The sequence below is a fragment of the Sunxiuqinia sp. genome (assembly GCF_055140945.1).
This window is the reverse complement of record NZ_JBSQYS010000003.1, coordinates 1-57,671: the sequence shown is the minus strand read 5'-3', so window position 1 is coordinate 57,671 and position 57,671 is coordinate 1. Positions and strand designations below refer to the sequence as shown.

Here is a 57,671-nt window from a genome sequence, read left to right as displayed (position 1 = left end):
CATATTATTCGCCCGTAGTCAGTATAAAAACAACTGACTGTGAGCTTTTTCAGAAATAACCCCTTTACAAAAATTTTGAGTTTTTGGATCGTTGGTTTGATGCTGGGCTTTTATGTTCCTCAAGCTAAGCTTTTACTATTGATCATCAGCATCATTTTAGCGGTACTCGTTTTGGCTAAGTTAAAAACCAAAACGTACCCGTTTGACAGCTACTTGTCAGCCTTTTATGCCAGCTGTTTCGCCTTGCTGGCCTTTCTATCAGCCCGTCGCCCTTCAATTCCCAACCGAAACGAAAAGCAGCATTTTATAGCTACGGTATTGGAATATCCAACCGAAAAGACCAACTCTTACCAAAGCGTAATTCAAATTAATCAGGCCGACTCATCGTATTACGAAAACCAAAAAATAATTGTCTATCTAAAAAAAGACACCTCTGTTCTTCAACTAAAGCCGGGCGACCAGTTGGTTGCTCAAGCCAGAATCCAGCGCATACAAAACTCAAACGACCTTTTTGCTTTCGACTATCAGGCATTTATGGCCAATCGAGAAGTTTATTACAGCGCCTATTTGCCAACGAAAGATTATCAACGAATAACCGAAAAAGCCTCCAGCATTCCATTTGCAGCTGAACAGTTTAGGTTTCGCTTAATCAATCAACTCAAAAAACACATTACGAATGATGAACAACGACAGGTCATTTCGGCATTAACACTGGGGTACCGAAAAGAGCTATCGCCCGAAACCCGCTCCTACTTTGCCTCAACCGGGGCCATGCATGTTTTGGCCGTCTCCGGCTTGCACGTGGGAATGATCTACTTGTTTCTCACTTATGCGATTGGTTTTCTCAAACGAACTCAGCTGGGACGAATGACCTTTGTAATTATCATCGCCCTACTCTTGTGGAGCTATGCACTAATTACAGGCTTTTCGCCATCGGTGCAACGAGCAACAGTTATGTTCTCGTTTATTCTTGTCGCCAACAGCCTTCGCCGACCGGCATCAATTTATAATTCAATCGCTGCTTCGGCATTCTTACTTTTACTAATCAACCCCAATTTAATTTTTGAGGTGGGCTTTCAACTTTCCTATGCGGCCGTTTCCAGTATCGTTTTCTTCTTCCCAAAAATAGAATCGTTGTGGTCGCCCCAAAACAAAGTGATCAATTGGTTTTGGCAACTTTTCTGTGTTTCGATGGCAGCACAAATTGGCACCTTCGCTTTAAGTGTTTACTATTTTCACCAGTTTCCTCTTTTCTTTTGGCTCAGTAATTTTATTGTGATACCCGCAGCGTACATTATCTTGGCCAGCACAGTCTTATTCTTCCTCGTTTCTCCGGCAAACTGGCTGGCAGCAGTCCTTGCAAAGGTGCTGTCATCAGTAACTTTTGTGACCCTATTTCTGCTCAGGGAAATTGATCAGATTCCAAATTCACTGATTGAAAACATTGGTATTTCAGTATTCCAATTAAGCGTTTTGCTGGCCTGTTTAATCGCAAGCATGTTTTTCATTAAACTAAAACGGAAAGAATTTCTGTTTGTGGCAGTATCCCTTTTCTTGTTCTTTCAAATCGCTGCCTTCCGCCAGAAAGTGGCGTTGTTTAATCAAACAAAATGCATCGTTTATGATTCGGCTCGCTACCTGCATTTAATTAATGGTCGCAAAAACTACCTGATTTATGCTGAAAATAAAGAGGAAGAATACCGATCGATTCCGCATGCTCTCCGGGAACTTCAATTGGATTCTCCAACTAGAATTCAACTCGATACCTGTCAGAATTTTTCGACTCCCGATTTGATCATTGACAAACGGACAGTTCTGTTTGTTAATCAAACCTTTCAATACAAAAAACGTAAGGTAAAGCGACAACAGACAGGTCTGAAGAATCCAGAAAAAGACGATCAACAGTCCCATTTTTCAGATCTGGCTTTTAAAACAACAATTGATTCGGCATTGGAGAAAGGTAAGATTTTAGATTTTAATAACTTATCAGTTCCCGAAACATTTATTGCTGACTTTTAACAATTTACGAATCTCAGTGCTTTTAAGTTATTGGTAACGCACACGAAAAACAGGCATAAATTCGTGGAAATTGTAGTTTTTATACTTTACTTTACCGGGCTGAATTCTGAAAAAGAGTGACAAAATATGAAGATTGTTATTGTAGGTGCCGGAGAAGTAGGAACTCACCTTGCCAAGATGCTTAGCAAGGAGAACCACGACATTGTATTAATGGATGAAGATGCTGATAAACTGCATCATATTTCCAGTCAAGTGGATCTGCTCACCCTAACAGGCTACGCTAATTCCTTTCGTGATTTGAAAGAAACAGGACTTTCGAAGGCGGACTTGTTTATTGCTGTAACTCCCTATGAAGAGCGCAATATTTTCGCCTGCGTACAGGCAAAAGACATGGGAGTTCAACGAACTGTTGCTCGTATTAATCAAGGTGAATACTTAACCGAAAAGTATAAGGAAAAACTCAAAAAGCTTGGAGTTGATGAGTTGATTTATCCGGAAAGTCTTGCTGCAAAAGAAATTGCGACATCTGTTAAACAAGTAGGAACTCGTCAGCTAATCGAATTCTCACAGGGGAAGTTGATCCTGATGGGGATCAAAATCCGGGAAAATGCACCAATTCTGCATAAATCGCTTGAGGAAATTTCATACATCAACTCTGATGTCCGTGCAGTAGCCATTAACCGCGATAGTGAAACCATTATTCCATACGGAAAAAATACGATTCACAATGGTGACATTGTTTTCTTTATAACCACCAGAGCAAATCAAAACCGTGTTTTCGAGCTCGCCGGGAAAGAAATTTTTCCGGTTCGAAATATCATGATACTTGGAGGTAGTAGAATTGCCCAAAAAACAGTAGAGCGTTTGGGCGACAGTTACAATATCAAGATTATAGAAAGCAACAAAGTCAGGAGCCAGAAAGTAGCCGACCGATTTGAAAATGTCCTGGTTATTCAAGGAGATGGACGAAACATGGATCTACTTAAGGAAGAACGAATTGACCGAATGGATGCCTTTATTGCGGTAACCGGAAACTCTGAAACCAATATTTTATCCTGCCATCTGGCAAAAACGCTCGGAATAAAAAGAACGGTAGCAGAAGTTGAAAACATTGATTTCATGGGAATTGCCGAGAGCATGGATATTGGTAGCATCATCAATAAAAAACTCATTGCGGCAAGCTATATTTACAAATATACATTGGGAGCTGAAGTGGCACAAGCCAAATGTTTGACGGCATCTGATGCTGAAGTTTTTGAATTTATCGCTAAAGAAGGATCTAAAATTACAGAGTTACCAATAAAAGATCTGGACTTCCCTGATGATGCGAAAATTGGAGGCTATGTTCGCGGATCAAAAGGTTTTGTTGCTAAAGGCGACACGCATATTCAGGAAAATGACAAAGTCGTCGTGTTTGCCCTGCCATCAGCAATAAAAAAGCTCGACAAATATTTCAAATAATGCTTTGCCCGTATGCTCAACGCTAAGATAGTTTTCAGAATACTAGGTTTTTTATTAGTTGTTGAAGGCGTTTCGATGCTCATAGCGATGAGCGTTTCTGCAATATATGGCGATGCAGGACTATTACCCTTACTTTATTCTTCATTGATCAGCATGGGAGTTGGTGCGCTGACTCTTTTAGCAACCAACGGAGCTGACAAGAAAATTGGGAAACACGAAGGCTTTATTATTGTCAGTCTTGTTTGGGTGATTTTTTCATTTTTTGGAAGCCTTCCGTATTTAATTAGTCATTCCATTCCTTCGTTGACCGATGCTTTTTTCGAAACCATGTCGGGCTTTACCACAACAGGTTCCTCTATTTTAAATGATATTGAATCACTCCCCAATGGTATTCTGTTTTGGCGAAGCATGACCCAATGGCTCGGAGGAATGGGAATCATTGTTCTGTCGTTAGCTATTCTGCCGGTGTTTGGAATTGGAGGAATGCAGCTGTTTGCCACCGAAGTTCCCGGCCTAACGCCTGACAAAATTAGTCCCCGAATCCAGCAAACAGCGAAAAGCCTGTGGATAATTTATCTCGGATTCACGGTGACCGAAACCATCTTACTTTGGATTGGAGGCATGACTTTGTTTGATGCCGTCAACCACTCATTTACCACCATTGCTACCGGAGGTTATTCCACCAAACAAGCCTCTGTTGCTTACTGGTCGTCACCGTTTATTCAGTATGTCATCACACTATTCATGTTCCTGGCCGGAATGAACTTTACGCTTTCTTACCTTGCTATTCATGGAAAGTTTGACAAAGTTTTCAAAAACGAAGAATTCAAATATTACCTGTTGTTTGTTGTTGGCTTTACAGCTATCATTTTCAGTGGTTTGCTTATTACAACTCAAATGGATTTTGAGCTGGCATTCCGGCACTCGCTGTTTCAGGTAGTTTCTATTATCACGACAACCGGATATGCCACAGCCGACTACCTTAGCTGGACACCCTTTTTGACAATCATCACTTTTTCACTTTTCTTTTTCGGAGGGAGTGCCGGATCAACTGGCGGAGGAATAAAAATTATGCGCGTGGTTTTGTTGATGAAAAACAGCTATTACGAACTTCGTCGACTTCTGCACCCGAATGCTGTTATTCCGGTGCGCTTCAACAAAAGAGCTGTTTCCGAACAAATCATCACCAACGTGCTTGCCTTTTTTATGATTTATTTCATCATCTTCTTTATCAGCACAATCCTGTTTACGACTATTGAACCTGATCTGGAATCAGCCATGGGAGCAGTTGCAACATCGCTCGGAAATATAGGACCGGGGCTCGGCAATGTTGGACCTGCTGAAAATTTCCATCATGTGCATCCGGCGGGGAAATGGTTTCTATCGTTTTTGATGTTGTTGGGACGCCTGGAGCTGTTTACAGTGCTTGTGCTTTTCTCTCCTGCATTCTGGAAAAAATAATAGAAATCGGCGGAGAAGGCTTAGCTGAAATGAGCTAACTATTCTTCAACAATTCCTTTACCCTGCCGAATAACTACAGGCATATCAGAAGTACAATCAATAACTGTTGACGGATTATTATCTCCATAACCACCGTCAATCACCAAGTCAGCAAATCCATCAAACTTTTCATGAATCAGCTCCGGATCAGTTGTGTATTCCAACACTTCATCCTCATCGTGAACTGAAGTTGAAAGGATCGGGTTGCCCAGTTGTCGGACAATTTCGAGAATAATATTGTTGTCGGGAACACGAATACCAACCGTTTTCTTTTTCCCTTTAAAGTACTTCGGAACATTTGAATTCGCTTCCAAAATAAAGGTAAAAGGCCCCGGCAAATTGCGTTTCAATAGCTTAAAAACCGAGTTGGAAATTGGTTTTGCATAGTCAGACAAGTGACTTAAATCACTGCAAATAAAAGACATATTTGACTTTTCGATCTTCACATTCTTGTACTGTGCAACTTTTTCAACCGCTTTCGCATTGGTTATGTCGCAACCCATTCCATAAACCGTATCGGTCGGATAAATAATGATCCCTCCGCCGCGGAGTACTTCCAACACTTTCTCAATTTCACGTTGGTTGGGATTTTCTTCGTACAGTTTTATTAGCATGACAATTTTTTGAATCAGTCAAAAGTAAAACAAAAATAGCAATGCAAACAATATTTTTACGAAATTCGCCGTGCTGTAAACCAACTATAAATACAAGATTGAAAAGCACTAAGGATAAAAACCTAGTGTATTTCAATCGGTTTCAATTATAAAAGAACTTAAAACTCAGAACTCGAAACTAGCACATGAAACGAATCATCCAACTCACTGACGACGGATCGCATACAATATATATTCCTGAAATGGATGAGCATTTTCATTCCGTACACGGAGCCATACAGGAAAGCATGCATGTATTTATTGAAAATGGGCTGAAGGCTTGCACTAAATCGCCTTTAAACCTATTAGAAATTGGCTTTGGCACCGGACTTAATGCCCTACTCAGCTTTCTCAACCGGGGCGAAAAAGTAATTAACTACTATTCGCTGGAAAAGTTTCCACTCCCCGAAGAGGAATACAGCCAACTAAACTATGCTGAAAATCATTCGCCTGATATCCAACAAATATTCCTTCAAATGCACCAGTGCGAATGGGAAAAGCCACATGGATTAGCGGAAAACTTCAGCCTGACAAAAATAAAAGGCGACTTAAAGACAATCGATTTTTCAAAGCTACCAACGTTCGACTTAGTTTACTTTGATGCCTTTGCTCCAAACAAGCAACCCGCCCTATGGACTGATGCCATTTTTGAAAAAATAAGTGCCCATTGTCGGGTCGGTGCAATATTCACAACTTACTGTGCCAAAGGAGATGTCAGACGTTCGCTCCAAAAACATGGCTTCGCAATGCAGCGACTGGCAGGGCCTCCGGGGAAGAAACATATCCTGTACGGAGAGAAAGGCGGTTGATCATCAGGGATATCGCAAAAAATCATTTATCTTCGTACCCTTTATAAAAAAACAGAATTTTATGTCAGAAAAGAAATTTAATGGAGAGTTGGAAGAATTTAGTTACGCATTGGGATTAAGTGTTTCCAGCAACCTCATTCAATCAGGAGTAAAAACAATTGATCCAAGCAACTTCATGCTGGCTCTCGAAGATATTTTCACAGGCAAAGAGCCTAAATTAACGCCCGAACAGGCAAACAAAATCTTGCAGGAGTTCATGGAAAAGCAGCAAGGTGGCCAGGGAAAAGAAAACCTTGAAGAGGGATTGAAATTTTTGGCTGAGAATCGCGAAAAAGAAGGTGTAATAGAAACAGCCAGCGGATTGCAGTACACTATACTTGAAGAAGGAGATGGCGAAAAACCAAGTCCTGCCGATCAGGTAAAGTGCCATTACCATGGTACGCTGATTGATGGATCTGTTTTCGACAGCTCCGTGCAACGCGGAGAACCTGCCACATTCCCTGTAAACGGTGTTATTCCGGGCTGGGTTGAAGCCCTTCAAATGATGACGACCGGATCAAAATGGCGTCTGTTTGTACCTTCTGATTTAGCTTATGGTGAGCGTGGAGCTGGTGGTGCTATTGGACCAAACTCAACACTTATTTTCGAAGTTGAATTACTGGAAATTGTCTAATTATTTCATATAAACATGCAATGAGCAAGAGCATAGATTTCACCTTATCAGCAACGATAAAAAAGCGAACTCCATCTTTTGCCATCGAAAAACAAACAATTTAAATCACATGAAATTTAAATCAATTCTTTTTGCATTAGCTGCTATTTTAGTATTGGCAGCTTGTCAACCACAGGGTTCTCGTAATGCAGACCTTGCAACCGCTGCCGATTCGGCTAGTTATGCCATTGGAGTATTAGTTGGTGATCAAAACAAGCAACAATTGGAATCCACAGGTTCCGATGATTTCAACACGGATATTTTAATCACCGCCTTTGAGCAACAATTAAAGGGTGAAGAAACTAAAATGACCATTGAAGATGCACGTACATTCATCCAGGCTTATTTCAAAAATTTGGCAGATGCTGAAGGTGAAGCAAACAAAGTAGCGGGCGAAGAGTTTCTTGCTACGAATAAAGAAAAAGAAGGCGTTCAGGTAACCGAAAGTGGTCTTCAGTACGAAGTGATCAAAGAAGGCGACGGACCGAAACCAACTGCCGATCAACAAGTAAAAGTTCATTACACCGGAACGTTACTGGACGGTACTGTGTTTGACAGTTCAGTAGAGCGCGGTGAGCCTGCAACCTTTGGAGTTAGTCAGGTAATTCCAGGATGGACGGAAGCTCTTCAATTAATGTCTGTTGGATCAAAATGGAAAATTTATATTCCAGGAGAAATAGCCTATGGCCCTCGTGGAGCCGGTGCTGATATTGGTCCAAACGAAACATTGATTTTCGAAGTGGAACTTTTAGAGATTGTTGAATAAACAATTCTTGAAAACTTTTTAGAAAACCCCTGAAAGAATCTTTTCAGGGGTCTTTTTTTATCTCTATTTTTGAAAATCGAAAAAAAATTGAAGTGATGAGTTTAGAAGTAAAAGGAAAAATAAACCAAATTTTGGATGTAAATTCCGGCGTAAGCAAAGCCGGGAAAGAATGGAAAAAACGGGAGTTTGTTATTGAAACCGATGATCAGTTTCCAAAGCAAGTGTGCTTTACCTTGTTTAATGATAAGATTTCGCTTCTCGAAGGACTGAATTCCGGCGAGGATGTAAACGTATCATTTTCGGTAGAATCGCGTGAATTTAATGGACGATGGTATCATAACATCAATGCATGGCGCATTGACCGGCTGACTCCGGGAGCTTCTCAAGATGTTCCGCCAGAATTTTCTCCCGATGATATTCCGCCGGAAGCAGGCGATAAAGATGATTTGCCATTTTAATAACTTGCTTGTTGTTAGTACAAGTATCGAATAACAATATTAGCTGACCGTCTCAAAATTTTCTTAAGACGGTCAGTTCTTTTATAGGCATTCAATAGAATTTGCTTACAATGCCCCTCGCAAGAATCGTCACATGCTTGTTTGATTTAACCGGGCAACACAACTTGTTTTTTTTCAGGCCCTTTCATTCACGAGCGTTGATACAACCAGGCTATCTCCTGTCCTACTTTTCAGTTAATTCAGCATGCCTAAAACAACTCGTCAGGTGGTCGTTAACCATTCCTGTTGCTTGCATGTGGGCATAAATTATAGTTGAACCAACAAATTTGAAACCACGCTTTTTCATGTCTTTGCTGATTTTATCGGAAAGAGCTGTTTTTGCAGGAACATCAGCAAGGGTTTCAAAATGATTAACAATGGGTTTGTGATCAACGAACGACCAGATGTAGTTGTCGAACGTTCCAAACTCCTTTTGAACCTCAAGAAATCGTTTGGCATTATTTACACTTGCGGCTACTTTCAATCGATTGCGGATAATCCCGGCGTTCTGTAGCAAATCTTGCATTTTAGCTTCATCGTAAGTTGCAATTTTAACCGGATCAAAATTGTCATAAGCCAAACGATAATTTTCGCGTTTACGTAATACGGTCAACCAACTTAAGCCAGCCTGAACACCTTCCAGCAGTAAAAACTCAAATAGCTTTTGGTCATCATGTAAAGGTACACCCCATTCTTTATCGTGGTAATCGATGTACAAATCATGACTCAAACACCAGTCGCATCTCTTTTCCATGGGTTCGGTTTTTGTTAAAAATTCAAAATTTAGCTAAAAATACGAAAAACAAGCCCATACGAGTTATATTATTATTTTTGCTCTTCGTAAATTGCGACACATGAAACGAGCACGCAAAAGTTTATACACACAGGAGCATCATTATGCGCAAGTTCCATCGAACGCCTTTGATAATTTAAAATGATAATGAAACAAGCGATTAGTAACCTTTTTATTTCTGAAAGAAATCATTCTGATGATGAATTCCTGATAAATAAAACCACTCAATTCGGAAAACCGGATAGGCTGCAAAAAAGCAAATCGGTTACTCGACTCATCTCACTTTTGTTTGTCTTGCTGTTTGTCTGCAACTTCTCATACGGCCAGCTGAATATCAACCATTATATTCGTGTAGGACAAACACGCATTCAGATTGGTAATTATGTTGGCGCTATCGAAAACTTCAATATCGTCATAAAATTCAAACCTCAATTACCGGAATCATACTACTATCGGGCGGTTGCCAAACATCAACTGGAAGATTTTCGTGGAGCCATTCGCGATTACGATAAAGCCATTGACATTAAACCTTATTATCCTGATGCCTTTATGCACCGGGGGCTGGCATATCTCGAACTGAAGGAATACGACAAGGCATTGGAAGATTACGACAAAGCACTGGAATTAGATCCAAACAACGAAGCCATTTATAACAACCGTGGAATTGCCAAGCTCTCGTTAAAAGATGTTGATGGTGCAATTGCAGATTATGACAAAGCACTGAAGATCAATCCAAATTTCATTAATGCATTTGTAAACCGAAGCAATGCGAATATTTTAAAAGGAGACATTCGCGAGGGTATCCGCGATTTAAACCGGGCAATCATTATCCGACCGCACTATGCCAATACCTACCTGCTTCGTGGCTTAGCACGGTTCGGGTTGGAAGATTATGCAGCGGCTTTGCGCGATTTTGATCAAACCATCAAGCTTGATCCACAAAATGCTTATGCCTACAACAACCGAGGAATTGTAAAGCAAAAGTTGGAGGATTATCAGGGAGCCATCATGGATTACGACTTGGCGCTGGAGATCAACCCGACTCTGCCTAATGCTTATTTCAACAGGGGAATTGCAAAAGAAATTTTAGGGATTGCCGGTTACGAACACGACTACGAAGTAGCGGCTAAATTAGATCCCAGTCTGAATATTCGCCAACGCATGATAGAAGAAGATGCGCTAGCTCAAAATCAACAACAGGCACAGCAACAGCAGCAAGGAACCCAAGCTGGACTGCAGCAACAAGCCGGATCGGTTCAGCAACAAAACAGCGGCGCCAACAAGCAGCAGGCACAAAACACACAGCAAAAAGCTCCGGCACAAACCCCCAATCGACCAAATACGCAACAAAAGCAAGAAGAGACCAAAGAGCAACGAGATCGTCGTCGTTTCCGGCTTTCGTTGGCCGACACCAGAAACCTACCAACCGACGAAGATGTGGAAGTAGAGGACGGACGTATTCAAAATCGGAATATTATTATTGAATTACAGAATCTATTTGTGATTTCTTCCTACAGTCAGCATTCGATCAATTATGAGCGTATGCAATATTACAACATGGCTTTGGAGGAATTAAATAACTTCAATAATTACACGCCCACTTTGACCATCACGAATATCGGAATGAACAAATTAGTTGATTATTTCAGAAATAATATCCTCTACTTCAACGAAAAAATTAAAATAAACGAAGCACCCGAAAACTACCTAAGCCGTGGTATCTTTAAATTCATGGTGAATGAGTATAACGAAGCCATGGAAGATTTCGACAAAGCTATTTCACTGGATAAAAAAAATACACTGGCTCACTTTAGCCGTGCAAACTGCCGGACAAAAATGGTTGAATTGCTGGAGTCACTTCCTGACTTTTCGGAGGATTTAACGGTTCCGGTTGGATCAAATGTCAATAGAGAGCAAGATAAAAGCCCTGAATTTGTTACCGAATACAAAAGCATTCTGGATGATTATCAGGTTTGTGTATTTTTGAGGCCGAATTTCCCATTTGCGTATTACAACAAAGCATACATTCTTTGTAAATTAGATCGGTACGAAGAAGCAATACGCAATTTGGACAAAGCGATTGAACTGCAACCGGATTTTGCAGAGGCCTATTACAACAGAGGCCTGACCAAAATATACCTGGATGATGTCGATGGTGGTGCAATGGATTTAAGTAAAGCCGGTGAGTTTGGCATTCAGGAAGCTTACAACGTAATAAAAAGATACTGTAACTGATATGAAGAAACTACAAGAGTTGAGCAACGAAGAATTGATGAAAAAGATGAAAAGCTACCGACCGATCATCATCGGCTTGGTCGTTACCATGTTTTTAACTTTAATTACTTTGATGGTATTAAGAATAAACCATTTGTTTACCCTTTTTATCCTGATCCCATTTGCACCGGTTTACATTCGGTTTAACAAACTATATAAAGAAAGTAGAAAAAGGAACCTGTAATGGCAAACTTAATTCCATTAGCAGAACGCCTTCGCCCGAAAACACTTGACGATTATATCGGACAGGAGCACCTGGTTGGGAAAGGTGCTGTTTTGCGAAAAATGATCGAATCGGGGAATATTTCATCCATCTTACTATGGGGTCCTCCCGGAGTAGGAAAAACAACGCTTGCCAAGATTATTGCCAACACACTGGACCGGCCTTTTTACACCCTGAGTGCCATCAATTCGGGCGTAAAAGATGTTCGCGAGGTCATTGAAAAAGCCCGAAAGTTGCAATTTTTCAACAACCCAAATCCTATTTTATTTATCGATGAAATTCATCGTTTTAGCAAGTCGCAGCAAGACTCACTACTGGGAGCTGTTGAGCAGGGAATTGTAACTTTAATTGGTGCAACTACTGAAAATCCTTCGTTCGAAGTGATCTCGCCTCTCCTATCGCGTTGTCAGGTTTATGTGCTCAAGCATTTGGAAAAAGACGGCCTGCTGAAAATTCTTGAGCTGGCCATGAAAAAAGACACCGACCTGAAGGAACAAGAAATCGTGATTGACGAATACGAGTCACTGCTTCGTTTTTCGGGTGGCGATGCCCGTAAATTGCTCAATATTCTTGAACTGGTTGTTTTAGCCGAAGAAGGGCCAGAAATTGTGATCACCAACGAAAAGGTTACCGAGCGCCTGCAAAGTAACCAAGCTACTTACGACAAAAATGGCGAAATGCATTACGATATCATTTCGGCATTTATTAAAAGTATCCGCGGAAGTGATCCGGATGCCGCCGTGTACTGGCTGGCACGGATGATTGAAGGAGGCGAAGATGTCAAGTTCATTGCCCGACGGTTACTTATTTTAGCTTCGGAAGATGTTGGACTTGCCAATCCGAATGCATTGTTATTGGCACAAAGTACTTTTGATGCTGCGCACCAAATTGGCTATCCCGAATCACGCATTATCCTGGCGGAATGCACTATTTACCTGGCGACTTCTCCAAAAAGCAATTCAGCCTACGACGCTATTAATACTGCCCAGGAGTTAGTAAAACGAACCGGAAATTTGCCTGTACCACTGCACATCCGGAATGCTCCCACCAAGTTGATGAAAGAGCTTGGCTATGGAAAAGATTACAAATACTCGCATGCTTACAAAGGCAACTTTGCAGAACAAGATTTCCTACCCGAAAAGATAAAAACCGAGCGATTGTACAAACCTCAAAACAACGCTACCGAATTAAAAATCATGGAACGGTTGAAAGCATGGTGGGGAAAACGGTTTGAGAAATAAAACAACGATAGAGCAGAACCAAACAAACACGTGGAAGTTAATCAACTAAAATTCGATAGACATCATTTCTTGAGTTCCAGGTAAATTCAGCATTGCTAATTTCAATTTCGTTAAAACGGGTAAACGAACAGCAGTCTACGCTCAATCTTTCCGCATCAACATACAAATCAAATATATTCTCTGACGAGATATTTACCCTGTAGCTAACGATTTCAGTTTGCCAGCCAATCGTATAGATCTCAATAATGTTGATGTTATTTTCTGAAACAAAATTGAATTCAACAGAACTATTTGATGAATCCAGTATTTCGATTTCATCCTTATTGAACGTTTCATTTGTAAATAAATTCACTCCGGTATATTTATCAACCAGCTCAAATCTAAAAGATTCCGGAGGAGTAAAGCACGCCCCACAATCTTTATACTTCGAGCAGCCCCCGAGTACGAAAATTACGCTAACAAATAACAGAATCAATACTTTTTTCATCGTTCGTTGTGTTATACTTTTTTAAAGGTTTCCATCTTACCCAAACATCTGAAGCACTATCCCATATCTTCGAGCCACAAGTTATCAAAACAAATTCTATTCATCCTATTAAAACCAGCGATTGTTCAATATTCGTTTCCAATCTAAATAAAAATGGCGCAAAAAAACATTTTCAATCCTAGCTTGTTTTTGGAATTGAAAGCAAATGAATAAAAAGTAATGAGTAAATCAGCTTGCAAGAAAAAAGATTTTAAAGAACCGGAAAACCCTAGCTATTATTGCAAAAAATGCGATGCTAAAGTCAATAAAGAAAAGCAAGTTTGCAAACCTAAAAAGTTAAAAAAATAACCTTTTATGAGAATTTGGTTGACGAGTGTCCTCGCTGTTGCTTTATTCCTTCTCCAAACGAATAAGTTATGGTCTCAAAATTCTACAAGCCCAAGTAGTGAGCTGGCTCTTCAGGACTCCGTTTTTGAAATTAGCGAAGTAACAGTTCATGCCTATCATTACGAACGTAAATTGATGGAGGTACCTGCCTCTATCTCCATCATTTCTGCAGATCAGCTAGAACAAAACACCTTCAAATCGATTGATGAGGTTTTAAACACGGTACCCGGAGTTTACATGCAACAAGCAACGCCAACCACGAACCGCTTAACAATTCGCGGAGTTGGCAGTCGCACTCCATACGCTTCCAATAAAATCAGGGCGTATTATGCCGGTATTCCACTAACAAATGGTGTTGGCGAAACTACTATCGAAGATTTGAATCAGTCCGTTTTATCGAAGGTGGAGATCATTAAAGGTCCGTCGTCAGGCTTTTATGGATCGGGACTTGGAGGGACATTACTCTTTGATGCCATTCATCCCGGCAAAAATCAATTGACAGTAAATTACGGATTAAGCTCGTACCAGACCCATCAAACAAACGCGAAGCTCAGTTTAAATGGAAAAAACAGTAGCAATCACCTGGCAATTGAAAGCTTGAGCTCGGCAGGATATCGTCGGAATAATGAGACTAACCGAATCAATCTTAATTACGTGGGGCAATTCATCGTGGGGCGACATGAGCTCAATATTATTATCAACCAGACCGATTTGAAAGGTTTTATCCCCAGCTCGTTGAATTTAGAAACTTTTCAGAAATCGCCCCAGCAAGCTGCAACCAGCTGGGCTTCGGTAAACGGATATGAAGAATATCAAAAAAGTCTGCTTGGAGCATCGGTGCTCTCGCGTTGGCAAAATAACTGGCAATCGACTGTTGTTCTATTCGGGCAAAATCGATCGTCAGATGAGCTCCGCCCATTCAATTTTTTACAAGAAGATAGTCGTTACTTTGGAAATCGAATCATACTTGAAAAGAAAATTACAACCACTTCAGGCATCTGGAAACTTTTGCTGGGCAACGAAAACTTCTTTGAAAACTACGATTGGACAACCTTTGAAAATGAAGATGATGGCACAACCGGCTCAATACTGTCAGACAATCATGAAAAACGAAATTACACCAATCTATTTGGACAAGTGGAATACAAAACATCCGAGAAGTGGCGTATTTCTCTGGGAGCAAACTTCAACCACACGCGTTACAACTATACAGATCGAATCCTGACCGATGGAGACCAGTCGGCCGAACACTCCTTTAAACCGGTTGTCTCTCCTCGCCTGGCCATCAATCACGCGCTCTCGACCAGAAATAACATCTACGCACAAATCAGCCATGGATTTTCGCCTCCCAGTCTGGAGGAAACATTGCTTCCTGAGGGTGGACGAAATACAGACATTCAACCGGAAACGGGCTGGAACTATGAAGTTGGTAGTCGTGGATACTTGTTTGATGGGTTGTACTACGACTTTTCAGTGTATTTTATGATGATGAAGAATTTATTGGTTGCCCGTCGTGTTGCCGAAGATGCCTACCTGGGAATTAATGCCGGAAAAACTGCGCATCCCGGACTGGAGTACTACCTGGAATACAAACTTCCTGGCTCAAATTTGAACTGGCAACATAAGTTCAATGTTAATGGCAGCTTTACGCCCTATTATTTTATTGATTTCGTAGATGGGCAACATGATTTTTCGGGGAATGAACTCACGGGAAGTCCCCGCCGTCAGAGTAATCTGGAATACCATATCAATTACAAGCGAAGATTAATATTTCGACTCCATTACCAAATGGTAGGTAAAATACCTTTGCGTGACAACAACTCTGTTTATTCGAATGAATATGGTCTGTTGAATTTGAATGTTTACTATTTAAAATCGTTTGGTAAGCTTCAATCCAAATTATTTGCAGGCGTTAACAATATCACCAATGAACATTACAGCTCCATGGTTTTGATCAATGCGAGTTCTTTTGGTGGAAATGCCCCACGCTACTACTATCCGGGCTCACCCATTAACTTTCGGATGGGTGTAGAGCTAGCTTACCAATTTTAAAATCTCAGATTCTAAATTTAAGGCTTAGGCCAAGTATATCTGATTCTTTCCAACGATCATCAGATTTTAACGATTGCCAAACGTAGTAAGCATCCAGTTTAAAGCTTTTGTTGTCTAACAAATGTAACCCTCCGTAAAATCGAACCAAATGAAGACCTTCCGAGTTAAGTTTCGTAAATAGTCCTTCACCAAGATAAGGATCCAACCATGAAGTCAGGGAGGGGAAATTAATGAATATGTTGTGATAATGTCTCAGGTAATTATCACCTTGACTAAACATTCGATATTCAAGTCGATTTGTACTACTTACGATGAGTTTTTTGAGATTGAATTTGAGCTTGGGTACTAACTGTGGCCGGTACTCCATGACATCAACCGAGGGCTTACGATTTTGTGCAGCACGGAAAGCCAGCCCTAAATTAAACCAATCAGTCAAATCCCGCGAGACAGCAAAATCCATATAAGTCATTTCCCGAAAATGATCATTCAACCGATAGTGGGTTTTAGTGTTTACAGCTAAATCATAAGAATCATTCAAACCCACCTGAAAACCGGTGGTATTCCATAAATAAAAGCTCCGTTCTACTTGCGAAAAGACATCTATATTACCTACGATCAGCAACAAAAAAACAAACACTATGGATAAAATATTTCTCATTCTCTGATCGCAAAGTTATTTTTTCAATTGTAATTCGAGCTACATTACAGCTCAATTAGTCGCTTTACGACCTCTAATTAATATCATATTCACATATAAACACGACCGCCATTCTATGCTATTGCTGTTTGACAAAACCCACTATAAACAGCTCATAATTAGAATCATTATAAATACGTCAATTTAGACTCTTTCTCTTTTCTCAAAAATAAAAATAGCTTATTTTTACAATATCAGGATACTGAAAACTATTTTATCACCCCAATACCACACACAACGGTTATGGATCAAGCGGAAAAAGAGTATTTTGAGAAGCTAAAAAATGAACTGTCAAAATCAAGCAATAAAAACGGACAGGATAACTTGCATTACCCATTGATGCCACTTCAATATAGCTATATCCACGATTTAAGAATCGGTCAATTAGTGAATGTTTGTGGAGTAAAAAACGTACTTGGATACGAAAACAAAAAATTTACGTTAGATCTGTATTACAAAAAGCTACATGAAATAGATCGTAAGCTGATCTTCGATTCCACAATGAAGAACCTAGACACCGCCAACTTATTTGATTTCAAGAATCCCTTTGAAACCCAGTTTGCAATCCTCTTTAGAATTAAGAATCTGAACAATGAGTATCGACACATTTTTCGATTAAGCACAATTCTTGAATACTCAACGAAAGTTGAAAGAACGTTTAGCATTTGTACTGATGTTACCGCAATGGGGCTAAGCTATCGCAAGAGTTCTCACTTTTCCTACGTGGGAGATCCCGTCAATGGTCACCCAATCTCAATAACTCATTTAAAGAAGCAAAGATGGAAAAACTTGTCAGAACGAGAATTTCAGGTTCTACAACTGATTGCAGACGGGAAGCTCACAAAAGAAATAGCCGACACTCTTCATATCAGCAAGTTCACCGTGAACAAACACCGGCAAAATATTATCCGTAAAAACTCGGGGAAAAGCATTCCTCAACTGCTCGCTGAAACCTTCAATGGAAGTTTATAAATAATCATCTACAATTTTTCAGAAGCAAATTCCAAAACCGCTCGGGTTCTTTCACAAAAGGAGCATGACCTCCCCAATCTAAAAAAAACAGTTTTACCAAAGGATTCGTTAGCTTTGCTTCTAAAAACTGATTGTATGAAGGGTTAAGATATGGGTCGTCGCTGGAAAACACCAAGTTTACCGGACTCTCCGCACCATTCAAAATTTCTACTTCGTTTCTGAATCCCTCCATGAAACTGGAATCGGACAACGCCATCCGAAATCCGGGATCAACCTTTTCAAACGTGCTCTCAAGTGTTTGTTTGTGGGCTGCCGACAAACTATTAATTATCATTTCTAATTCTGCTGCCGACCAATCAGGTTTAAACATTACCTTACCAATATCAGTAAAAGCTTCCAAGGTATCCGACAACCTAGCAAGTGGAGGAGATCCAACACAAGTTATCCCCGAAATGCTTTTCAATAAATGAAGAGCATTGAAAACGAGATGCCCACTAATGGAATGAGCGAGGATGTACTTCTCACCAGAGATCTGATTGATGTTTTCCGCCAGAATCTGGCTGAATGATCGGATACTATAATTAGAGGATCTTGGTGAGTCTCCATGCCCGGGCAAATCAAATAATACGATTTTATATTTATGAGTTATACTCTTTACTAAAGGAGCAAAAATATCTTTCCCAAGTGAGTTCCCATGAAGCAGAACCAATAGCTTATCCCCTCCCTCAAATGTCGTTCGAGCTAATTCCATTTTAATATTTTCTTAACTTAAAATACTGACTAGTAAGTATTGCAAAAATAGACAAAGACCTGTTTCTTTGATACTGTAGAAATATACTTCAGCAGGACTATTAAGATATTAATAACTTATATCAACGGATATGGGGGAATTATCAATGTAAATATCTTAAATAATTATCAATCTATAGTTCACAAAAGCATTAATCAAATTTCAACAAATTAGACCCCAAGTTTAATTCAAAAACCAGTATTATCATGAGAAAAATTCTACTTATTGCATTTACCGGATTATTAATTTCAAGTGTCCGGGGACAGACATTTAATCCTTTTGCCACTAAGTTCAAAGCCTATGTCATTAACGCACCAGAGGTCATCCTGACTGACGTAGATAAAATTGCCGTATTAAATTTTAGCAACCTGAGCAGCGAGTTTGCCAAAGAGTCGGGAGCTGATTTAGGAACAAAACTAGCCGACTACATGATGACCGACCTCTTCCGTGAGAGTAGCGGTGCTGATGATGTTTCGCGTGTATTTGTAAAAGGATTCCGGACTAACATTTTCCAATTAGTGGAGCGAAACAAGCTGAACCAGGTTATTGCAGAACAAGATCTTCAAAATAGCGACATAGTACGCGATGACCAGGCCGTGGCTATTGGACGTGTACTTGGCATTGATGCCATTATCACTGGAAGTATCTCTTATTCTTCAAACGACACTCACGAGAGATCAAGTCTTGTTTCGAACGAATACAAATCTAAAAGAACAGTTACTTGCGAAGCACGGATGAAAATTCTTTCTGTAGAATCAGGTGAAATACTTGGAACCATTAGTGAACAAGCGACGCGCGTTGACGAAGCCAAGACAAACAGCGCCTATCCAGTATACAGCAGTCTACAGTCTCCCACAGCTATTGCCGGCGATGCATGCAAAGACCTAGCCCGTGTACTGGTTAATTATTTCTGCCCCCATTTCGTTGAGGTTGAATACCAAATGGAGACGATTAAAGTAAAAGAATACCGCGACCGCGCCAAAGACGCCAATAACTACGTTGAGCGTGGTGAAATTACATCGGCTTATAAATTGTACAAAGCGATATACGATGAAGACAATTATAACCCAAAGGTTGCCTATAATCTTGGCGTGCTGTATGAAGTTGTCGGCGATTTCGAACATGCCTGCGAGTGCTTCAGTGTTGCTCATCAGCTAAATGACAAAAACGATGGTTACTACGAAGCGTATAAGCGAGCAGAAAGTGGAAGCCAACTCATGGAAGCTCTTGCTCATCTGGGCATTGTTATCGAACCATTTGAATACAAAGAAGGTGGCGAAACCACACTGGCAAAGAAACTCACAACCAAAGGATCGAGAAGCAAACGGGTGACTGCCTATGCTGAGCCAAATTCCAGTTCAACAGTAGTTGGACAAATTCCGGGAAGTACTTCCCTTACTGTTCTAAATCAGGTCGGGGAGTGGTATCAGGCTCAGTTGCTCGGTAACAAAACCGGATATTTTCATGAATCAGATATTCGGGTGGAATAGGTTAAATTGAAAAACGATTCCTTTTTTAAAATTAAAATCCTAAAAATTTATTTAGTTATGAAAAACATAATGAAGTTAGTGTTTTTATGCAGTGTCGTGCTTGTAGCCATAGTTAGCTGCCAAAAGGATAATGAGCCAAAAGTCACTTCAGAAAGTATGCTTATTGGGAACTGGAAAGCGACCTCTTCCTCAGCGCATTCATCCGATGGAGGGGGAGAATGGTCAACTTCATATGAAGGGCCGTTGGAAAATTATGTATATGAATTCAAAAGTGATGGTAGTTGCAAAGGAAATGTTGAAGTTATTGAAATAATACCAGTTGAAGGGAGTTGGGTTTTAAGCGACGGAAAATTGACAATTGAAGATAGGGAATTTGACATTGCCAAGTTAGATGCGACAAATTTAATACTTCATTTCAGATGGGAACCTGATGATACAACTTATTACGAGATAGCTTTTAAAAGAGTGAGAGATTAAATTAAAAATTTAATCTTAGTATATTCAGCTAACCTCTCTGATATAAAAACCCTATGTAGAGCATTGATTATGAAACAAATTTATTTCGCAGCGATACTGGTGCTATTGATTACATCGGTTGCAATTGGTCAGAATAAAAAATTACCCGATTTTAAGTTCCAAACAAAAACAAAGGTCGAAAAAGAGGGTAAAACTTTTGCAACACCTAAACTAAGAAAGGCAATTCCTCAATTAAAGTTTGAAAATAGCAAGCCGGGAGATCAGGAAGCCATTTTAAAATCGGCCTTAGATACCAAACAGCAACTCGACAGTATTATTTGGTTCAGTTGGGATACAGAAGCTGGGCAAGAATATGGTAGTGCCAAATATTTGATGGATTACAATAATAACGGGAAGCGAATATTACAAGCTAATTATAAATTGGACAAAACCAACGATACGTGGATATTTTATTCAAAATACGAATATCAATATAATAGTAGTGGTGAACTAAATCTTGAAAAGTTTTCAGAATTAAACGAGAGTACTGGCCAATGGGGAAATATCTGGAAACAGGAATACGGATATACCAACGAAAATTTAACTCTTCAAAGTCGTTTCAAATGGGATATAAATACAGATCAATGGGAGGGAGAATGGAAAATTGAACGTGTTTTTGATGATTTAGGAAATCAAACTACTCAGATCACATACAATTGGGATGTACATGCCAAAGATTGGATAGGTGATCGGAAAGAAGAATCTGCATATGATGATATGGGATTTCAAACCATACACGGTTATTATACCTGGAATAGCAGCTCTCAGATATGGATTGGGGACTGGAAACGGGAACATAAGTTTAATAGCGAAGGAGCCATGATTCTAGATATTGATTATGAGTGGAATACAAATACGAATCAATGGCATATTAAGGATAAATATGAATGGGACAACAGTGGAGCCATGATTTTGGAGATTAATTACGAGTGGTATGACAACCAGCTTTATGGGGATAGGCACGATGACTTCGAATATAACAGTAAAAATAATCTGATTCGGCTAAAACATTATGAGTGGGATGCAACCACTAATGATTGGTTACTTCGGTGGAAAGATGAATACGAATATAATGCCAATGATTTGCTGGAATCAAAGACTGATTACAGGCTGGATGATAATGAATGGAAAGGTATATGGCATTACGAATATGAATATGACGATAATTCAAATTTAACTCTTTTAAATACTTATTTTGGAGGTAATTATAAGTGGGAGCTTTCTACTAAAAAGGAATATGAGTATGAGTATGACAATAATGAAAACCTTTTAGTCGAGAGCTATTACTATCGGGATGTCGACGGCCAGATGCAGACATATGGATGGAAAAATGAGTACGAGTATAATAGTAAAGATAGTCTGGTCCTTGAAAGTTATTTTGATTGGGATGCAAAGACATATCAGTGGGTAGGTAGCAATAGAAGAGAATACGCTTATGATGACAAAGGTAACCGGACATTAATTGGTTATTACAATTGGAACATAAACACAAATCAGTGGGTAAAAGATGAAAAATATGAACTTGCTTTTGACGAAAACGGTAACCAAATACAATATGAGCATTATAATTGGGATGTAACTAATAACCGTTGGGTAGGAACCAATAAATACGATAATGCATTCGACAATAATGGCAACCGTACGCTATATAGTTCTTATAATTGGGATATCGTTAGTAATCAGTGGGCAGGTAAAAATAAATACTTATACGAATACAATGATTTGGGCAACCAGACACTTTATTATTCCTATAAGTGGTCGGATGAAAGCAATGACTGGTCTGATAATTTCTATATCAAAGGCATCTACCATTATTCAGAAAGAAAAATCACCAATATTGATGAAAAAGAATCCGAAACAATTAAAATCTATCCGAATCCAGTTTCTGACTATCTAAAATTTGATTTTCCGGATTCTTATTCGCAAGCTATTTTCAAACTCTTTGATCTACAAGGAAGGAAGGTAATAACAAGGAAAATCAGTAGTTCTAAAAAAGTCAGTCTTGAAAGTATAACTAACGGAATATATGTATATACTATTGATATAAATGGTCATAGTCAAAGTGGAAAATTGGTTAAAGAATAACTGAAAAAGATGAAAATATTTTTTTTATCTGGATAAAGATGAAGGACACCTGGTTACTCAATAAAATTTGGATATTTATACTAGTATCCCAGTTATTCAGGGAGTTCAGTTTTATGGAGACCAATATAATCATCTACAAGGAAACAAAGCTCCTTAATTCTCCAGCACCTTTGATTAACAGTTCAATACATCTTAAAAATTTTCAAGCTAGATAGAAATTTAATTCACAAAAGATAAGAGACCAGCAACGATAACAGAAACTGAAAATAATCTCCAAAATCATATCTATAAACAAAAAATTTAAATCCCCAACAATGAAAAAAACAATGAAAATTCTAGCAATGCTGACGTTCACTGTGTTTATGCTTGCAAGCTGTGCCAATCCGATTGAAAGCGATGCCAAGAAAGTTGCAGAGCTTCAATGCGAAGCGCAAGAATTAATGCAAAAAGTAATGGCTGGAGATGCTTCCCTTATGGAAGAAAGCAGCAAATTGGCGGAAAAAGCGGCTGAGCTTTCTCGAAAGATGGAAAAGAAATACGATTCGGCTTCGGATAGACAAAAATTTGCAGAAGCCTTGCTAAAGGAAATGGGCAACTGTGGAAACTAAGGAAAAAAGCTCGATTTTACGGTTATTTAGAAAAAAAGAAGCGAGGCTCTGTGAATCAACAGAGCCTCGCTTGTAAATAGAAAATTATAATAATTACGTCTTTTGTACTCTTATGGCAGCACGGTGTCTCCCATCAAGAACAGGTCAACTTCACGTGCAGCAGCACGTCCTTCGTTGATGGCCCAAACAACCAGCGATTGTCCGCGGCGTGAATCACCGGCAGCAAAAACTTTCTTGATGCTCGTAGCAAATTTGCCGTATTCAGCTTTATAGTTTGAACGGTAATCCCGCTCCATTTCAAGCTCTTCAGCGATTTTATCTTCAGGTCCCAGGAAACCCATAGCCAATAATACCAGATCAGCTTCCAGTCTACGTTCTGTTCCGGGAATTTCTTTTGGGTATCGCCCGCCTTCTTCGTTTACAGCCCACTCGATCTGCACCGTATGAATTGCGGTTAGTTTACCATTTTCACCTTCGAATTTTTTGGTCATCACCGAGTACTCACGAGGATCTTCTCCCTGCTTGTATATAGCTTCATGCTGGCCATAGTCAATCTTCAGCGAACCTGGCCATTCAGGCCAAGGGTTAGCATCTTTATTGCGCTCGCCCGGAGGTTTCGGCATAATCTCGAACTGCTTCACATTTTTGCATCCATGGCGCAAAGAGGTTGCCACACAGTCGGTTCCGGTATCACCACCTCCAATTACGATAACATTTTTACCTTCTGCCGAAATGTACTCTCCGTCCTCCAACTCTGAGTCAAGCAGACTCTTTGTGTTTTTTGACAAAAATTCCATCGCAAAATGAACACCATCCAATTTACGACCTTCCACCGGAAGATCTCTTGGCTTAGTAGCACCGCAAGCCAATACAACAGCATCAAAATCTTTCATCAGCTTTTTAGAGCTGACGTCTTTACCGATTTCAACATTCGTTTTAAAGATGATACCTTCCGCTGCAAGTACATCTACCCGACGTTGAACAACTTCTTTCTTGTCCAGTTTCATATTCGGAATACCATACATCAGCAAACCACCAATTCGATCGTCACGTTCAAATACAGTAACCGTGTGTCCTGCTCTATTCAACTGAGCCGCAGCAGCCAATCCGGCGGGGCCAGATCCAACAACTGCAACTTTTTTCCCAGTTCTTGTTTCAGGAGGTTCCGGAACGACCCAACCATTTTCAAAACCATTGTCGATAATGGTTCGTTCGTTGTCGTGGATCGTTACAGCGGGTTCATTAATTCCCAACACACATCCTGCTTCGCACGGCGCAGGACAAACTCGTCCTGTAAACTCGGGGAAGTTATTGGTATGGTGAAGTCGATCCAAAGCTTCTTTCCAACGACCTTTATAAATTAAGTCGTTCCACTCGGGTATCAGGTTATAAACCGGACACCCCGAAGCTCCGTTGTGCAACATTTCGCCACGATGGCAAAATGGTACACCGCAATCCATACAACGAGCTCCTTGTGTTTCGCAAGTATCTTTATCGCGAAGCACATAAACCTCATTCCAATCCTTTAAACGTTCGTCAATTGGTCGAGTTGGATTGGCAACTCTTCTATATTCTAAAAATCCTGTTAGCTTTCCCATGTTATCTCTTTATAATCATCATTACATGTCAGCAATATGCATATCAAATGCTGCATCAATTATATCAGATTCTTTTTCATACTTACCTAGGCTACGTGCTTTATCGATGTAGGTGAGCATCCGTTTGTAGTCAGTTGGAATAACCTTTACAAACTTCGAAACAGAATATTTCCAGTCGGAAAGAATAAATTCGGCAACAGAAGAACCTGTTTTCTGAAGATGCTTTTCGATCATCTCTTTCAGTTCTTGTTGCTCATTTTCATCTTCCACCCGATTAAGTTCAATCATTTCCATGTTACACAACTCAGGGAAAGTGCCCTCAGCATCTAATACATAAGCAATACCTCCTGACATACCTGCTCCGAAGTTCCGTCCTGTTTTTCCAAGAACAACAGTTTTACCTCCGGTCATGTATTCACATCCATGATCTCCAATTCCTTCAACTACAACTTCGGCTCCTGAGTTACGCACGCAGAAACGCTCTCCAGCAACTCCACGTATATAGGCTTTACCTCCGGTGGCTCCATAGAAACACACATTACCAACAATGATGTTTTGTTCAGGAATAAACTGTACCCCTTTTGCAGGATAGATAGTCAGATGACCACCGGAAAGTCCTTTCCCGAAATAGTCATTGGCATCACCTTCAACTTCTAATTCAATACCCTTACAAACAAAAGCACCGAATGACTGTCCGGCTGAACCGTTCATTTTGTAGTGAATTGTCCCATCTGGCAATCCTTCACCTTTATAAACTTTGGTTACTTCATGTGAAAGGACTGTTCCCACACTCCTATCGGTATTAATTACCGGGAACTCAGCTTTAACTTTTTTGCCATTTTTGATCGATTCCTGTGCTTTTTCGACAAATTGCCAATCAAGGATGTTATCCATCAAGTGATTTTGCTCTTTGCTGCAGAATAAACCTTGTTCTTCGCCAAAGGTCTCTTTATATAAAATCGGACTTAAATCTAATCCCTTATACTTCCAGTGATCAATATCATCTTTGAATTTCAGAACCTGAGACTGTCCAACCATTTCCTCAATTGAACGGAATCCAAGCTCAGCCATGATCTCACGAAGACCGTTAACCAAAAATTCGAAGAAATTAACCACATGATCCGGGTTTCCTGTGAATTTTTTACGCAAGGCTTCATTTTGCGTCGCCACTCCAACCGGACATGTGTTGCTATGACACTTACGCATCATGATACATCCTTCAACAACAAGTGCTGCAGTTGCAACCCCCCACTCTTCGGCGCCCAACAAAGTTGCTATAGCCAAGTCACGAGATGTTTTCATCTGTCCGTCTGACTGAACAACGATACGGTTACGTAAGCGGTTACGAACCAGCGTTTGGTGTGTTTCCGACAAACCAAGCTCCCACGGTAATCCGGCATGTTTAATAGAGCTTAATGGAGATGCGCCTGTACCTCCGTCATATCCAGAGATCAATACCGCATCGGCTTTTGCTTTACAAACTCCGGCAGCAACTGTTCCAACTCCTGTTTCTGAAACCAATTTTACGTTGACACGTGCATCTCGATTACTGTTTTTCAAGTCATAGATCAACTGTGCTAAATCTTCAATCGAGTAGATATCGTGATGTGGTGGAGGTGAAATTAATCCGACTCCAGGAGTCGAGTTTCTTACGCGTCCGATCCATCCATTTACTTTATGTCCCGGCAAATGACCACCTTCACCTGGCTTAGCTCCCTGAGCCATTTTAATCTGGATTTCTTTAGCCGTACTCAAGTAGTAGCTGTTCACTCCAAAACGACCTGATGCAACCTGCTTCGTAGCAGAACACATATCATCGCCGTTTGGCAGTTTCGTGTAACGAATTGGGTCTTCGCCACCCTCTCCTGAGTTCGACTTAGAACCGATTCGGTTCATGGCAATTGCCAGTGTTGTATGTGCTTCCCACGAAATAGAACCGAAAGACATTGCCCCGGTTGCAAAACGTTTCAGAATATTTTCAGCCGGTTCAACCTCATCAATCGAAATCGGTTCACGGTCACTGTTAAACTCCATCAACCCACGCAGGGTAAACGCAGCTTTTGTTTGGTCATCAACAAGCTGACAATATTTTTTATATTTCTCGAAGTCATTTTTACGAGTAGCCTCTTGCAACAGTTGAATTGCTTTTGGGCTCAACAAGTGACGCTCACCATCGACTCTCCAGTGGTACTCACCTCCGGGCTCCAGAACTTTCGCTCCTCCCTCACGGGTAGGGAACCCTTTTCGGTGACGCATCATAGCTTCCTTAGCGATGTCATCCAAGCTCAAGCCTTGAATACGGCTAACGGTACCTGTGAAATACTTATCGACCACTTCGGAATTGATACCCAAAATTTCAAAAATCTGAGCACCCTGGTACGATGCCAATGTTGAAATTCCCATTTTTGAGAAAATTTTCAACAAGCCACCACCAATTGCTTTTACATAGTTGCTAATGGCTTTCGCCTGCGCAATATCACCAAGAACACCATCTTTCACCATTTGCTTAATGGAGTCGATTGCCATGTAAGGGTTGACGGCTGAAACACCATAACCCAACAGCACTGCAAAATCATGTACTTCCTTTACATCGCCGGTTTCCATGATGATATCAGCCTTACCACGTTTTCCGGTGCGGATTAAGTGATGATGAACTGCAGAGGCGGCCAAAATTGAAGGGATTGGCGCATGGTCGGTACTTATCGAGAAGTCAGTCAATAAGATAATTGAATATCCTTCATCAATCGCATCTTCCACATAGCCGCACAAACGCTCTAATTTACGCTCCAAGGTTCCCGGCTTTCCATCAGCATGGAAAACAGTACTTATTTTTTTGGTTTGGAAATGCGTATGATCAACATAGGTAAGCTTAACCAATTGTTCGTTAGTCAATACCGGTTGATGAATCGCAATCCTGCGACAGTGCTCGGGAGACTCTGTCAATATATTTTTAAACCCACCAACGTAGCTTCTCAAGTCCATCACAATTCGCTCACGAATTGGATCAATTGGTGGATTGGTTACCTGTGCAAATAATTGTTTGAAGTAATTGAACAGATGCATCGGACGATCAGACAGAACAGCTAATGGGTTATCAGCTCCCATTGATCCCATCGCTTCTTTTCCGGTTGCCGCCATCGGCTTCAAAATCACTTCGATATCTTCGTGAGTAAAACCATAGGCCTTTTGTCTTTTGAAAACAGTTTTCTCATCAGGATCTTTCAATTCCAAATCAGGAATCGATGGAAGATCGTCAATGTAGGTCATATTTTCCTTCAACCAATCGCCATAAGGTTTGCTACTGATAATTTCAGCCTTCACTTCTTCATCAGACACGATGCGGCCTTGTTCCAAATCAGCAACAAACATTTTTCCCGGCTGCAAACGGCCACGAGATTTAACCTTCGAATGATCTACGTCAATTACTCCCGTTTCTGATGCCATGATCAGCGTATCATCATCTGTTACACAGTAACGAGATGGGCGCAATCCATTACGGTCGAGTGTGGCACCGACCAATACTCCATCAGTAAAACAAACCGAAGCCGGTCCATCCCAAGGCTCCATCATGGCCGAATAATACTCGTAGAATTCTTTCTTTTTAGGATCCATATGCGGATCGTTTTGCCATGCCTCCGGAATCAACATCATCAATACATGAGGAAGAGATCTTCCACTTAGCACCAACATTTCGATAGCCATATCAAGGTTGGCACTATCCGATGCCTGCAAATCACAAATTGGGAAAATCATTTCCAATTCTTCGCGTGTAAATGCTGTACATTCCAGCAGTGCTTCACGGGCACGCATCCAATTCACGTTCCCTTTGTTCGTATTAATCTCACCATTATGCGCAATATAGCGGAACGGCTGAGCCAATTTCCAGGAAGGAAAAGTATTGGTAGAAAAACGTGAATGAACCAATGCAATAGCACTTACCGCCAACGGATTGGTCAAATCTTTAAAATATAATGAAACCTGCTCGGTAGTTAATTGTCCTTTATAGATAATTGTTTTATACGAGCAAGAGATGATATTCATCCCGTCGTGTCCCAGTCCCGCAACTGACTCACGCGACAAACGCTCAGTATATTTTCTGAAGACAAATAATTTACGGTCGAATTCTTCGCCCGACATGTCCTCAGGTTTCCCAATAAACAGTTGCTGAATATTGGGTTCGGTTGCTTTTGAATCAACTCCAAGATCAGAGTTATCAACCGGAACCTTACGATAACCCAAATATGGCAAACCAAATTTATGAAGGTTACGAGAGATTATATCTTTACATTCAGATCGTTTTCTGTCTTCTTTAGGGAAGAAAATCATGGCCACGCCATATTTGCCAAAAGTAGGTAGTTTAATACCATCTTTAGGACATTCTTCCATAAATAGTTCATGAGGAATCTGGATCAACGTTCCAGCCCCGTCACCACTTTTTATATCGAACCCGGTTCCCCCTCTGTGTTCCATCCTTGCAAGCATGGATAAAGCATCAGATATTACACTGTGCTTTTTTCGGCCTTTCAAATTGGCTACAAATCCAATGCCGCAGCTCCCGTGTTCAAATTCAGAGCGGTATAAGCCCTTTTCTTTTGGAAATCCTAACTGCATCATTTATTCATTTTTAATTTTTTATCACCCGCTGTCTTCCCGACTTCGCAACAAGACACAACATTAGTAGTTTGAAGTAATTTCGAACTACTTTAAATTATTAAGCAAAACCCACAAAATACTTATGAAGTGAAAGCGAAAATAACGATAAATGTAATAACATCCAATTTTTCGAGCCACATTGCATGCTCGACAACATGTTAAAAAACCTTTACTTTCTGGTTTGCTTTTCGTAAATGAGTGGAACTCACCATACTTGGCGAAAACATGACAAAACTCACCCCTACCGGTCCTCTTTTTAGAAATAACGTTTAATTAACAGTCGCATACTATTTTAACAGTCTTTCAATAGCAGAATTCATTTTTTCAAACTGAAATGAATGAATCACTTGATCCATTTTTAATTGAATTTCATCCAAACACAAATTTCCAACACTTCCGGCATGGGTGTGATTAACTTCCTTGCTGGGTTGATATTCATTTTTCTGAATCTGCTTCCCAACTTTCACATAAGCATCCCGAAATGGGACACCCGCTTGCACTAAACGATTAACATCCTCAACGCTAAACACGTACCGATACTTCTCATCATCCAGTATATTCTCTTTGATTGTCATTTCGCCCAATGCAAAATTGGCAATCTTAATACAACTCATCATCTCTTCGAAAGCCGGAAGAAAAACCTCTTTCACGATTTGCAAATCGCGGAAATAACCACTTGGCAGGTTATTTACCATCAAGGTGATTTGGTTTGGAAGTGCTTGTAACTTATTACAGTGCGAACGAATCAATTCAAATACATCAGGATTCTTTTTATGCGGCATAATGCTCGAGCCGGTTGTCAACTCATCAGGAAGAGTAACAAAACCAAAATTCTGGCTCATAAACAAACACACATCAAAAGCGAGTTTGGACAAGGTAGCAGCAATCGACGAAATTGCAAAAGCGACTGTTTTTTCCATTTTCCCTCGTCCCATCTGCGCATAAACGACATTGTAGTTCATTGTATCAAATCCCAACAAATCAGTTGTCATTTGCCGATCCAGCGGGAAAGAAGAACCGTAGCCAGCAGCAGAACCCAATGGGTTTTGATTGGTAATTTTGAATGCAGCCTGCAAAAGTGTAAAATCATCGACCAAGCTTTCGGCATATGCACTAAACCACAGGCCAAACGACGACGGCATAGCAACTTGCAGGTGGGTATACCCGGGCATAAGTTGTTCTTTATTTTTTTCGGCCTGCGTCATAAGTGTCGCAAACAATTCATTCCCGGCTTCAACCAACTGGCGAATTTCTTCCCGGGCAAACAACTTCAAATCCAGCAGAACCTGGTCGTTGCGAGAACGCCCACTGTGAATTTTTTTACCAACGTCTCCCAACTTCTCCGTGAGCATGGACTCCACTTGCGAATGCACATCCTCGACACCATCTTCAATTGTAAAATTGCCGGATTCAACCAAGTTGTATATGTTTTTCATCTCGACCAACAGTTTATCAAGCTCGTCTTTCTCCAGCAATCCTATTTTTTGAAGCATGGTGGTATGTGCCATCGATCCCAAAATATCGAACTTAGCCAAATAAAGATCCAACTCCCGATCCTGACCAACGGTAAATTCTTCAATCAATTTATTTACAGATACGCCCTTGTCCCAAAGTTTCATTTTAAATATCTTTTATCGTTGAACTACCGCATTTGAGGTAGAATAAAATCTCGTTTCTCCTAAAATTTTGCCCAAATATACTGATTTTGGAGACATTATAGTTTTGCGCCGTCCTTCGAAAAGAAATCCTTTACTTATAATAAAAAAAATGCCAACTTTACATTTCAATTATTAAGGCTCCTAATTAAAGAAACAGCAAAGGCATTATGCTTGAAAACAAACTATTTAGACGCATCTTTATATTGATGACACTGACCGCTTTGGTCAGTTATTTTTTTGGCTTTTTTGTTGATTTCACCCGCGATGCCGGAAAATACGCCACCGTAGCCAAAGAAATTGTTCAACATGGCAACTACATCAACCTGACCGTTCACGGAGATCCGTACGATCAAAAACCACCAATGCTTTTCTGGCTTGGAGCCTTGGGATTCCACATTGGCGGAATTTCTAACTTCTGGTTTAAGCTTCCGGTTTTCCTGTTGATACTCTTTGGCATATTCTCCACCTACAAACTGGGCCGAAGCTTATACAACAAAAACACAGGCCTCATTGCAGCCAGCCTGCTATTTTTCTCGGTAATTTACAGCCTCTACAGTATGGACATCCATACAGACACGCCACTGCAAGCTTTTGTAGCTTTTGCGCTTTGGCAACTTTATGAATTTATTAAATCGAAACGAACAATCAATTGCTTTTGGGGATTTGTGGGTATTGGACTGGCCATGCTGTCCAAAGGCCCGATTGGAATGGCGATCCCCGGATTTGCTGTTGGCGGTCATCTTTTACTCAGCAAAAACTACAAATCCTTAATTGACTATCGTTGGTATTTGGGAATCCTTGTTGCATTTATAGTTGCCAGTCCCGCTCTTATTGGTTTGTACAACCAATTTGGATGGGGAGGCATTGAGTTTTTCTTCTGGGGAAATAACGTTGGACGGATGACCGGCGAATACGTTAGCGCCAACAATACCGACTATCTCTTTTACGTGCACAATCTTGCTTATTTGTTTTTACCCTGGTCGTTGTTGTTTTTTGCTGCGGCTTTTCTCGAGTTTCAGCAACTATTCAAAAATAAATTTAAAGCTCATGAGTACTATACCACAGCCGGAATTTGGGTTTTCTTCCTGATTATTTCAGTTTCCCGAAGCAAGCTTCCCAATTACATGTTTATTCTATTTCCGCTGATTGCAGTTTTAACAGCAAAATGGATCAATGAGGCACTTGTTAATAAAGAAAAATTATTCAAGCCATTTTTCATTATTCAGAATATTGTGACCGGATTGTTATGGATAATAATTTGGGGGTTGACACTTTACTTTTTCCCATCCCGAAACCCCGTCTTCTGGATTCTTTGGCTTGCTTTTTTAACACTAACCCTTTTCGTTTACCGAAAAATTAAAGATAAAGCTGCACGCTTGTTATTACCTTCAATCATTGCAGTTTCCGCTTTAATGTTATACCTGAATGCATCCGCATTCCCTTTTATGTTTAAACATCAGGCTCCTCCGAAAGCAGCCCGTTACTACAATGAGCACGCAAATGAAGGAGAAAATTTATACAACTATCGATATGGGCAATACGAACTGTTTTTCTATAGCGAACCGGAGGCCAAGCAGCTGGAAAACTTCAAACAACTAAAGCAAATTGCACAAGAAAAAGGAGCGTGGGTTTTTACTGATGAAACAGGAATAAAAGAATTGAAAGAATTTAAAGCGGATATTGACACAACGCTGGAATTTAAGCACCTTTACCTTCATGAAGGAGGAAAATTTATACTACCCAGTAAGCGCGAAAAAGTTTTAAAACCGCTCTACCTGGTCAAACTGAAATAAACAGGCATGAAATTACTAAACAACCTGGAGAAAAAACATTACCTATTATTAGCTGGCTGGCTGGCAATCAATCTCATCCAGTCATTTTTCACTGAGATGCATGCCGATGAGTCGTACTATTGGCTGTATTCGAAACATTTGGCTTGGGGCTTTTTTGATCATCCACCAATGTCGGCCTTTTTAATTTTTCTGGGCGACTCGCTTTTTCACAATGAACTTGGAGCACGACTGTTTTCCGTTCTGCTAACAACGTTTACAGCTGCACTAATCATGAATGAGCTGAACGAAAAAAAAGACATGGTCTTTCTGAGCATCTTCATGCTATCGTTCCCCTTATTCCATACACACATTGCCGGATTTCTGGCATTGCCCGATGCCCCACTGGTTTGTTTCACACTCTTATTTTTCCTCACCTACAGGCGTTTTTTAGAAGAACCTTCGTGGAAGTTCTCAACACTGCTCGCGATTTTAGCAGCCGCCATGATCTACAGTAAATATCATGCCTTTCTGGTTTTAGGCTTAGTTGTGTTATCGAACCTAAAACTACTGAAAAGTAAATATTTCTGGGGAATTCTTGCTGGAGCAATAGTGCTGCTACTTCCCCATATTATCTGGCAAATTGACAATCATTTTCCAACCTTTAAATACCATTTATCCGACCGATCAAAGCCGGTGCAATTAAAATATTTTGGCGACAACATCATCAACCAACTGTTAGTTGCAGGGCCATTAACCGGTGTAATTATTTTTTACAGTCTCCGGAAGTTTAAAACAAATGGCAACCTTTTTCGAAGGGCAATTATTTTTACCATTATCGGATTTTACAGCGTCCTGTTGTTGTTAAGTTTTTACAACCGAATTGAAGCACATTGGACAAGCGCCATCACTCCCTTACTGATGTTGGCTGCTTATCCGATCATTGTGGAACATCCAAAAACGAAAATGTGGTTCAAGCGGCTGGCTCTCCCCATTGTTGTTGTTTTTTTCCTATTCCGGTTTTACCTGGCAGCTAATTTTATTCCCAATGTGGGAATGCTAAAACTAGCCTTTTATAACCGGGAAGCAACATCAGAAAAAATACAAGATATGGCCAATGGCTACAAAGTTGCGTTCTTCAGCAATTGGGCGTCACCGGGAATGTATCAGTTTTACACCGGCGAAAAAGCAATTCTATTAGCAACACCGGGTTATCGTTATTCTCAATTTGATTTATGGAATGATGAAGCCTATGGCGAAGGCGATACGCTATTTGTTGTTATCCCCGACCGCATGTTGAATGACCATCTGATTGAGTTACCAAATGGGAAAAAAGTTACCACGGCCATTAGTCCTGATTTTCAATCGATCAAAAAATTAGAATTAAGACTTGATCAAATCAAAGAAACGCCAACCTTGTTTATTGCGTCACTAAATCTTAAAAACCACTCAGATAAAACGATTTTTCTCAACCACCCTTCTGAGCCGTCGATTGGATACGCACAAAACGGGAAAGAGATTGACCGTATTCCACTATACAACTTTACCGAAAAAGCAGAACTACAGCCTGGTGAAGAAATGAACATGGAATATAAAATTGCAAAAGAAACGCTGGAAACAGAACAAAACTTTTCAATATTTACACAAACTATTGAACGCAACCGCGGGCAAGTTCTCCCAATTCATATTCAATAAACCGACAAAACGTACTCCATGTTTACAAATACAAAAAATCGACAAATTTATCTTCTTCTGGCAGTTTTTGCTGCAGTTGTTTATTTTGTAGGATTATTTGTAGACATTGCGGGCGACGCCGCTAAATATGGAGCAATTGCTAAAAATATCTTTCATTCAGGCGATTACTTCAATCTCTCGATCCATGACGATCCGTATAAAGAAAAACCTCCATTTTTGTTTTGGTTGTCAACACTAGGGTATTACCTATTCGGAGTCAGCAACTTCAGCTTTAAATTTTTCCCGGTTTTATATGGGTTCTTCGGTATTTTTTGTGTTTACAAGCTTGGAACCAGCATGTACGATAAACGAACCGGACAAATAGCGGCTCTTCTACTTGCTTTTTCCGAAATATATTACCTCTACAGTGTTGATGTACACACCGATATTGTATTGCTTTCAAACATGGCTTTTGCTCTTTGGCATCTCTATGAATATTTGAAAAATAAGAAGACACTCAATTTCATACTCGGATTTGCAGGAGTGGGACTATCTATGATGACGAAAGGACCGATTGGTGTTTTTGTTCCGGCTACAGCGGTAATATTCTATCTGGTTTTTAATCGTAAATACAAACAACTGATTCATCCCAAATGGTTACTGGGTCTGGCGATTACTTTCACGACTGCCATTCCTGCCTTTTACGGGCTGTACAACCAGCTAGGATTGGAAGGTCTGGAATTCTTTTTCTGGACAAATAACTTTGGACGAATTGCCGGAACTTACGTCGCCAGAGCAAACACCGATTATTTTTTCTACCTGCATACACTTTTATACCTATTTGCGCCCTGGGGCTTTGTATTATTTATTGCTGTTTTTTTAGAAATGAAAAGCCTCCTGAAAAAACAGGCACTTCCTGCTGACTATTTTTTACATGGAGGTATCTGGTTCTTTTTTATCATTCTATCGATAGCCAAAGGCAAGTCGCCCAATTATATTTTAATTGTCATGCCACTATTGACCGTATTGCTCGCAAAGTGGCTCAACCGACTTTTATCTGATCAGAATACCTTGATCTATAAAATTGTCTTTCGTTTGCAGGCATCCGTAGTTGCCTTGCTGTGGATTTGCTTATTGTTGTTTATCACTTACCTCTTTCCACTAACAAAAGTCGGCTACTGGCTAATTGTTATTCCTGCTCTTGCAATGACGTATTATATATACAGCACAAAAAAAGATGGCTTTATTCGATTCTTTGCCCCATCAATGCTAATCATCACCTTACTTAGCTTCTTTATTAATACCCACATCCTCCCCTATATCTTTCAGTACCAATCATCGATTGTTGCAACCCGTAAATTTAACGAAGAGGCATCTCAACAAGCGCAGCTATTCAATTACGATTACGAACAATTCGAATTATTCTTTTACGGAAGAGACGGAGCAGAGCTTATAGAAGATACTACTGAACTCAAAATTGCAGTTACCAAACCAAATGCCTGGATATTTTGCTACGGGGAAGGTTTAAACGACATTAAAAAGCTGAATACAACGATTGATACAATCTATCAATTTAAGCATCGGGGTGTTTACCGAACGGGTATCCAGTTTATTTTACCTTCAAGCAGGGAACGTTCTCTGGGAACAACATACTTGGTCAAAACAAAATAGCACACTTGTTTAATATAATTTGACCATATTCTACTTTTATTCCACAATTATACCATTTTATTCTTTTTTAGTTATTTCTTTTTCATTTTGACATTTTTCTTGTTTTGCAGCTTACTTTTTACTCAAAAAATCATTTTTTGATGTAACACCCCTCCTATTTCTGACATATTTCCACAAAAACTCCATTTCCTTATAGTGAACCCCCTTGTAAGACAGGGGTTTCAATGTTAATTAACTATTAATTTGATTTTGAACCCCCGCTTTTTTCATACCTCGATCGAAAATATCTCTACTTTTGAACCGGAGATAAGAAAATAATGGGGTCCATTTAAAAAAAAGAGCATTTTTAAAAGATCACACGTTAAAGCAAGACACAAGAAAAAAAGATTATTAAAAAAGTTTAGTTAAAACCCTTTAATTTTTAGAATCATGAAAAAGACACTTACACTTTTAGTTTTTGTATTGGCGAGTACATTTGCTTTTAACGCACAAGCACAGGAAGAGAGTTCTTGGAGTACCGGAGTTGATTTATACAGTAGTTATGTATGGCGTGGTACTAATTTTAGTGGCCCTTCCTTGCAACCTTATGTCGATTTTACTTCGGGTGGATTCTCGATTGGAGCATGGGGATCACAAGGTTATGATGGATTCCAGGAAATGGATCTTTATTTGGCTTACGGATTTGATTTTGGTCTGAGTCTTGGATTAACAGACTATTACTATCCGGGGACTGAGTTTTTCGATTACAGTACAGCAACTGGTGCTCATGCATTTGAAATCAACGCTGGATTTGAAACTGGTGCTTTGAGTTTGGCAGCTAATTACATCTTGAATGAGGCAGGTGGTGCTGCATCTGCTGGAGGTGATATGTATTATGAGATTGGAGTAAGCGCAGGCACGGTAGATCTATTCCTAGGAGCAGGAGATGGATGGCATACTCCTAGTGGTGACTTTGCAGTATGCAACGTTGGAATCGGTACTTCTAAAGAAATTAAAATCAGTGATTCATTTTCATTGCCTGTTTCTGGATCTGCTATTCTGAATCCTGAAACTGAGCAGTTTTTCATTGTTGTAGGCATATCATTATAATTTAAAATTTTCTAACGAGATGAAAAAGATTGAAGCAATTATTAGAAAAACCAAGTTTGATGAAGTAACTGACGCACTTCATGAAGCTGGTATCGAATTCTTCTCCTTTTGGGACGTTCGGGGAGTTGGGCAGACAAGACAAGAGCGCGCTTATCGTGGTGTGATTTACGACACCGGCACGATTGAAAGAACAATCCTCTCTATTATTGTACGGGATAAAAATGTGGAAAAGACGGTATTGGCAATTATGAAAGCCGGTAGATCAGGTGAAATCGGGGACGGAAAGATATTCATTTCAAACATCGAAGAGTCTTACCGCATACGCACAGGAGAGTTTGGCGATGAGTCATTGTTCATCAAAGGAAAAGAAGAATAATAACCATAAAAAATTAGATATATCATGGACGAAACTTTACAAGGCCTACAGATAGGCATAGATAACATGTGGTTATTGATCGCCGCTTTTATGGTGATGTTTATGCAGCCAGGATTTGCAATGGTAGAGGCAGGTTTTACCCGCTCTAAAAACACGGCAAACATCCTGATGAAAAACTTGATGGACTTTTCAATCGGTTCTTTATTATACTGGATTATCGGATTTACCTTAATGTATGGAGACTCAATAGGCGGATTCATTGGAACTCCCGACCTATTCTTCATGAGCGAAGGTTATGGTGATAACTATTCAGATTATGCTGACTTATTCTTCCAAACTGTTTTTGCCGCAACTGCTGCTACAATTGTATCAGGAGCGATGGCTGAACGTACGGAATTCAAATCATACCTCATCTTTAGTATTGTAATTACAGTATTAATATACCCAATTTCTGGTCACTGGACCTGGGGTGGTGGATGGTTAAGCGAAATGGGCTTCCATGACTTTGCCGGATCATCTATTGTACACTCAGTTGGTGCATGGGTAGGTTTAGCGGGTGCTGCAATCATTGGACCACGTATTGGTAAATATGGAAAAGACGGAAAAGCGAAAGCGATTCCTGGACACAACCTGGCTTTAGGTGCACTTGGTGTATTTATCCTTTGGTTCGGTTGGTTCGGATTTAACCCTGGATCTCAATTGGCTGCTGCCGGAACTGACAATGCTGTAGCGATCGGTCATATTGCTGTGACCACAAACTTAGCTGCAGCTGCCGGTGCTGTTACTGCAATGCTAGTAGCTTGGGTTCGCTATAAGCGCCCAGCACTATCAATCTCACTGAACGGAGCTTTAGCTGGTTTAGTTGCCATTACAGCCGGTTGTGATGCTGTTGACCCAATGGGTGCAGTATTGATTGGAATTATGGCGGGATTTGTATTACCATTTGCTGTTGAATTCTTCGACCAAGTATTGAAAATTGACGACCCTGTTGGCGCCATCTCTGTTCACGGAGTGAGTGGAGCATTAGGTACGTTAGCAGTAGGTCTATTCTCTACTTCAGAAGGACTGTTCTACGGAAATGGTGCCAGTCTACTGGGTATCCAAGCAATCGGAGTATTAGCCTTCTTTGTTTGGTCTGCAGGATGTGGATTTATCTTGTTCACAATCTTGAAAAAGGCCAACATACTTCGCGTTTCAAAACGCATCGAAGAAGAAGGACTTGACGTATATGAACATGGAGAAAGTGCCTACAATTAATAATTTCTTCAGCCTTTAAGTCTGTAGCTTTCTCAAGGGCCTGTCATCTGACAGGCCCTTTTCAATTTTACTTTGAAGTCACAAATTTATAATGATTTGAAACAATATCCCTTTCGGTGTCATCCAAAAACACAAGGCACATAAATAGCAGACTGAGCTTTTAGAATCGTATTTGAGCCTGTAACTCATCCAAATTTGATATTTGTTTTGCTAGGAGTTGTTTATGGAACAAGACAAATTTGTCTCACTCGACATGTTAGTATTTGTTAAAAGAACTAAATCTAAAGAAAATCACACTAACATTTTTCATTCCTTTGCGTATTCTTTACTACCAATTTCAATTCAACTCATTTTAGCCCATTTTGCATCCGATCCGAACTCTCTGTTATAACTTTGATCTTAATGCTATCGCGCACTTGCTTATTACTCATTGATCCTTATGTTTTTTGACATTCTTTTTTAGTTTGCAATGATCAAAAAAAAAAATGGAAAAGTACCTTGCATCAGCAATCAAGTCCCAATTTGAAAAGTTGGACCATGATCTCGACTACCAGAAAACACTAAAAAAAAGTAAAGAGAAGCATCACCTATACAAACCGTATACAGACGATAAAGGGATCCATTGCCAGGGAGATGATTTTCATTACGTAGTTGAATGGGAAATTCATGAAGAGATTTAAACGACAACTTCTTAAATTTCTCAATTCTTGATGAATTATACAGAAGAAGGAGCTCTTAAACTTCAAAGTGCAACTTTGATGTAAGTATAGTTTGTATCAAACTCAAACGACATTATACAAGTTGAATAGGTCAAACTTTTGTAAACCACTAAAACACCCTGAGACATGAAGGTTCTTATGTTTGGATGGGAATTCCCTCCAAATATTTCAGGAGGTCTTGGCACAGCCTGTTATGGGATAACAAAAAGTCTATCTTCATTAAAAAATGTGGACATCACATTTGTAATGCCCAAGACCTATGGCAATGAAAACCCCGAAAGGATTAATCTAATTGGAGCTAATCAAATCGACCTCATCAAAAGTAAAATTCATCTTGAAAATTTAAAAATACCTGTTCAGTGTATTGGGGTAGAATCTAATATTAAACCGTACACTGATCCCAAGTATCTCAAAACTCTTGAAAGTACCACGGTAGACAAGATAAAAACCTCCTCAACGGTTGATATTACAGATGCGATTTTATTTTCAGGAAAATATGGTTCAAACCTCATGGATGAGATCCATAATTTTTCGGTAATTAGTGAATACATTGCCCAAACGAATACGTTTGATGTTATTCATGCACATGATTGGCTAACTTTCCCAGCTGGCATTACAGCAAAAAAAATATCTGGAAAGCCTTTGGTTGTTCATGTTCACGCCACCGACTTTGACAGAAGCGGAGGAATTGCAAACCCGGCAGTATATAAAATTGAAAAAGCTGGAATGGAGTATGCGGATAGCGTCATATGTGTCAGCAACCGAACGCGCGATATAGTAATCCGGAAGTACCATATTTCAGCTGGAAAGTGCAAAACTGTCCACAACGGTGTCGAATACAACCATACAACGGAGTTAGACAATCTGCCGGATAAAGGAAATAGAAAATACGTTACTTTTCTAGGAAGAATTACCATTCAGAAAGGACCAGAATATTTTATTCGTGTGGCGGAGTTGGTCATCAAGCACATGAAGGAAATAATATTTATCATGGCTGGAGATGGCGACATGTATCATGAGGTGATTAGGAAAGTGGCTGCATCACATCTCGGAGATCATTTTCTTTTCACAGGTTTTCTAAAAGGCAGTGATGTATGTCGAATGCTCAAACTATCCGACATTTTTGTTATGCCTTCGGTTTCTGAACCATTTGGGATATGCCCTTTAGAAGCTATGCAAAACGAAGTCCCTTCAATTATTTCAAAACAATCCGGAGTATCAGAGGTGGTGAAGCATGCTATCAAAGTTGATTTTTGGGATATTCGTGCTATGGCTGATGCCATTCATGCGATTCTCTCCTATCCTTCACTTTCAAGAATGATGATCAAAAATGGGAAATTAGAATCAGCAAATATCAAGTGGGAACATGCAGTTGCAAAAATTCATCAGATTTATCAAGAGGTAATTTGAGTTGAATAAGAATCGCATAATAAAACCTAAGGAATTTAATAAGGCTAGCCGCAAACACGACTTTGTATCAGCTTCTTAAACTTTTGCCCAAACAGCAAGCATCAGTTCAAATTCAATTCATTCAAAATACTCAAGGTAAGCTCAAACGCAGGTTTTGCCATACCTCCATGATTAAATCCATCAAGCTCGTACAAATAAGTTTCCGGATGACCAACAACCTTCATCATCCGATACATGTAGGCGTTCTCTTCATAACGACCTAACATTTCCAGCTCACGATCACCTGTGATTAGAAAAAGCGGCGGAGCATCATTTCGAACATGAAATAAAGGTGCATACTCGTCGACAATAGGACGCGTTCCGGGAATACCTCGTTCTGAACGGATTGTAAAATGGGTAATCGTGTGTCCGCTAAACGGAACTAGTGCTGCAATCTGATTGGCATCAATTTCAAACTTATCCAAATACCTTTTATCCAAGCCGACCATGCTTGTCAAATATCCGCCGGCTGAATGACCGGAGACCACGATTTCGTCAACAGCGCCACCGTACTCTTCAATATGATTAAACACCCAGGCAACCGCCGCTGCGGCATCTTCGATGTATGCCGGACACTTAACTTTTGGACTTAAGCGGTAATTGACGCCCACAACGGCTAGTCCCTTGTTCTTCCACTCTTCGGGAATAAGCTTTTCACCGCCGGTTATTCCTCCACCATGAAACCAAACGATCGTTGTGAAATCTGTTTTGCCGTCCGGGTAGTATAAATCCAAGCGGCAACGCTCTTTCATATAATCAGTAAGAACAGTATCTTCCCGATATTGAACAGACTCTATCAGTTTATAGGATGTTTTTTCTTGTCCGCTCGCGGTGTAGAACGAAGCGACAAAAAAGAAACTAATGACTAGTAAATTAAACTTCAAATTCATAAAAAAATAGATTTAGTAATTTGCGAATTTGAAGATACAACTTTAAGCTGAATTTGAAATCTGTTCTGATTAGAACACTTGCATTTGGTGTAGTTTGTGATAACGGCCTTTTAACTCAATCAACTCCTGATGAGTTCCCTTTTCAACGATCTGTCCTTTATGAAGCACACAAATAACATCGGCATTTTTAATGGTTGACAGGCGATGGGCAATTACCAAGGAGGTTCTGTTTTTCATCAGGTTTTCCAAAGCTTCCTGTACCAACTTCTCCGACTCTGTATCTAGGGCGGAAGTTGCTTCATCGAGTATTAAAATCGGTGGATTTTTAAGAATGGCCCGTGCGATAGAAATCCGCTGTTTCTGGCCTCCTGACAACTTATCTCCCCGATCACCAATATTGGTATGGTAGCCATTTTCGGTAGCCGAAATAAACTCGTGCGCATTCGCAATTTTCGCAGCACTAACAACATCCTCCTCGGTGACGTGATCAACTCCAAAGGCAATATTGTTATAAAACGAATCATTGAATAAAATAGGCTCCTGATTAACATTCCCCATCAAGTTACGCAAATCGTGTAATTTGATATCGCGAATATCAGTCCCATCAATAAAAATCCCTCCTTCGGAAACATCCCAAAAACGAGGCAACAGATCAACCAAGGTCGTTTTTCCGGATCCGGATTGACCAACCAATGCAATAGTCTGGCCTTTGTTCACACCGAGAGTGACCCGCTTCAGCACATTCTCGTTGACGTATTTGAAGCTCACTTCACGAAACTCGATCTTATCTTTAAAGTCCTTTTTATCAACAGAATCAGGCTTATCCTTGATGGTATTCTCCTGACCTAAAATCCGATCAATCCGATTCATCGATGCCAAGCCTTTTTCGACACTATAAAGCGCTGTAGAGAACGCCTTTGCAGGATTAATTATATTATAAAAGAAAACAAGGTAACCAATAAACGCTTCTGCCGACAAGGAACTTTCATTTTTCAATACCAAAGCTCCTCCATACCACAAAACAATAATAATAACAGTTGTACCGAGCAACTCGCTCATCGGATGAGCCAGAAACCTACGCCACATCAACTTGTTCATGATCTGCAAATAGGATTCATTCTCCCGGCTGAATCGATTATAAGCCTTCTTCTCTGCATTAAAAGCTTTAATCACACGTAAGCCGGAGATGTCCTCTTCTGTGATTGACAAAATATCACCCATTTTATCTTGCCCCCTCATGCTTCTCTTTTTCAAGCTTTTACCAACACGACCAATGACAAAACCGGCAATCGGCAGCAAAACAAAAACAAAAAGCGTGAGCGACCAACTCATATAAATCATCGCCAAAAGTGAGATGAGAATGATAAACGGATTTTTGAAAAGCATTTCCAGTGAATTCATCACCGAATTTTCCACTTCCTGCACATCACCCGTCATTCGTGCAATGATATCTCCTTTGCGCTCGTCAGAGAAGAAGCCCAATGGCAACTCCAGGATTTTCTGATACATCTGTGCCCGAATATCGCGCACCACTCCGTTACGCAGATAAACCATAACAAAGCTGGCAGCATAAGTAAATCCTACTTTCAGAAAAACCATTAAAACAATAAAAAGGCCGATATAAATTAATGCACGTTCGCTACCTGATGAGATAACAACCTGGCTGATGAAATAGCTAAACAACTCGGTCATCTTTTCGATGCTGAATGATTCAACAACAGGCCTTTGAGTCACCAATTCCTGAGTATTAAACAGAATTCCGAGCGCAGGAATAAGCAGTGCAAAGGAAAAAGCCCCGAACAAGGCGCCAAGAAAATTAAAAAGAATATTCAGAATCACCTTCCCTTTGTAAGGTGGAGTAAACCGTTTGAGTAACCCGTAAAGGTCTTTCATACTTTGATGACTATTTTTGGTTGCCGGTTATCCTAAAAAATACCGGTGTAACTATGTGGTGTAATTGTCTTTAATTGAGTTTTTAACTCATCACTAATCTCCAACGTGTCGATGAACTCATGTATTACTTCCTGACTCATTTTTTTGTTGGTACGGGTCAGATTTCTCAATGCTTCGTATGGATTCGGATAAGCTTCACGACGTAAAATAGTTTGGATGGCCTCGGCAACCACGGCCCAGTTCTTTTCTAAATCAGCATCAATCGCATCTTTATTCAGCAACAATTTACCCAAGCCTTTCATGGTTGAACTGATTGAAATTAACGAGTGCCCCAAAGGCATTCCAATTGTCCTTAAAACGGTTGAGTCTGTCAAGTCGCGCTGCAAACGAGAAACCGGTAATTTTACTGATAAATGCTCGAGCAGTGCGTTGGCAATTCCCAGGTTCCCTTCCGAGTTCTCAAAATCAATCGGATTAACTTTGTGCGGCATTGCTGATGAGCCAACTTCACCTTTCTTAATTTTTTGCTTGAAATAGTCCATCGAAATATAGGTCCACATATCACGATCCAAATCAAGAATTATGGTATTGATCCGTTTCAACGCATCAAAAATAGCCGCATGGTTATCGTAGTTTGCAATTTGCGTGGTGTATTGTGCACGTTCCAATCCCAGGTAATTTTTCAGGAAGTGGTTTCCAAAAGCTTTCCAGCTGATTTCGGGATATGCAATATGATGTGCATTGAAGTTTCCGGTAGCACCACCAAATTTGGCATCGCAGTTAATCGATTTCAACTGCTCCAACTGAACTTTCAAACGCTCAGAAAACACACGAATTTCCTTCCCTAAATTTGTAGGAGAAGCAGGCTGCCCATGCGTTTTCGCCAACATCGAAACATCTTTCCATGCCTCAGCCAATTCATCCAAGGTAGCAACCAAATCGTTGATACTCGGATAGTATTCCTGATCCAATGCATCTTGAATGGATTTTGGAACAGCAGTATTATTAATATCCTGCGAGGTTAATCCAAAATGAATAAACTCCTTGTAATCTTCGATTCCTAATTTGTCAAATTCCTCTTTCAAAAAATATTCAACTGCCTTCACATCATGGTTGGTCACCTTTTCGATATCCTTCACGCGTTGTGCATCGTCCACCGAAAAGTCTGCCACCACCTGACGAAGCTTTTCAAATAAGCCTTTATCAAATTCAGCCAATTGAGGCAACGGTAACTCGCATAAGGCTATAAAATATTCAACCTCAACCAATACCCTGTATTTAATCAGGGCATACTCTGAAAAGTAATTTTGCAGATTTTCAACTTTCGATCGGTAACGACCATCAATGGGTGTAATAGCAGTCAATAAATTCAGTTCCATGATTTTAATTTTTCGAGCCACAAAGGTAGCAAATATTTTTACTGACAATTATCCGGAAACCGATGGATTTAGTTTCGTAACATTTTAAGAATGATTCAAAATTGATTACTTTTAAATCAGTCGTTAAAACATTCTTTAAATTAATATATGACAGCACGAATCTTCCCATTTATTACGACCCTCGCTTTTCTATTTATAAATTGTGAATCCCCTAAAAATATGATCGATAAAACAACCGTGCAGCATCTCGACATTGAACGTTACATCGGCACCTGGCATGAAATAGCACGCCTGCCCAATCGATTTGAAAAAGATTTAATCGGCGTAACAGCAACTTATAAACTTCGGGATGATGGCAAATTAAAAGTCATCAATGCAGGATATAAAAATACGTTTGACGGCAAGTTTAAAGAAGCAACCGGAAAGGCTAAAATACCGAACCCGGAAGAGCCCGGCAAGCTAAAGGTTAGTTTCTTTCTCTTCTTCTATTCTGAATACAATATTTTGGAATTAGATGACAACTATCAGCACGCACTGGTGGGAAGTTCAACGCCCAAGTATTTATGGATATTAAGTAGAACTCCTCAACTAGAAGAAAATACATATGACATGCTTGTTCAACAAGCACAAGCCCGAGGATATGACACGTCGGAATTAATCAAGGTTAAGCAGAAAAAAGAATAAGGCACTATAAATTTAGGTAGTGAAGTAACCAGTAAAAGCTTAACTTTGAAAAGTACAACACAAAAACCATGAAAATGAAATCAGGATTTAAACTGGCTGTCATCCTATTATTCGCCGTCATTTTTACAACTTTTGCCCAGAAATCAGAAACAGGGACACCCAGGAAACTTGTTTACAAGTTCAACATCAAAGAAAATATAGCTCCTGCCATTTGGCGTCAAACCAAACAAGCTTTTGAAGAAGCAGATAGTTTGAAAGCCGACTTGATTCTGATTCATATGAATACCTATGGTGGAACGGTACTGGACGCTGACTCAATTCGGACTAAAATTTTGAATAGCAGACTTCCGGTTTATGTATTTATCGACAACAATGCAGCGAGCGCCGGCGCTTTAATTTCAATTGCCTGCGATAGCATTTACATGCGCCCCGGCGGATCGATTGGTGCTGCAACGGTGGTGAACCAAACTGGGGAGCAAATGCCCGACAAATACCAATCTTACATGCGCTCCACCATGCGGGCAACAGCCGAATCACATGGCGGAGATACCATTATCAGTGGGCAAGACACCACCTTCCGTTGGTTCCGCGATCCTAAAATTGCCGAAGCCATGGTTGACGAACGGGTGTACATTCCCGGAATTATCGACACGGGTAAAGTGCTCACCTTCACCCCTTCCGAAGCAATGGAACACGGTTTTTGTGAAGGCATTGCTGAGAACGTACCCGAAGTGTTGGAACAAATAGGAATAACAGAATATGAACTAATTGAATACAAACCAAGTGCATTGGAAAAATTCATCGGTATTCTGGTTAACCCAATGGTTTCGGGTTTACTCATTATGATTATTCTAGGCGGCATTTATTTTGAAATGCAAACTCCGGGTATCGGATTCCCGCTAATAATTGCTGTAGCAGCCGCTTTTGCCTACTTTGCTCCACTATATCTTGAAGGGCTTGCAGCCAACTGGGAAATATTGATTTTTGTCGTCGGACTCATTTTAATCGCTCTGGAGATTTTTGTGATTCCCGGCTTTGGAGTGGCCGGACTGTTTGGCATCACACTCAGCTTTACCGGACTGGTTTTAAGCTTAGTCGACAATATCAATTTCGATTTTGAAGCCGTACATCCTGATAAAATACTAACCGCATTGACAACCGTAATTGTTGCACTTTTCGGAGGATTCATGCTCAGTCTCGTTATCAGCAAAAAGATTTTCACTGCTAACTCTGGTGCTTTCAAAAACCTCTCCCTAAATACCATTCAGGATAAAAATGAAGGGTATGTGGGCGTGGACAATCAGAAAACACTCACAGGCAAAGAGGGTGTGGCTTTTACCGTACTTCGCCCTTCTGGAAAAGTGAAAATTGACAATAAGATTTATGATGCTGTTTCCATCCAGGGGGTGATTGACCGTGAAGAGAAAATCGTGGTTATACGGGACGAAGCGGCCCAATTGTATGTCGAAAAGCCGGAAGACAACTAGCAACTGCTTATCAATTCGAGTTACAAATGACCTGCTTGAGGTGAGCGTGCAAACGAACCCCCAGAGTCAACAGTATAGATTAACAAATATGTAGATATTTAAATTTTTCATACTGTTATTTCATTTAATACTGAAAGAATTCTAATTTTGTTCTTCGAAAGAGGGAGGAAAATGATGAAAGAGTTTTTAATTAATTATTTCGCCGAATTAATTTATTTGTTGAATGAAATGGCGCCTTGGCTGATCCTGGGATTGGTTTTTGCCGGATTGTTAAAGGTCTTTTTTCCTGACGAGAAAGTGCAAAAGTACATGGGAAAGCCAACAACTAAATCAGCATTAAACGCTTCGCTGCTAGGTATTCCAATGCCATTATGCTCATGCGGAGTCATTCCAACAGGAATTTCATTTTTCAGAAATGGAGCATCAAAAGGAGCCACAAATTCCTTTTTAATATCAACTCCGCAAACAGGGGTCGATTCAATTTTTGCCACCTACTCCATGCTCGGCTGGCCGTTTGCCATTCTCCGGCCAATTGTTGCCTTTGTTACTGGAATAGTTGGAGGAATTTTAACGAACTGGTTGGTTAAAGAAAAGGCAACACCCAAAGATACCCCGAAAGCTGCATTTGCCGGAGGGTTCACAATGGACACATCATCTACAAGTCAACCGAAAACAAGTATTCTATCTTCAACGAATTCGAAAAGTGAATCCGCCAAAACATGCGATGATGATTCCTGCGGATGCGACGACAAACCAAAACCCAAAGGCAATGCAGTGGTCCGTGCAAGCCATTACGCTTTTATCGAATTATTACAAGACATTGCCAAATGGTTGATCATTGGATTTTTAACAGCAGCGCTAATTTCAGTTATTTTGCCTGATGATTTCTTCAGCTCATTTCAAGGATGGGGAATTTTGGAAATACTGATTATTCTGGCTGCATCGGTTCCAATATACATTTGCGCAACCGGTTCAATCCCCATTGCCGCCGTTCTTCTGATGAAAGGCGTTTCACCGGGAGCAGCTTTAGTTTTCCTGATGGCAGGTCCGGCAACTAACGTGGCCACAATGACTGTAATCGGTAATACCATGGGACGAAAATCTCTAATCATATATCTGGGGACAATCATTGGCGGAGCAATTTTATTTGGGCAGCTAACGAATTGGTTACTACCAACTGATCTTTTCATGAATCAGATTGTACACATTCATGGCGATGGAGAACATGAAATGCTACCCAAATGGCTTCAAATTTCCTCATCGATATTGCTAATAAGCTCACTCATACTTGGTTACTTTTACGAACGCTTTGAAAAATCAAAAACGACAGACAAAATGAATTTAAAAACCATGAAAGTTGAAGGAATGACCTGCTCTCATTGTGAGGCCAGCGTTACTAAGAACTTGTCGAAACTAAGCGGCATTGACGAAGTATTTGCCGATAAAAACACGTCGACAGTAAAGGTGAAAGGCAACAATATTAATCTCAAAGAAATTGAGAAGACGATTAATGAGATTGGCTATCAATTTAAAGGTGAAGTATAAACATGTCACTCATACAGACAGGACTAATTGTTATTAGCGCACTCCCGATGGTAGCAACAGCGCTGCTGGGCTACCAACTTTTGCGAAACGGACAAGGAGCAATTGGGAAACCTTCAATTACAGCCTGGCTTTTTTACTTTACTAAATTTACGATCGCATTCCTATTGCTTAGTTTATTCCTGGCTAGTTTAAAGGAGGATTTTTTCCATTATTTTCCATGGCTTATTCAAAATGAAATCCCTGAAGTTCAGAGACTACTTGGCTTGGTATTCGTTTTCGCAGGAAACTTATTGTTGATTCCGGCCTACTATTCACTCAGTATTTTCACCCGAATGGGACTCCCAACAAAGGAACACGCCCTGCAAACAAAAGGAGTGTACAAAATAAGCCGCAATCCCATGTATACCAGTTTTTTCTTTTATTACGCCGCTTGTTTTCTAATTATGCCAAGTCTGTTAATTGCTTTTTTGATTGCGCTCAATCTACTCACCCATCATTTCATTATTTTAAATGAAGAAAAATACCTCGAAAATTCGTTCCCAAAAGATTACACGTCCTATAAAGAAAATACAGCTCGATATTTGTAGCAATTTCTCTCATCAATCCCGCCATCTATTTATAAAAAATAAATAAGCATAATTTATAAACTCGATGACTAATGACATCCTATACTCAAGTAAATTTCACTTTAAAATAACAAACCAACTGACAGCAGCTAAAGCATAGCTAGAAATATTATTTTAAACAAAACCACTCCTTAGGCAAATCCGGCATATCTATTCAGCATTCTATTTTTTGTACTATCCTCAATCTTCTAAACAACAATTAGACACTCATCTGTTTGTTTTTTGATCATTTTACTGTAAATAAGATCGAAATTAATCAACAGTCGGGTATTTAATCCAAGACAAAAAAAACACCTCGTTCATAGCAAAATGTGCCGTTCGTGTGAAAAAAGGGGTGTTTCACACAGCAAAATACACCACTCATGAAATAAAACAATCAGTTAAAATTAAAGTAAATAGGAATGCCTACTTTTACCGCGAATTAAAAAACAAAATAGCGTGACCATATCTCTTTTTTTCAATATTATTACGAGTTTTATATTAACCTATGTCGTGATTCCTCCAATTGTCAAGGTTTCAAACGTAAAAAACTTAATGGATGTACCCGACCACCGAAAGTTGAATAAGGCAGTTGTTCCAACATTAGGCGGAATCGCAATTTTCATAGGTCTGAACCTCAGTTCTCTGCTGTTTATGCCTACCGAAACTGCGGTTGAGCTACGTTTCTTATTCGCAGCAATTATATTGATGTTTTTTATTGGTTTGAAGGATGATATTTTAATTATTTCGGCCAAGAAAAAATTTGCGGTTCAAATTATCGCAGCAGCAATTTTGGTTGTACTGGGTAAATATCAAATTACAGAACTCTATGGATTATTTGGAATTCACCATCTTATTCCTGCGATAAGCATTCCTCTTTCAATCCTTATTTTCTTATTTCTAATCAATGCCATTAACCTTATTGATGGAATTGATGGTTTAGCATCGGGAATAACACTATTGGTAAGTTCTTGCCTGGGAGTCTGGTTTTATATGACTGGGAATATTGCATATGGAGTGATATGCACTGCACTTGCAGGAAGCCTTTTAGCCTTTCTTCGATTTAATCTTTGGGGTGGCAAAAACAAAATTTTCATGGGTGATACCGGGTCACTTATTCTGGGAGTTGTCGTATCGGCAATGATTATTAAGTTTATTCATCTAAATTCGATATCAACCTCTGAATTTCGTATTGAGCAAGCCCCGTTACTAGCATTGTCATTACTCATTATTCCAATCACTGACACGCTAAGGGTTTTCACAATTAGGATTTACAATAAAAAGTCGCCTTTTTCGCCTGACATGAACCATCTCCATCACTTGTTAATAAAATCACGATTGACTCATATTCAAGCAAGTAGTTTTCTTGTTGCTTATACGGTATTTTTTATCATGCTTGCATCAACCTTAAGCTTATATTTTAATATTACGGTCAGTTTTGTTCTGGTAATTATTGCCAGCTATGCTACAGTTGGTTTAATGCACCTGAAGATGAGAAAAATACACGCATTTGAAAATGGAGAAATAAACTCCAACCAAATCAAGATCATCAATTTATTTCCAGCTAAAGAAAAGCCAGTCTACAGCTTGGTTAATGGACGTAAAAAACGCATATAAATAAATAAAACGATCCATTAAAATACCCCCACATAAAAAAGCCGTTGCTGAAATTATTCAACAACGGCTTTTTCATTGACAATTTCGCCGCGATCTAACTGAGTAAATTGACGGCTTCCAGTTTTTCCTGTCCGGCATCAATCGCTTGAAGATTTAAAGGAATCAATTTATGATGGCGTTCAGGTAACGACTTTTCCAATCCTTTTCTGATACTTTCCATTTTTACAACTGGCTTTGCTTTTAGATAAGCGCCCAGAACGACCATATTGAATGTTTTAACATTTCCCAGATCAGCAGCGATCTTCGTACCTTCAATCTTATACACATTAATATCTGTGCGTGTTGGAGGATGAACAATACCATTCGGATCGTAAAGCAACACGCCACCGGCCTTGACCGTTTTTTCAAACTTATCCATGGATTGCTGATTTAGGATAATGGCTGTATCAAACTCATGCAGAATTGGGGAACTGATTCTGTTGTCGCTCATGATAACAGTCACATTAGCTGTTCCGCCGCGCATCTCCGGTCCGTATGACGGGAACCAAGTAACTTCCTGATCTTGCATTACTCCTGAATAGGCGAGAATTTTCCCCATTGACAAGACTCCTTGTCCACCAAAACCGGCAATTATAATTTCTTCAGTCATGATTTCAGTTTTTTTTTAATTCTTTTTCAGATGAGCTTCCTTCGAATCGCGTTCAGCATCTTTCATATCACCCACCGGATAGTATGGAAACATATTCTCTTCCATCCAAACATTTGCATCTACCGGATTTATGCGCCAACCGGAATTACAAGTAGAAACCACTTCGACAAACGACGTACCTTTCTTATCCAGCGCATTTTGGAAAGCCTTTTTAATTGCCTTTTTGCACTTGCGAACCGAAGCAGGCGTATGAGCTGACTGGCGGGTAACATAAGAAGTTCCGGGTAATTGCGCAATTAGCTCTGTAATTTTCAATGGATAACCATTACGCTCGGCGTCTCTCCCACATGGCGTAGTAGCCGTCACCTGCCCCAGCAAAGTTGTCGGAGCCATTTGCCCCCCTGTCATTCCATAAATGGCATTATTAATAAAAATAACAACAATATCTTCTCCACGATTGCAGGCATGCATAATCTCAGCCGCCCCTATTGAAGCTAAATCGCCATCTCCTTGATAAGTAAAAACAACTTTATCGGGGTTCACGCGCGAAATTCCTGTAGCCACCGCAGGTGCGCGACCATGCGCAGCTTCCTGCCAGTCGATATCGATATAATTATAGGCAAAAACGGAACAACCAACGGGTGAAACACCAATTGTTCTTTCCTGAATATTTAGATCTTCGATGACTTCAGCCACGATCCGATGAACTACTCCGTGCGTACAGCCCGGACAATAATGCATCGTATTCTCGGTCAGCAATTTTGGCTTTTCGTAAACCAGATTTTCCGGTTTGATGATATCTTTTACTTCCATCGTTATGCTTCTATTAGTTTTTGTTCGATAGCTTCCACCACTTCACCCGGAGTTGGAATAATTCCCCCCATCCGTCCAAAATAGCTCACAGTTGCCAGGCTTTTCGCACAACCAACAGCAAGTTGAACATCTTCAACCATTTGCCCGGCATTCATTTCAACAGCCATAAAGCCTTTAACTTTCTTAGCTAGCTCGGCAATCGGCTTTTTAGGGAACGGAAAAAGTGTGATCGGTCGCAACAAACCAACTTTCAACCCTTTTGCTCTGGCCAGCTCAACTGATTTCTGACAGATTCGGGCAGAAGATCCAAAAGCAACAAGCACATAGTCAGCATCTTCGCATTGAAAAGTCTCGTATCTAACTTCCTCTGCCTCCATCTGAATATATTTCTCCTGAAGGCGCCTATTACTTTCTTCCATTTTAGAAGATTCCAGATACAAGGAAGTAATTACATTGTAATCCCGATCTGAAGTTTTGCCTGTGGTTGCCCAACGTCCTGTTTTTGATTTTACTTCCTCGGCCGTCATCCGTGGTTTATAATCCCCTAGCTCTACCTTTTCCATCATTTGACCAATCGCACCATCAGTCAAAATCATTGCGGGGTTACGGTACTTAAAAGCTAACTCAAATCCCAGGTCAACAAAATCATTCATTTCCTGTACCGATGCAGGAGCCAAAACAATAAGCTTATAGTCGCCATGGCCTCCACCTTTTGTTGATTGGAAATAATCAGCCTGAGATGGTTGGATTGTTCCCAAGCCTGGTCCTCCGCGCTGCACATTCACAATCAAACAAGGAAGTTCGGCGCCGGCAATATATGAAATACCTTCGGCCATCAAGCTTATTCCGGGGCTCGACGAAGAAGTCATTACCTTTTTACCGGTACCTGCAGCGCCATAGACCATATTTATTGAAGCAACTTCACTTTCAGCCTGCAGAACAACCATGCCGGTTTCGTCCCAAGGCTCGCGAGCCATTAAAGTTTCCATCACCTCAGATTGTGGGGTGATCGGGTATCCAAAATAACCATCGCAACCACAACGAATGGCAGCTTCAGCGATTACTTCGTTCCCTTTCATTAATCTTAATTCTCCCATCTATTGAATCTTTTTTGATATTTACTGAAATTAAACTCTTACCCGGTAAACGGTAATACAGGTATCCGGGCAAACTATTGCACAGTTCGAACATCCGATGCATGCTTCGGGATTTTCCATAAAGGAAAAATGGTAGCCCCGGCTATTTACTTGCTTATTTTGACCTAAAACCTGCTGAGGACAAGCAACAACGCAAAGGCCACATCCTTTACATTCTTCCGTGTCAACAACAACTGCACCTATAACTTTTGCCATGGTTTTATTCTTTTTAATATAATTTCTTCGTCTAAAACGATCCAGCTTTAAGGCATACGCAAACTACAGCCGGACGTACAAATCTAAAACATCAGTACATTTCAATCCGCAACAAAAGTTGCATATTCAGAGATCATTATATGTTTTTCAGATAGCCGCAATATCATTCAAATCTTGTTCAATATTCGAGTAAATATATTTCGATGAATTCCGAGATAAGATGCAATATGTTGACGTTGTACCCGCGACACCAAATCGCCATGTTCTTTCACAAATCTTTTCACTCGCTGCGATGCAGTAAGCGATTGCAGCATGTGCACCCGCTTTAAGGCGTTAATGTAACTTTCTTCAGCCATTCTTAAAACCAATGCTTGCAAATCATTATTACTTTCAAGCATCTTATCGAATTCGTTCTTAGTTATATAGATGATTTCTGAATCTTCGTATGCACGGATCGCTTCGCTGGAGTTCTCGCCCGACAAAAAAGAATCGTGGCTACTTACAATAGCATTGTCAGGCGCGTAGAAGAAACGACTAATCCATTCCTGTCCATTCTCGGCCACATAAGTAGCGTACATGAGGCCATTAAGTAATATGCCGAGCTTTTGGTTGGGCTCATCGTAAGCCAGAAAGGTTTCTCCCTTTTTCAATAAAACCGGCACCTGGTCAGAGAAATATGACTTCAACTGAGTTAAGGTCATATTATCAGGCGATGTTATTGAATAGGCACTCATCTCACAATTTCTATCAGTTAATTAACAGGAAAATCTTTAGCAAATCGTTCTAATCGTTTGTCCAAGTCATCAAATTGATCACGATGAACATGAGAAACACAGGCTCGAAGCCCTTCCTTTTCGCTGCCGGTATTTTTTAGGGTAATGGCACTAACTCCATAATATAAAAGTTTGGACAATAGCTCTTCTCCTGTCATATCAGGATACCCAATGGTAAAGTAAAAGCCGTCTCCAACCAATTCTTCTCCATCTTTTTCGTAAACAATATAAAAGCCGTGTTTTAAAAACAATTGCTTCATTATTTTGGCTTTCGCTCCGTATTCTGAAACCTCTTCCACAAAATTAAACTGCCCATCAGAAGCTGCTTTAAACATAGCTGCCAATGCATATTGTGCCGAGTGTGCCGTTCCTGATGACATCGCATAAAGCACTCTAAGTGTAATGGTATTTCCGAATGTGTTGCTTTGAAAGCGCACTTTTAAATTATCGTAGTCGCGGTTAAATAGTGTATCCGAAATGATCATCACTCCGCAACGTTGTCCGGCATAAGAGAATATTTTTGAGCTTGAAATGAATAGAATATAATTGCCGGTGTATTGGGCAACCGTTGATTGATAAGGTGGTTTCCCTGGAGTAAATAAATCTTTGCGGAAATCCATGGCAAAATAGGCCAAATCTTCCATGATGATGACATCATATTTTTGAGATAATTCACCAATAATTTGCAGTTCTTCCTCCGTAAAACAAATCCAGCTGGGATTATTGGGGTTTGAATAAATAATGGAATTTATATTTCCTTTGGATAAGAACTCTTCCAGTTTTCCACGAAGCTTTTTGCCGCGATAGTTAAAAACATCAAAGGTTTCGTATTTGTGACCCATAACCAGCATTTGCTGCTTTTGAACAGGAAATCCCGGGTCAATAAAAAGTGCCGTATCTTTTTTGGGGTCTACATTGCTGGCCACAAGAAGTGCCGAATAGGTACCCTGCATGGATCCAACTGTGGGAATGCAACCGGCCGGGCTAACATCAACATTCATAAATGATTTAATGAAACGAGAGGCTTCCTGCTTGAGTGGCTTTATCCCATCCATCATCGGATATTTAGAAGCTACTCCATTTTTAAGTGCTTCAATTTCAGCCTGAGTTCCCACTTCGGCTGGAGGTAAACCCGGAACCCCCATCTCCATGCGAATAAAACGCTCGCTACCAGCTTCTTCTATTAAATTAACGAGCGCTACAACCTCTCGAATAGAAGCCTGACCAACATTGTCAATTCTTAGTTTAGCAATATTTTGGTCTACGAGATGTTGATCAATGGGTGTCTTTTTCATGATTTAAGTTCTCCATCCCGGCCTTAGTTATTGAATTTTCTTGCTAATAAATAGCTTTAAAAAAGAGATTTTAACTGGTGAATTTCAACTAAATAGCCAGAAATAATAAATAAAAGAAGCAAAGAATCTCTGATTTGCCAAACCTGAAAGTTGTATTTCTCAACAGGTTTTACAAATCGACAGAACTTGCTGAATTAAAGAATGAAATCGAAATAATTTCGAAGATAAACGATTAAAATCAAAAGAAATTCAGGCCTTTTGGATGGCCTGAATTATATCATGTTTCTCAGCTAAAAACCAAATTCAGCTTGAATTGATTTCAACCAATTAGAAATTCGTTCGTCTGTAAGTTCCGGATCAAAATCCTCATCAAGTGGCAGGCCAACGAATTTACCATCAATTAAAGCTTCCGACTCTTCAAATTCATAGTCATCAGGATCAACTGAACCGACAATTTTTGCATCCTTTTTCGCAAGCTCTTTCGCTAAACGACCCATGGCATTTACAAAATGATCCGGATAAGTGACATGGTCACCCAATCCAAAAAGTGCAACCACTTTTCCGTCGTAATCGGCCTTGCTTACTTCGGGGAAAAACTTACTCCAATCGGTATTTGAATACTCCGAATCCCAGGTTTCTTTACCAACGGTAGAAATACCAAAGATAATTTTATCGAATTTGTCAATATCACTGTACGATGCGTCATTTACAGAAACCATTTCAACTTTATCCTCGCCAATAGCGGCTGCAAGTTTTTCGGCAACACGATGTACTGATCCTTTTTCTGGTCCAAAGAACAATCCTATTTTACTCATATCTCTTAGTTTTTTACTGATTTTGTATCTCAAGTTCGCCCCGAACATATTCCCCTAAAATAGATAAACTGGAGACATTTTTCAAGATTAAATGAATAGCATGTTCATAATTCTCAACAGTGCCCCACTCAACATCTACGTGAATGGTATATTCGTTGGGCTTACCTACGATAGGGATCGATTGAATTTTATTTAGATTGATTTTGTTTTCTGCAAATATATTAAGCACCGAAGCCAATGCCCCATAATAGTGTCCAACCTCAAAGCAAATAGAAGCTTTATTGTTTTCGACGGTATGATTAGCACGTTTCGACAAAATCCAAAATCGGGTGTAATTCTTTTTATTTGACTCAATACCACGATCGACAACATTCAACCCATAGAGTTCCGCGGTGCGCAAATTGCCAATTGCTGCTGCATCAGTCAAATTTTCTTCAACCAGCAGTTTTCCTGAGGCAGCCGTATCCTGATTTTCACGAATCTTAGCATTTGGATAATATTTTTCGATGTATTCGGCACACTGTCTGATTGCAATTGGGTGCGAATAAATTGTTTTAATGTCTTCCGGTTTTGCACCCGGCAACATCATCAAATTCATTTGAATGTGCAGATATATTTCACCAATAATTCGCAAATGATAGTCGCGAATCAGCGAGTAATTTTGAATGATGCTTCCTGCAATAGAGTTTTCAATAGCCATGACGGCAATATCAACCTGATCGGTATCAATCAGTTCACACACGCTCTGAAACGATCTACACTCATGAACTTCAATCTCTTCCTCACCAAAATAATTTCGCGCTGCATCTTCGTGAAATGAACCAGCAATACCTTGAATTGCTATTTTCTTCATCCGTTTAAAATTTTCAAGTTTTTAAAAACTTACTTTAAAATTTGAGAACGGATGGAACCGCTCCGCTCTCACATCA

Annotated in this window: 48 protein-coding genes; 29 read left to right on the top strand and 19 right to left on the bottom strand. The window is 40.0% G+C overall.

Going from position 1 to position 57,671, the window contains the following annotated elements; genetic code table 11:
• Window positions 1-75: 75 nt before the first annotated feature.
• The 3 genes from ACTB00_RS01785 (at window position 76) to ACTB00_RS01775 (ending at window position 4,941) form a co-directional block, all read left to right on the top strand.
• Window positions 76-2,019, top strand: coding sequence for a ComEC/Rec2 family competence protein (locus ACTB00_RS01785; protein WP_463298237.1), 1,944 nt, complete (start codon window positions 76-78; stop codon window positions 2,017-2,019).
• 126 nt (window positions 2,020-2,145) lie between these two features.
• On the top strand, window positions 2,146-3,480 hold the full coding sequence (trkA, locus tag ACTB00_RS01780; RefSeq protein WP_463298236.1) for a Trk system potassium transporter TrkA: 1,335 nt from the start codon (window positions 2,146-2,148) through the stop codon (window positions 3,478-3,480).
• A gap of 12 nt (window positions 3,481-3,492) precedes the next feature.
• Entirely contained in the window at window positions 3,493-4,941 is a 1,449-nt protein-coding gene (locus ACTB00_RS01775; RefSeq protein WP_463298235.1) for a TrkH family potassium uptake protein, read from the top strand.
• Window positions 4,942-4,979: 38 nt separating this feature from the next.
• Here the strand turns inward: ACTB00_RS01775 and ACTB00_RS01770 are convergent, their stop codons facing one another.
• A complete protein-coding gene (locus tag ACTB00_RS01770) occupies window positions 4,980-5,594 on the bottom strand; it encodes an L-threonylcarbamoyladenylate synthase (RefSeq protein ID WP_463298234.1) in 615 nt (204 codons plus the stop codon).
• A gap of 185 nt (window positions 5,595-5,779) precedes the next feature.
• Between ACTB00_RS01770 and mnmC2 the strand changes: the two genes are divergently transcribed.
• From mnmC2 to ACTB00_RS01750, 4 genes are all read left to right on the top strand, one after another.
• Window positions 5,780-6,442: a tRNA (5-methylaminomethyl-2-thiouridine)(34)-methyltransferase MnmC2 gene (gene mnmC2 / locus ACTB00_RS01765; protein WP_463298233.1), complete on the top strand. Its 663-nt coding sequence runs from the start codon at window positions 5,780-5,782 to the stop codon at window positions 6,440-6,442.
• A gap of 61 nt (window positions 6,443-6,503) precedes the next feature.
• Window positions 6,504-7,115: an FKBP-type peptidyl-prolyl cis-trans isomerase gene (locus ACTB00_RS01760; RefSeq protein ID WP_463298232.1), complete on the top strand. Its 612-nt coding sequence runs from the start codon at window positions 6,504-6,506 to the stop codon at window positions 7,113-7,115.
• A gap of 109 nt (window positions 7,116-7,224) precedes the next feature.
• A complete protein-coding gene (locus ACTB00_RS01755; RefSeq protein ID WP_463298231.1) occupies window positions 7,225-7,920 on the top strand; it encodes an FKBP-type peptidyl-prolyl cis-trans isomerase in 696 nt (231 codons plus the stop codon).
• Window positions 7,921-8,015: 95 nt separating this feature from the next.
• Entirely contained in the window at window positions 8,016-8,378 is a 363-nt protein-coding gene (locus ACTB00_RS01750; RefSeq protein WP_463298230.1) for a DUF3127 domain-containing protein, read from the top strand.
• A 223-nt stretch (window positions 8,379-8,601) separates the two neighbouring features.
• Here the strand turns inward: ACTB00_RS01750 and ACTB00_RS01745 are convergent, their stop codons facing one another.
• A complete protein-coding gene (locus ACTB00_RS01745; protein ID WP_463298229.1) occupies window positions 8,602-9,171 on the bottom strand; it encodes a DNA-3-methyladenine glycosylase I in 570 nt (189 codons plus the stop codon).
• 186 nt (window positions 9,172-9,357) lie between these two features.
• Between ACTB00_RS01745 and ACTB00_RS01740 the strand changes: the two genes are divergently transcribed.
• Genes ACTB00_RS01740 through ACTB00_RS01730 form a run of 3 tightly spaced genes read left to right on the top strand, consistent with a single transcriptional unit; the run spans window position 9,358 to window position 12,948 of the window.
• A complete protein-coding gene (locus ACTB00_RS01740; protein WP_463298228.1) occupies window positions 9,358-11,445 on the top strand; it encodes a tetratricopeptide repeat protein in 2,088 nt (695 codons plus the stop codon).
• Window position 11,446: 1 nt separating this feature from the next.
• Window positions 11,447-11,668, top strand: a complete 222-nt coding sequence (locus ACTB00_RS01735; RefSeq protein WP_463298227.1) for a hypothetical protein — start codon at window positions 11,447-11,449, stop codon at window positions 11,666-11,668.
• A complete protein-coding gene (locus tag ACTB00_RS01730) occupies window positions 11,668-12,948 on the top strand; it encodes a replication-associated recombination protein A (RefSeq protein ID WP_463298226.1) in 1,281 nt (426 codons plus the stop codon). Before ACTB00_RS01735 ends, ACTB00_RS01730 begins: the two co-directional genes overlap by 1 nt.
• Window positions 12,949-12,985: 37 nt before the next feature.
• Here ACTB00_RS01730 and ACTB00_RS01725 read toward each other — a convergent pair whose 3' ends face one another.
• Entirely contained in the window at window positions 12,986-13,435 is a 450-nt protein-coding gene (locus tag ACTB00_RS01725) for a hypothetical protein (RefSeq protein WP_463298225.1), read from the bottom strand.
• A 354-nt stretch (window positions 13,436-13,789) separates the two neighbouring features.
• On the opposite strand from ACTB00_RS01725, the gene ACTB00_RS01720 reads away from it, so the two are divergent.
• Window positions 13,790-15,874 (top strand): TonB-dependent receptor, encoded by a 2,085-nt coding sequence (locus ACTB00_RS01720; protein ID WP_463298224.1) that lies wholly within the window; start codon window positions 13,790-13,792, stop codon window positions 15,872-15,874.
• Between the two features lie 4 nt (window positions 15,875-15,878).
• Here ACTB00_RS01720 and ACTB00_RS01715 read toward each other — a convergent pair whose 3' ends face one another.
• Window positions 15,879-16,532: a DUF2490 domain-containing protein gene (locus tag ACTB00_RS01715; protein ID WP_463298223.1), complete on the bottom strand. Its 654-nt coding sequence runs from the start codon at window positions 16,530-16,532 to the stop codon at window positions 15,879-15,881.
• 282 nt (window positions 16,533-16,814) lie between these two features.
• Between ACTB00_RS01715 and ACTB00_RS01710 the strand changes: the two genes are divergently transcribed.
• Entirely contained in the window at window positions 16,815-17,543 is a 729-nt protein-coding gene (locus ACTB00_RS01710) for a helix-turn-helix transcriptional regulator (protein ID WP_463298222.1), read from the top strand.
• A 4-nt stretch (window positions 17,544-17,547) separates the two neighbouring features.
• Here the strand turns inward: ACTB00_RS01710 and ACTB00_RS01705 are convergent, their stop codons facing one another.
• Window positions 17,548-18,294 (bottom strand): alpha/beta fold hydrolase, encoded by a 747-nt coding sequence (locus ACTB00_RS01705; protein WP_463298221.1) that lies wholly within the window; start codon window positions 18,292-18,294, stop codon window positions 17,548-17,550.
• Between the two features lie 245 nt (window positions 18,295-18,539).
• Between ACTB00_RS01705 and ACTB00_RS01700 the strand changes: the two genes are divergently transcribed.
• The 4 genes from ACTB00_RS01700 to ACTB00_RS01685 all read left to right on the top strand — a co-directional run bounded on the left by ACTB00_RS01700 (window position 18,540) and on the right by ACTB00_RS01685 (window position 23,032).
• Window positions 18,540-19,823, top strand: a complete 1,284-nt coding sequence (locus ACTB00_RS01700) for an SH3 domain-containing protein (protein ID WP_463298220.1) — start codon at window positions 18,540-18,542, stop codon at window positions 19,821-19,823.
• 57 nt (window positions 19,824-19,880) lie between these two features.
• The gene (locus tag ACTB00_RS01695; protein WP_463298219.1) at window positions 19,881-20,300 is read left to right on the top strand and encodes a hypothetical protein; all 420 of its coding nucleotides are present in this window, start codon (window positions 19,881-19,883) and stop codon (window positions 20,298-20,300) included.
• 69 nt (window positions 20,301-20,369) lie between these two features.
• On the top strand, window positions 20,370-22,424 hold the full coding sequence (locus tag ACTB00_RS01690) for a T9SS type A sorting domain-containing protein (protein ID WP_463298218.1): 2,055 nt from the start codon (window positions 20,370-20,372) through the stop codon (window positions 22,422-22,424).
• Between the two features lie 314 nt (window positions 22,425-22,738).
• Window positions 22,739-23,032 carry a hypothetical protein gene (locus tag ACTB00_RS01685; protein WP_463298217.1) on the top strand — a complete coding sequence of 98 codons (294 nt, stop codon included), beginning with the start codon at window positions 22,739-22,741 and terminating at the stop codon, window positions 23,030-23,032.
• A 110-nt stretch (window positions 23,033-23,142) separates the two neighbouring features.
• Here ACTB00_RS01685 and ACTB00_RS01680 read toward each other — a convergent pair whose 3' ends face one another.
• The 3 genes from ACTB00_RS01680 to argH form a co-directional block, all read right to left on the bottom strand.
• Entirely contained in the window at window positions 23,143-24,630 is a 1,488-nt protein-coding gene (locus ACTB00_RS01680; RefSeq protein WP_463298216.1) for a glutamate synthase subunit beta, read from the bottom strand.
• A gap of 21 nt (window positions 24,631-24,651) precedes the next feature.
• Window positions 24,652-29,244 carry a glutamate synthase large subunit gene (gene gltB / locus ACTB00_RS01675; protein ID WP_463298215.1) on the bottom strand — a complete coding sequence of 1,531 codons (4,593 nt, stop codon included), beginning with the start codon at window positions 29,242-29,244 and terminating at the stop codon, window positions 24,652-24,654.
• A gap of 326 nt (window positions 29,245-29,570) precedes the next feature.
• Complete coding sequence (gene argH / locus ACTB00_RS01670) at window positions 29,571-30,902, bottom strand: argininosuccinate lyase (protein ID WP_463298214.1); 1,332 nt, start codon at window positions 30,900-30,902, stop codon at window positions 29,571-29,573.
• A gap of 206 nt (window positions 30,903-31,108) precedes the next feature.
• Between argH and ACTB00_RS01665 the strand changes: the two genes are divergently transcribed.
• The 8 genes from ACTB00_RS01665 to ACTB00_RS01630 all read left to right on the top strand — a co-directional run bounded on the left by ACTB00_RS01665 (window position 31,109) and on the right by ACTB00_RS01630 (window position 40,906).
• A complete protein-coding gene (locus tag ACTB00_RS01665; protein WP_463298213.1) occupies window positions 31,109-32,734 on the top strand; it encodes an ArnT family glycosyltransferase in 1,626 nt (541 codons plus the stop codon).
• A gap of 6 nt (window positions 32,735-32,740) precedes the next feature.
• Entirely contained in the window at window positions 32,741-34,405 is a 1,665-nt protein-coding gene (locus ACTB00_RS01660) for an ArnT family glycosyltransferase (RefSeq protein WP_463298212.1), read from the top strand.
• 18 nt (window positions 34,406-34,423) lie between these two features.
• Window positions 34,424-36,055, top strand: a complete 1,632-nt coding sequence (locus ACTB00_RS01655; RefSeq protein WP_463298211.1) for an ArnT family glycosyltransferase — start codon at window positions 34,424-34,426, stop codon at window positions 36,053-36,055.
• 429 nt (window positions 36,056-36,484) lie between these two features.
• Complete coding sequence (locus tag ACTB00_RS01650) at window positions 36,485-37,144, top strand: TorF family putative porin (protein ID WP_463298210.1); 660 nt, start codon at window positions 36,485-36,487, stop codon at window positions 37,142-37,144.
• Between the two features lie 19 nt (window positions 37,145-37,163).
• On the top strand, window positions 37,164-37,520 hold the full coding sequence (locus ACTB00_RS01645; RefSeq protein WP_159520108.1) for a P-II family nitrogen regulator: 357 nt from the start codon (window positions 37,164-37,166) through the stop codon (window positions 37,518-37,520).
• A gap of 24 nt (window positions 37,521-37,544) precedes the next feature.
• The gene (locus ACTB00_RS01640) at window positions 37,545-38,777 is read left to right on the top strand and encodes an ammonium transporter (RefSeq protein ID WP_463298209.1); all 1,233 of its coding nucleotides are present in this window, start codon (window positions 37,545-37,547) and stop codon (window positions 38,775-38,777) included.
• 485 nt (window positions 38,778-39,262) lie between these two features.
• On the top strand, window positions 39,263-39,457 hold the full coding sequence (locus ACTB00_RS01635; RefSeq protein WP_463298208.1) for a hypothetical protein: 195 nt from the start codon (window positions 39,263-39,265) through the stop codon (window positions 39,455-39,457).
• A 165-nt stretch (window positions 39,458-39,622) separates the two neighbouring features.
• Complete coding sequence (locus ACTB00_RS01630; RefSeq protein WP_463298207.1) at window positions 39,623-40,906, top strand: glycosyltransferase; 1,284 nt, start codon at window positions 39,623-39,625, stop codon at window positions 40,904-40,906.
• Between the two features lie 101 nt (window positions 40,907-41,007).
• Here the strand turns inward: ACTB00_RS01630 and ACTB00_RS01625 are convergent, their stop codons facing one another.
• From ACTB00_RS01625 to purB, 3 genes are all read right to left on the bottom strand, one after another.
• A complete protein-coding gene (locus ACTB00_RS01625) occupies window positions 41,008-41,835 on the bottom strand; it encodes an alpha/beta hydrolase (RefSeq protein WP_463298206.1) in 828 nt (275 codons plus the stop codon).
• Window positions 41,836-41,904: 69 nt separating this feature from the next.
• Window positions 41,905-43,728 (bottom strand): ABC transporter ATP-binding protein, encoded by a 1,824-nt coding sequence (locus tag ACTB00_RS01620; RefSeq protein ID WP_463298205.1) that lies wholly within the window; start codon window positions 43,726-43,728, stop codon window positions 41,905-41,907.
• A gap of 32 nt (window positions 43,729-43,760) precedes the next feature.
• A complete protein-coding gene (purB, locus tag ACTB00_RS01615) occupies window positions 43,761-45,107 on the bottom strand; it encodes an adenylosuccinate lyase (RefSeq protein WP_463298204.1) in 1,347 nt (448 codons plus the stop codon).
• A gap of 219 nt (window positions 45,108-45,326) precedes the next feature.
• Between purB and ACTB00_RS01610 the strand changes: the two genes are divergently transcribed.
• The 5 genes from ACTB00_RS01610 (at window position 45,327) to ACTB00_RS01590 (ending at window position 51,045) form a co-directional block, all read left to right on the top strand.
• Complete coding sequence (locus tag ACTB00_RS01610) at window positions 45,327-45,791, top strand: lipocalin family protein (protein WP_463298203.1); 465 nt, start codon at window positions 45,327-45,329, stop codon at window positions 45,789-45,791.
• A gap of 74 nt (window positions 45,792-45,865) precedes the next feature.
• A complete protein-coding gene (locus ACTB00_RS01605; protein WP_463298202.1) occupies window positions 45,866-47,278 on the top strand; it encodes an NfeD family protein in 1,413 nt (470 codons plus the stop codon).
• Between the two features lie 171 nt (window positions 47,279-47,449).
• On the top strand, window positions 47,450-48,823 hold the full coding sequence (locus ACTB00_RS01600) for an SO_0444 family Cu/Zn efflux transporter (protein WP_463298201.1): 1,374 nt from the start codon (window positions 47,450-47,452) through the stop codon (window positions 48,821-48,823).
• A 2-nt stretch (window positions 48,824-48,825) separates the two neighbouring features.
• Window positions 48,826-49,410, top strand: coding sequence for a methyltransferase family protein (locus ACTB00_RS01595; protein ID WP_463298200.1), 585 nt, complete (start codon window positions 48,826-48,828; stop codon window positions 49,408-49,410).
• A gap of 477 nt (window positions 49,411-49,887) precedes the next feature.
• Entirely contained in the window at window positions 49,888-51,045 is a 1,158-nt protein-coding gene (locus ACTB00_RS01590; RefSeq protein WP_463298199.1) for a glycosyltransferase family 4 protein, read from the top strand.
• A gap of 94 nt (window positions 51,046-51,139) precedes the next feature.
• Here the strand turns inward: ACTB00_RS01590 and ACTB00_RS01585 are convergent, their stop codons facing one another.
• From ACTB00_RS01585 to ACTB00_RS01550, 8 genes are all read right to left on the bottom strand, one after another.
• The gene (locus ACTB00_RS01585; protein ID WP_463298198.1) at window positions 51,140-51,694 is read right to left on the bottom strand and encodes a 2-oxoacid:acceptor oxidoreductase family protein; all 555 of its coding nucleotides are present in this window, start codon (window positions 51,692-51,694) and stop codon (window positions 51,140-51,142) included.
• 15 nt (window positions 51,695-51,709) lie between these two features.
• Window positions 51,710-52,507, bottom strand: coding sequence for a thiamine pyrophosphate-dependent enzyme (locus tag ACTB00_RS01580; protein WP_159520088.1), 798 nt, complete (start codon window positions 52,505-52,507; stop codon window positions 51,710-51,712).
• A 2-nt stretch (window positions 52,508-52,509) separates the two neighbouring features.
• Window positions 52,510-53,604 (bottom strand): 3-methyl-2-oxobutanoate dehydrogenase subunit VorB, encoded by a 1,095-nt coding sequence (locus ACTB00_RS01575; RefSeq protein WP_463298197.1) that lies wholly within the window; start codon window positions 53,602-53,604, stop codon window positions 52,510-52,512.
• Between the two features lie 30 nt (window positions 53,605-53,634).
• Complete coding sequence (locus ACTB00_RS01570) at window positions 53,635-53,859, bottom strand: 4Fe-4S binding protein (protein ID WP_463298196.1); 225 nt, start codon at window positions 53,857-53,859, stop codon at window positions 53,635-53,637.
• Window positions 53,860-54,026: 167 nt separating this feature from the next.
• Window positions 54,027-54,593, bottom strand: coding sequence for a Crp/Fnr family transcriptional regulator (locus ACTB00_RS01565; RefSeq protein WP_463298195.1), 567 nt, complete (start codon window positions 54,591-54,593; stop codon window positions 54,027-54,029).
• 17 nt (window positions 54,594-54,610) lie between these two features.
• The gene (locus ACTB00_RS01560) at window positions 54,611-55,927 is read right to left on the bottom strand and encodes an aminotransferase class I/II-fold pyridoxal phosphate-dependent enzyme (RefSeq protein ID WP_463298194.1); all 1,317 of its coding nucleotides are present in this window, start codon (window positions 55,925-55,927) and stop codon (window positions 54,611-54,613) included.
• A 290-nt stretch (window positions 55,928-56,217) separates the two neighbouring features.
• Window positions 56,218-56,742 (bottom strand): flavodoxin, encoded by a 525-nt coding sequence (locus ACTB00_RS01555; protein ID WP_463298193.1) that lies wholly within the window; start codon window positions 56,740-56,742, stop codon window positions 56,218-56,220.
• 13 nt (window positions 56,743-56,755) lie between these two features.
• A complete protein-coding gene (locus ACTB00_RS01550; RefSeq protein ID WP_463298192.1) occupies window positions 56,756-57,595 on the bottom strand; it encodes a prephenate dehydratase in 840 nt (279 codons plus the stop codon).
• Between the last annotated feature and the right edge of the window lie 76 nt (window positions 57,596-57,671).

Coding starts and splice junctions, on each gene's coding strand:
- trkA (WP_463298236.1), top strand. CDS start 2,146: ATGAAGATTGTTATTGTAGGTGCCGGAGAAGTAGGAACTCACCTTGCC.
- ACTB00_RS01775 (WP_463298235.1), top strand. CDS start 3,493: ATGCTCAACGCTAAGATAGTTTTCAGAATACTAGGTTTTTTATTAGTT.
- ACTB00_RS01770 (WP_463298234.1), bottom strand. CDS start 5,594: ATGCTAATAAAACTGTACGAAGAAAATCCCAACCAACGTGAAATTGAG.
- mnmC2 (WP_463298233.1), top strand. CDS start 5,780: ATGAAACGAATCATCCAACTCACTGACGACGGATCGCATACAATATAT.
- ACTB00_RS01760 (WP_463298232.1), top strand. CDS start 6,504: ATGTCAGAAAAGAAATTTAATGGAGAGTTGGAAGAATTTAGTTACGCA.
- ACTB00_RS01755 (WP_463298231.1), top strand. CDS start 7,225: ATGAAATTTAAATCAATTCTTTTTGCATTAGCTGCTATTTTAGTATTG.
- ACTB00_RS01750 (WP_463298230.1), top strand. CDS start 8,016: ATGAGTTTAGAAGTAAAAGGAAAAATAAACCAAATTTTGGATGTAAAT.
- ACTB00_RS01745 (WP_463298229.1), bottom strand. CDS start 9,171: ATGGAAAAGAGATGCGACTGGTGTTTGAGTCATGATTTGTACATCGAT.
- ACTB00_RS01740 (WP_463298228.1), top strand. CDS start 9,358: ATGAAACAAGCGATTAGTAACCTTTTTATTTCTGAAAGAAATCATTCT.
- ACTB00_RS01735 (WP_463298227.1), top strand. CDS start 11,447: ATGAAGAAACTACAAGAGTTGAGCAACGAAGAATTGATGAAAAAGATG.
- ACTB00_RS01730 (WP_463298226.1), top strand. CDS start 11,668: ATGGCAAACTTAATTCCATTAGCAGAACGCCTTCGCCCGAAAACACTT.
- ACTB00_RS01725 (WP_463298225.1), bottom strand. CDS start 13,435: ATGAAAAAAGTATTGATTCTGTTATTTGTTAGCGTAATTTTCGTACTC.
- ACTB00_RS01720 (WP_463298224.1), top strand. CDS start 13,790: ATGAGAATTTGGTTGACGAGTGTCCTCGCTGTTGCTTTATTCCTTCTC.
- ACTB00_RS01715 (WP_463298223.1), bottom strand. CDS start 16,532: ATGAGAAATATTTTATCCATAGTGTTTGTTTTTTTGTTGCTGATCGTA.
- ACTB00_RS01710 (WP_463298222.1), top strand. CDS start 16,815: ATGGATCAAGCGGAAAAAGAGTATTTTGAGAAGCTAAAAAATGAACTG.
- ACTB00_RS01705 (WP_463298221.1), bottom strand. CDS start 18,294: ATGGAATTAGCTCGAACGACATTTGAGGGAGGGGATAAGCTATTGGTT.
- ACTB00_RS01700 (WP_463298220.1), top strand. CDS start 18,540: ATGAGAAAAATTCTACTTATTGCATTTACCGGATTATTAATTTCAAGT.
- ACTB00_RS01695 (WP_463298219.1), top strand. CDS start 19,881: ATGAAAAACATAATGAAGTTAGTGTTTTTATGCAGTGTCGTGCTTGTA.
- ACTB00_RS01690 (WP_463298218.1), top strand. CDS start 20,370: ATGAAACAAATTTATTTCGCAGCGATACTGGTGCTATTGATTACATCG.
- ACTB00_RS01685 (WP_463298217.1), top strand. CDS start 22,739: ATGAAAAAAACAATGAAAATTCTAGCAATGCTGACGTTCACTGTGTTT.
- ACTB00_RS01680 (WP_463298216.1), bottom strand. CDS start 24,630: ATGGGAAAGCTAACAGGATTTTTAGAATATAGAAGAGTTGCCAATCCA.
- gltB (WP_463298215.1), bottom strand. CDS start 29,244: ATGATGCAGTTAGGATTTCCAAAAGAAAAGGGCTTATACCGCTCTGAA.
- argH (WP_463298214.1), bottom strand. CDS start 30,902: ATGAAACTTTGGGACAAGGGCGTATCTGTAAATAAATTGATTGAAGAA.
- ACTB00_RS01665 (WP_463298213.1), top strand. CDS start 31,109: ATGCTTGAAAACAAACTATTTAGACGCATCTTTATATTGATGACACTG.
- ACTB00_RS01660 (WP_463298212.1), top strand. CDS start 32,741: ATGAAATTACTAAACAACCTGGAGAAAAAACATTACCTATTATTAGCT.
- ACTB00_RS01655 (WP_463298211.1), top strand. CDS start 34,424: ATGTTTACAAATACAAAAAATCGACAAATTTATCTTCTTCTGGCAGTT.
- ACTB00_RS01650 (WP_463298210.1), top strand. CDS start 36,485: ATGAAAAAGACACTTACACTTTTAGTTTTTGTATTGGCGAGTACATTT.
- ACTB00_RS01645 (WP_159520108.1), top strand. CDS start 37,164: ATGAAAAAGATTGAAGCAATTATTAGAAAAACCAAGTTTGATGAAGTA.
- ACTB00_RS01640 (WP_463298209.1), top strand. CDS start 37,545: ATGGACGAAACTTTACAAGGCCTACAGATAGGCATAGATAACATGTGG.
- ACTB00_RS01635 (WP_463298208.1), top strand. CDS start 39,263: ATGGAAAAGTACCTTGCATCAGCAATCAAGTCCCAATTTGAAAAGTTG.
- ACTB00_RS01630 (WP_463298207.1), top strand. CDS start 39,623: ATGAAGGTTCTTATGTTTGGATGGGAATTCCCTCCAAATATTTCAGGA.
- ACTB00_RS01625 (WP_463298206.1), bottom strand. CDS start 41,835: ATGAATTTGAAGTTTAATTTACTAGTCATTAGTTTCTTTTTTGTCGCT.
- ACTB00_RS01620 (WP_463298205.1), bottom strand. CDS start 43,728: ATGAAAGACCTTTACGGGTTACTCAAACGGTTTACTCCACCTTACAAA.
- purB (WP_463298204.1), bottom strand. CDS start 45,107: ATGGAACTGAATTTATTGACTGCTATTACACCCATTGATGGTCGTTAC.
- ACTB00_RS01610 (WP_463298203.1), top strand. CDS start 45,327: ATGATCGATAAAACAACCGTGCAGCATCTCGACATTGAACGTTACATC.
- ACTB00_RS01605 (WP_463298202.1), top strand. CDS start 45,866: ATGAAATCAGGATTTAAACTGGCTGTCATCCTATTATTCGCCGTCATT.
- ACTB00_RS01600 (WP_463298201.1), top strand. CDS start 47,450: ATGATGAAAGAGTTTTTAATTAATTATTTCGCCGAATTAATTTATTTG.
- ACTB00_RS01595 (WP_463298200.1), top strand. CDS start 48,826: ATGTCACTCATACAGACAGGACTAATTGTTATTAGCGCACTCCCGATG.
- ACTB00_RS01585 (WP_463298198.1), bottom strand. CDS start 51,694: ATGACTGAAGAAATTATAATTGCCGGTTTTGGTGGACAAGGAGTCTTG.
- ACTB00_RS01580 (WP_159520088.1), bottom strand. CDS start 52,507: ATGGAAGTAAAAGATATCATCAAACCGGAAAATCTGGTTTACGAAAAG.
- ACTB00_RS01575 (WP_463298197.1), bottom strand. CDS start 53,604: ATGGGAGAATTAAGATTAATGAAAGGGAACGAAGTAATCGCTGAAGCT.
- ACTB00_RS01570 (WP_463298196.1), bottom strand. CDS start 53,859: ATGGCAAAAGTTATAGGTGCAGTTGTTGTTGACACGGAAGAATGTAAA.
- ACTB00_RS01565 (WP_463298195.1), bottom strand. CDS start 54,593: ATGAGTGCCTATTCAATAACATCGCCTGATAATATGACCTTAACTCAG.
- ACTB00_RS01560 (WP_463298194.1), bottom strand. CDS start 55,927: ATGAAAAAGACACCCATTGATCAACATCTCGTAGACCAAAATATTGCT.
- ACTB00_RS01555 (WP_463298193.1), bottom strand. CDS start 56,742: ATGAGTAAAATAGGATTGTTCTTTGGACCAGAAAAAGGATCAGTACAT.
- ACTB00_RS01550 (WP_463298192.1), bottom strand. CDS start 57,595: ATGAAGAAAATAGCAATTCAAGGTATTGCTGGTTCATTTCACGAAGAT.